Raw genomic sequence first — 55,702 nt, 5'->3', positions numbered from 1 at the left:
ACCGGACGCGGCAAGGGCGCGCTCGAGGATCATTTCGACATCTCCTACGAGCTCGAGGCGACGATGCGCGCGCGCGGCAAGTCGATGGTCGCGATCGAGGGCATCCGCCAGCGTCCGGGGTCGCCCGTCTATGTGCGCCAGCAGGAGCCGCTGGGGCTGGGCCATGCGGTCTGGTGCGCGCGCGACATCGTCGGCGACGAGCCGTTCGCGGTGCTGCTCCCCGACGAGTTGATGGTCGGCTCGCCCAACTTCATAGCGCGGATGGTCGAGGCGTATGCGACGGTCGGCGGCAACATCGTCGGCGCGCTGGAGGTGCCACCCGAAGAGACCGATAAATACGGCGTGATCTCGCCGGGCCGCACCGACGGACGCCTGACCGAGGTCACCGCGCTCGTCGAGAAACCCGCGCCCGGCACCTCGCCGTCGAACCTGATGATCCCGGGCCGCTACATCCTGCAGCCCGAGGTGATGGCCGTGCTCGACAACCCGGTGAAGGGCGCGGGCGGGGAGATCCAGCTGACCGACGCGATGGCGCAGCTGATCGGGCGGCAGCCGTTCCACGGCTACACCTTCGACGGGCAGCGCTACGACTGCGGCGACAAGGCGGGGTACATCCAGGCAAACCTGGCGCTGGCGCTGGCGCGCGAGGATATCGGCCCGTCGGTGCGCGCCTTCGCCCGCGAGCTGCTAGGCTAGCGGCGATCCGCAGGCCGGGCAGCCCGGGTCCTTCGGCAGCGCCAGCGTGCGAAAGCGGAGCGCGAGCAGGTCGACGAGCACCAGCTTGCCCGCCGGATCATCCCCGAACGGCGCGACCGCTCGGATCGCCTCCAGCGCCGCGAGGCTGCCGAGCACGCCCGCCGCCGGGCCGAGCACCCCGTCCTCCGCGCACGACCCGCCCGGCCGCGCGGGTGCCCCGCCCACGAAGCAGCGGTAGCACGGCCGGCCGGCCTCCCACCCTCGGTAGACCGCGAGCTGCCCCTCGAACTGCGCCACCGCCGCCGAGACCAGCGGTATCCGCATCGCCAGCGCGGCGTCCGCGACGGCCAGGCGCGTGCCGAAATCGTCCGACCCGTCGATCACCGCACCCACCCCAGCGAGCAGCGCGGCGGCGTTCCCCGCATCGATCCGCACCGCCCGGCATTCGACCCCGACATGCGGGTTGAGCCGCGCCACCGCCGCGCGCGCCGCCTCGACCTTGAGCGCGCCCGCATCGTTCGTCCCGTAGATCGTCTGACGGTGCAGGTTCGACGCGTCGACCCGGTCGTCGTCGATGAGGATCAATCGCCCGACCCCCGCGCCCGCAAGGTACTGGATCGCCGGCGACCCGATCCCGCCCGCGCCCACCACCGCGACCGTCGCCGCGCTCAGCCGGGCCTGCGCCCCGCCCCCGAACTCGCGCAGGACGATGTGGCGGGCGTAGCGGGCGAGCTCGTCGTCGGTGAAGCTCACCCCGTCCAACGATAGGTGACGACGTGCCGATACCAGCCGGATGGGATCGCCCGTCCCGCGGCGGCGCGGCGGGCGAGCGTGGAAACGTATCCGGCGGTGAACTGCTCGACGGTGGGGCAGCCGACCGCGCCCGGCACGACGCGCCGCACCGCGCCGGCCGCGTCGAAGAACACCGCGACGGGCGCGACGACGCGCGACTCGCCGGCGATCCGTGCGGCCGCGCAGCGTCCCGCCGCGACCTCGCGCCGCACATAACCCGAGGGGTCGGACGCCCCGCGCGGCAGCGCGACCGGCAGTTCGGGCAGGATGCTCCACTCGGGCGGCGGCGGCGGGGCGGGGGCCGGCGGGGCGACTGCCTGGAGCAGGAGTGCCGCCGCGATCACCGGCCGGTCGACCCGAAGCCGCGCGACCCCCGCGCCGTCTCGTCCAGCGCCGCGACCTCATCGACCGACGCGCGCGTCACCGCGGCGGGGACGAGCTGCGCGATCCGGTCGCCGCGCCGGACGGGGAACGGCTCCGTGCCCAGATTGGCCAGGATCACCTTCACCTCCCCCCGATAGTCGCTGTCGATCGTGCCCGGACTGTTGAGGCACGTGATCCCGTACTTGAGCGCCAGCCCCGAACGCGGCCGGACCTGTACCTCGTACCCATCCGGCACCGCGATGGCGAAACCCGTCGCGACCGCTGCGCGACCGCCGGGCTCGAGCAGCAGGTCCTCGGCCGCGACCACGTCCATGCCCGCGGCTCCGGCGGTGGCGTAGGCCGGGAGCGGCAGGCCCTGTCCGTGCGGCAGGCGGAGGAACGCGATCCGGATCACCACCCGCTTATAGCCGTTCGCCGCGATCGTTGCGACTCCGACCCGTTCAGGCGGTCAGCGCCGCCGCGATCCGGTCGGCGAGGCGCGCCGCGACGGCCTCCTTGGGGCTTCGCGGCCAGTCCTCGACGCCGTCGGCGGTGACGAGGTGGACCGCGTTCGCGTCGCCGCCCATCACATCGCCCGACACGTCGTTGGCGACGATCCAGTCCGCGCCCTTGCGTACGCGCTTGGCGACCGCATGCTCGACGACCCGCTCGGTCTCCGCCGCGAAGCCGATCAGGAGCATCGGCCGCAGGGCGGAGCGGGCGAGCGCGGCGAGGATGTCCGGATTTTCCACGAGCGACAGCGCCGGGGGCGCGTCGCCTTTCTTGGTCTTGTGCGCGGCCGCCTCGACGCGCCAGTCGGCTACCGCCGCGACCATCACCGCCACGTCGGCGGGGAGCGCGGCCTCGACCGCCGCCGCCATCTCGCGTGCGGTCTCGACATCGACGCGCTCGACCCCGGCGGGGGTGGGAAGCGCGACCGGCCCCGCCACCAACGTCACCCGCGCGCCCAGCGCCGCCAGCGCCCCAGCGACCGCGAAGCCCTGCCGCCCCGACGACCGGTTGGCGAGATAGCGGACGGGGTCGATCGGTTCGTGGGTGGGTCCGGCGGTGACGAGGGCGTGGCGGTCGGCGAGGGGGAGGTCCGGCCCCTCCACCTCCGTTCGCCCTGAGCTTGTCGAAGGGTCGTCTTGTTTTTCACCGGCGGAGGAGAAGGACGACCCTTCGACAAGCTCAGGGCGAACGGGAGTTGGGTGGGCCAAGTGGGCGCGAGCGACGGCAGCCGAAGCGGTCAGCATCGCCTCGATCGCGTCCAGGATCGCGGGCGGCTCGGGCAGGCGACCCGGCCCCCATTCCCCGCACGCCATCGCGCCTTCGTCGGGCTCCATCACGCGCACCCCGTCGGCGCGCAGCCGCGCGACGTTGCGCGCGGTGGCCGGATGCAGCCACATGCGCCAATTCATCGCCGGCGCGGCGAGCACGGGCTTGTCCGTCGCCAGCAGCACGGTCGTCGCCAGATCGCCCGCTTGACCCCCCGCCATGCGCGCGAGCAGGTCGGCGGTGGCGGGCGCGACCACCACCAGATCGGCCTCGCGGCTGAGCTGGATGTGCCCCATCTCGTGCTCGTCCTTCAGGTCCCATAGCGAGCTATAGACCCGGTCCTCGCTCAGCGCCGCTAGCGTCATGGGCGTGACGAAGTGCGACGCGCCCTCCGTCAGGACGCACCGCACCGCATGGCCACGCTTGCGGAGCAGCCGCACGAGCTCGCACGATTTGTACGCCGCGATGCCCCCGCCGACGATGAGGAGGATGCGCTTCACTGCACCAGCCGAGTGACGGTAATCCGCCTGCGCCGCCCGCTCGCCGCCGCACCGGACAGATCGCGCAGGCCGTCGGGCACGAACGCCAGCCCGACCAACAGCGGCCCCGCGACGAGCAGCCCCCAGTAGAAGGTATCCACCCGCCCCGCGACGCCGAGCAGCACCGCGTAGGCCGCGAAGGTGGCCAGCGCCCGCGCCGCCAGCGGCTCCGCCCACGCCGCCCAGCCGAACAGCGCGAGGCCGACCATCGGCGCGGCCAGCCACAGCGGCGGCAGGCTGAGCGCCGTCGACAGCGTCATCGTCCGCACGAAAAAGCCGAAGCCAAGCATCCCCGCCCAGCCCGCTGAGGCGGGGTCTAGCGGGCGCACCACCTGCGCCACAGCGTAGGCGTGCGCCGCCACGACCACCGCGAGCACCGCGGCCGCGAGCGCCCAGCCCGTCGCCTCGCGCCGTTCGCCCTCAGCCCAAGCCGCCGCCGCCATCACGCCGACATAAAGCGCCGCCGTCTCGCGCACCAGGGTGGCCGCCAGCCCGAACGCCACCGCCTCCACCCACCGGCCCGGGCGCCGCAGCGCCAGCGACAGCGCGATCAGCAGACCGGCCCAGACCTCGTGAAACCACATCAGCTCGGCCTGAACGAAGACGAGCATGCCGCCGCTCAGCAGCAGCAGCGCCACGACGCGCGGCGGCGCGCGCCCGAACGCGGGGACGAGCCGCATCCACCAGGCGATCGCCGTGCCCGCCGCGAGCGCGTATAGCAGCACCTTCGATCCCAGATCGGGTAGCCGTGCCTGTACCGCCGCTAACGTCGGCAGGCGAAAGGTCACGAACGGCCGGAGCGGATAGTCACCGGTCCGGAGCGCCTGCGCGGTGACGGCGTAGTAATCGCCGCCATGCCTGACCTGCTCGACGATCGTCTGATATAGCACGACGTCCGCCTGATCCTCCGCGCGGTTCGCCGAATCGCCGCTGACGGGCGGCGGGGAGGGAGAGCGGAGCGCGAGCAGGCAAGCGGCCAGCAGCAGCACGAGCAGCGCCAGCGTGGCTCGCGCCCGGCCCGGGGGAAGCGCGGCGAAACGGGTCGGCCGCGCCGTCCAGATCGGCATGCGCGTAGGCGTCATGCCGCCAGCAGCACGGTCGCCCCGACGCCCAGCGCGGCGGCGGCGACCGCGACGGCGGCGTAGCGCCAACCGATGCGCGCGCCGACGATCTCGACCTGCGCGAGCGGGAGCGGCGGAGGTGCGCCGCCGGGCGGAGGCAGGAAGCGCGTCTCGAACCGGCGAACGAGTTCGGGGAGCTTGGCGAGGGTGCGGAGGTCGGCGGTCAGACGGTTGGCGATCACCGCTTCGGGGCCGAGCTCGCCGCGGACCCAGTCCTCGATATAGGGCTGCGCCACTTCCCACATATTGATGTCGGGATCGAGCGAGGTCGCCACGCCCTCGACCACCACCATCGTCTTCTGGAGCAGCAACAGATGCGGCTGCGTCGCCATGTCGAAATCGCGGGTGATCGAGAACAGCGTGTCGAGCATCGCGCCCATCGACATATCCTTGACGGGCAGCCCGCGCATCGGCTCGCCGACCGCGCGCAGCGCGGTGGCGAACTCGGCGAGGTTGTGGTGCGGGGGGACGTAGCCCGCCTCGAAATGGATTTCCGCCACACGTCGGTAGTTGCCGGTAATCAGGCCGTAGAGGATCTCGGCGAGCCAGACGCGCGCGCGGCGGTCGATGCGGCCCATGATGCCGAAATCGATTGCTGCGATCCGGTCGCCCGGGATGGCGAACAGGTTGCCCTGATGCATGTCGGCGTGGAAATGCCCTTCCGCGATCGCCTGGCGCAGGAACGCGCGCACCAGCAGCCGCGCGAGCTTGGGCGGGTCGTACCCCGCCGCCAGCAATGCGAGTCGGTCCGACAGCTTGATCCCGTCGATCCATTCCAGCGTCAACACGCGCGTGGTCGAACGCGCCCAGTCGATCTTCGGGATCACAAAATCGGGCTCGGCGGTCATCTGCTCCGCCAGTTCGGAGGCCGACGCGGCCTCGCGGCGGAAGTTGAGTTCGCGCAGCGTCCAGCGCTTGAAGGTCGCGACCGTCAGGCGGGGGCGGAGCCGCGCGGCCTTGCCGCCCGCCGCCTCGACGCGGGCGGCCGCCCATTCATACGTCTCGATCGCTTCCTTGAAATCGTGCTCGACGCCGGGGCGGAGCACCTTGACCGCAACCTGCGCGCCCTCCGTCGTGACGGCGCGGTGGACCTGCGCGATCGACGCGGCGCCGATCGGCTCCTCCTCGACGCGCTGGAACAGATCGGAAAGCGGGCGGCGCAGGCTCGCCTCCATCACCTCGCGGATGACGGGAAACGAAACGGGTGGCAGTCGGTCCTGAAGACGGCGAAGGTCGTGCGCCGCTTCTTCGCCGACCAGGTCGGGGCGGGTGGCGAGCGTCTGGCCGAGCTTGATCGCGGCGGGCCCGATCATCTGGAACGCCTCGGCGTAGCGCGGCCGTTCGGGCAGCCGCGCGCCGATCCGGGCGACGCGGGCGAGGCGGCGGATGCCCGGCGGCGCGTTCGGCTCGCGCTCGATCCCGAGCAACGCGCCATGCCGCGCCAGGATGCGGCCCCAGCGTAGGAGCCGGAGCGAGTGGGTCACGGCGCTGGTCAAACGGTCAGATCCGCCACCCGCTATGGATCGCGACCAGGCCGCCCATGATCGGCTCGACCTTGGTGCGGACGAAGCTCGCTTCGGCGATCATCCGCTCGAAAGCCCGCATGTCCGGGAAGCGGCGGATCGACTCGATCAGATAGCGATAGCTGTCGGCGTCGTTGGCGAGAAGCTTGCCGAGCCGGGGTATGACCCGGTGCGAGTAGGCGTCGTACAGGTCTGAGAAGCCGGGCCATTCGACGGTCGAGAATTCGAGGCAGAAGAAACGGCCGCCACGCACAAGCACGCGGTGCGCCTCGCGGAGGGCGGCGGGGATGTCGGTCACGTTCCGGATACCGAGCGCGATCGTGTAGGCGTCGAACGAGCGGTCGGGGAAGTCTAGCGTCTCGGCGTTCGCCTCCGTCCAGGTCAGCCCCTCGATGCCGCGCTTGGCCGCGCGTTCGATCCCGACATCGAGCATCGCGGGATTGATGTCGGCCACCGTCACGTCCGCGCCCGACTTGGCCAGGCGGAACGCGACGTCGCCGGTGCCGCCGGCCATGTCGAGGATGCGGTCGGTCGCGCGCGGCTGCACCCGGCGCACGAGCCGATCCTTCCACAACCGGTGCATGCCGCCCGACATCGCGTCGTTCATCAGGTCGTAGCTGGAGGCGACGGAGGTGAATACGCCGCCGACCCGCGCCGTCTTCTCATCCGGCGTGACCTGTTCAAAGCCGAAGGAGACGGTGTCGCTCATGACGGTGCGCCCTAGCCGGGCCTTGTTGGCGGGGCAAACGGGACTTAGCTCGCGGGCGTGCCCGAACTACCCGAAGTCGAAACCACCGTGCGCGGGCTCGCGCCGGTTCTGGAGGGCAAGCGCGTCGCGCGCGTCGTGACCCGGCGCGCGGACCTGCGCTTCCCGTTTCCGGTCGATCTCGGCCAGCGGCTGGTCGGCGCGCGGGTGACCGAGCTCGGGCGACGCGCGAAATACGGGCTGATCGGGACCGACCGGGGCGACACGCTGATCTTCCATCTGGGCATGTCGGGGCGCTGGCGCGTCGATCCGGGCGAGCTGGGCGCGCACGACCATCTGGTGATCGAGACGGCGGGCGGGCGTACGCTCGCGCTCAACGATCCGCGTCGGTTCGGCTTCGTCCGTCTGCACCCGACCGCCGATCTGCACGACTATCCGCCCTTCACCGTGATGGGTCCCGAGCCGCTGGGGGACGGGCTGACGACCGGCCACCTGCTCCGGCGTTTCGAGGGCCGCGCCGCGCCGGTCAAGGCGCTGCTACTGGACCAGCGAATCGTGGCGGGCCTCGGCAACATCTATGTCTGCGAGGCCCTGCACATGGCGCGGATCGCGCCGAACCGTGCAGGCGGCCGGATCGCGCTGTTCCGGCTTGAGCGGCTGGTCGAGGCGATCCGCACCGTATTGCAGGCCGCGATCGCGGCGGGCGGTTCGTCGATCCGCGACTATGCGCGGCCGGACGGCGAGCTCGGCTATTTTTCGAAGCAGTGGCGGGTCTATGGCCGCGAAGGCGAGCCGTGCGGGTGCGGCGCGACCGTCAGGCGCCGCGCCGAGGGCGGACGATCGACCTTCTGGTGCCCGACCTGCCAGCGAGGTTGACCATTCCCACTCGGTTCGGTAGGTCGCGCGCACTTCGGGAGCCTGGTACATGCCGGCGTCTCCCGCTCACCTAATATCCACATCGAGGGTTCCAATGGCGAACACGCCGCAAGCCAAGAAGCGCATCCGCCGCAACGACCGCCGCGCCGAGATCAACGGCAACCGCGTCGGTCGCATCCGCACCTTCATCAAGAAGGTCGAATCGGCTCTGGCGTTGGGCGACAAGACCGCCGCCGCCGAGGCGCTCCACGCGGCGCAGCCCGAATTGCAGCGCGGCGTGTCCAAGGGTGTGCTGCACAAGAATACCGCGAGCCGGAAATTCGCGCGGCTGACCAAGCGAGTCGGCGCGCTCGCTTAAACATAGGTTTCGAGTGGTCGGGCAGGCCCGTCGGAGAACACTCCGGCGGGCTTTTTCGTGCGCCCGGAACAGCTCGGAAACGACGCGTGGAAATCGGCTGTTTCCCGCGATTCGGCGGCCGGCGAGTCATCAGCGTCTGACGCGTGGTGATTGAGAGCCTGTGCAAAATGCGCGCTATCACAGTGGTTTATAAGATTTCCGAACGCATTTCTGCGCCGAACTTTGAGTCAATGCGGTTTATTTCAGAATAACGACCGGACTGCGGGTTGATCGTTCGGCCCAGGGGCGCATAACCGGTTTCCAGCGACGGTGTTCACCGAGCGCGACTGACCAGCATTGGTTGATTTCACAGCCGGATCGAACCCGATCCGGTCGCGAGGAAGACTTTGCCAAATTGATTTGACGGTCGCTCGCGAACCACGCGGCGGGCCGCGAGGAGAGACGCGTGTATCATGGACTGACCAGGACGGCGGAAGGCGAACAGGCACGGGCCTGGACCCGCGTGCGCGCCAACCTGCGCGAATCCGCCGGGCAGCGCCTGTTCGAACAATGGCTCAAGCCGATGGAGTTGGTCGAAGGTGACGACTGCGACACGGTCCGCCTGGCGGTCCCGACCCCGTTCGCGGCCAACTGGGTCCGCAGTCACTATGCCGACAGGCTCCTGCTCGAATTCCGCTCGCAACTCCCCGCCGTCCGCGCCGTCGCCATCGAAACGCGCGCGCCGACCGTCGCGGTCGCGCTCCTGAACGCTCCCGAGCCGCTCCCCACCCCTGCAGCCCCGAATGCCCAAGTCGCAACACCTTCACCAACTTCCGCGTCCGTCGCGGCCGAGCGCCCGCCGCTCGATCCCCGCTTCACCTTCGACCGCTTCGTCGTGGATGCTTCGAACCGGGTAGCCTTTAACGCCGCGCAGGCGCTCGCCGAACCCGGTGCGCCGCGTTTCAGCCCCTTGTTCCTCCATAGCGGCACGGGACTGGGCAAGACCCATCTGATGCACGCCATCGGCGACGCCTATCTCCGGCATAGCCCTGGCGCAGTCGTGCTGTGCATGTCGGCCGAGCGGTTCATGTTCGACTTCGTGTCGGCGATGCGCGCGCGCGACACATACGCCTTCAAGATGCGGCTGCGCGGCGCGGACCTGCTGCTGATCGACGACCTCCAGTTCATTGCTGGCAAGGACGCGACGCAGGAGGAGTTCTTCCACACGGTCAATGAGGTGATGGCGGCTGGTAAGCGGCTCGTCATTTCCGCCGATCGGTGTCCGCAAGCGCTGGACGGCGTCGAGGCGCGGCTGATCAGCCGGATGGGCATGGGGCTGATCGCCGACATCAAGCCGCCCGAGCCCGCCCTGCGCCGCGCGGTGCTGGAGCGGCGCTTAAACGACTTACCGGGCGTGACGATGCCCGCGTCGGTGCTCGACTTGCTCGCCGACCGGATCGGGTCGAGCATCCGCGAGCTGGAGGGCGCGTTCAATCGCGTCGTCGCCTACGCGCAATTGACGGGCGAGCGGGTCGATGTCGATTTCGCCGTCGCGACGCTGGGCGACACGCTCCGGGGGGCGCCCAAGCGGGTGACGATCGACAAGATCCAGAAGTTGGTCTCACAGCACTTCGACCTGAAGGCGCTCGATCTCGTTTCCGCCAGGCGTGCGCGCGCAGTGGCGCGGCCGCGGCAGATCGCGATGTATCTGGCCAAGCGGCTCACCACGCGTTCGCTGCCCGAGATCGGGCGCAAGTTCGGCGGGCGTGATCATTCCACGGTGATCCATGCGGTCAAGCGCATCGAGTCGCTTCGTGACCAGGACCGCGAGGTCGACGGCGCGGTCCGCACCCTGCTCCGCCAGCTCGAAGGCTGACGTCGCATACCGCGCGCTAAGGGAGCAAGCCGACCGCCGCCTGCGCCGCCCGAAGTGTCGGAGCGGCTAACGCTCGTGCCCGCTCCGCACCCCGCGACAGCATCTGCGCGACCGCGCTCCGGTCTTCGAGCAACGCTTCCGTACGGTCGCGGATAGGCCCGAGACGCGCGATGGCGAGATCGGCGAGAGCGGGCTTGAATGCGCCGAAGCCATGCCCAGCGAAGGACGCTAACACCGCTTCGACGGACTTGCCTGCGAGCGCGGCGTAGATCGTCACCAGGTTGCGCGCCTCCGGCCGTCCTTCCAACGCCGCCGGATCGTCCGGGAGCGGATCGGGATCGGTGCGTGCTTTGCGGAACTTGGCCGCGATCGCGTCGTCGTGGTCGGACAGGTTTATCCGCGATTGATCGGACGGGTCGGACTTTGACATCTTGGCCTTGCCATCGCGCAGCGACATGATGCGCGGCGCGGCGAGGGAGACCAGCGGCTCGGGTAGGGTGAAGACGTCCATGCCGAAATCGGTATTGAACTTAGCCGCAACGTCGCGCGCGAGCTCAAGATGCTGCTTTTGGTCGTCCCCTACAGGCACATGCGTTCCCTGGTACAAAAGCACGTCGGCAGCCTGAAGCACGGGGTAGGTGAACAGCCCGACGGACGCGCCCTCGCGATTCTTGCCCGCCTTGTCCTTCCACTGCGTCATACGGTTGAGCCAGCCGATCCGCGCGGTGCCGCCCAGGATCCAGCCGAGCTCGCTGTGCGCGGGTACGCGCGATTGATTGAACAAGACGGAGCGATCCGGGTCGATGCCGGCCGCGAGCAGCGTGGCGGCCATCACGACCATATTGCCGGCCAGTTCGCGCGGGTCGATCGAGACGGTCAGCGCATGAAGGTCGGCCAGGAAGAACAGGCACTCGTCGTTTGGCCTCATGGCGTCCTGCATCGCCACCCACTGCCTGATCGCGCCCAGATAATTGCCGAGATGGAGATCGCCCGTGGGCTGGATGCCGGACACTACGCGCATGATAGTCCTTGGGTCAGCGGCGGCGGAGAAGACGGGTCACGTCGGACCCCCGGAACGCTCCGATCGCGAATGTGGCGGTGGCGTAGACGACCGTTCCGGTTGCGACCAGCACGAGCATCGCGCCCCAGCGCTCCCTGATGGAGCCGACGACATAGGGCCGGAACAGATCAAGCAGGAAGAACATCGCCGCGCCCATCACGAGTGCGGCGAGCAGCAGGCGCGGCGCGCGTCGACGGAGCTGCGCATCAGGTGTGAAATGCTCTCGTCGGCGCAATGCGCGGTAGAGCAGGGCGGCGTTGACACCGCTCCCGATGGCGGTGGCTAGCGGCGGACCCATGTGGCGCAGCGGCATGATGAACGCCACATTGAGGACGAGGTTGACCGCGATCGCGATCGTCGCGAACCGCACGGGCGCTCGCGTGTCGGAGCGCGCGTAGAAGCCTGGGGTCAGCACCTTGACCAGAATGTAGGCGGGAAGGCCGACGGAAAAGGCGGCGAGCGCCTGCGCGGTGGCGACGCCGTCGGCCGAAGTGAACTGGCCGTGCTGGAACAACGCCGCGACGATCGGGCCACCACAGACGATCAGCGCGACGGTTGCGGGAAGCGTCAGGAACAGCGCGAGTTCGAGCCCGCGATTCTGTGTGGCCATCGCCTCCGCCTGCTCGCCGCGGCCGAGCTGGCGCGAGATGGTCGGTAGCAGCACGGTGCCCAGGCCGATGCCGATCAAGCCGAGGGGCAGCTGATTCAGACGGTCGGCATAGTAGATATACGAGACCGATCCGGCGGGAAGCATCGTGGCGGCGAGCGCGGTCGAGATCACGAGGTTGAATTGCACCGCCCCGGCGCCGGCTGCAGCAGGCCAGATGAGCGACAGGAGGCGTTTCACGTCGGGGCCGAGGCGGGGGCGTTTGAGCTTAAGGCGGATGCCTGCTTGGCGACAGGCAAGGATAAGCCAGGCGAGCTGGAGAATGCCCGCTATCGTCACGCCGATAGCCTGATTACGTGCCGTCAGCATCGGATCGATGCTGTGGAATAGCAATAACGCGGCGATCAGCACCGTGTTGAGCAGGATCGGCGCGGCCGCGTTCACCCAGAATCGGTGGAGCGAGTTGAGGATGCCGCCTAGCAGCGAGACGAGTGAGATGAGCGCGAGATAGGGAAAGGTGATGCGCGCGAGGTGGACGGCCTGATCGAACTGGTAGGGGTTCGCGTCGTTGAACCCGCCTGACAACGCCCAGGTGACGGGCCAAGCGGCAATCTCGACGATGACGGTCAGGACGACGAGCACCGGCAACAGCACCGACAACGCATCCTCGGCGAAACGGACGCCGTCGGGCAGGCCGCGTCCCGCGGGATCGCCGACCTTGCGGTTGAACAGCGGAATGAACGCCGCCGAGAATGCCCCCTCCGCGAACAGGGCGCGAAATAGGTTGGGCAAGCGAAAGGCGACGAGGAATGCGTCGGAGGCGAAGCCTGCGCCTACGAAACGCGCGAATAACGCATCGCGGATCAGTCCGAGCACGCGGCTGGCCAGCGTGAGCCCGCCGACCGAGCCCAGCGCACGTGCGAGATTCATGGTTGACGAGCGGCCGGCGCAGCCGGGCGCGTCAGGCCTGACCCATCGGCGTGGCCATCGCGGCACCCTGCTGTTCGAGCTGCTGGAGGAAAAGTGCGCCGAAGTCGATCGGCTCGAGGAGCAGCGGCGGGAAGCCGCCGTCGCGGATCGTATCGGCTACGACGCGGCGCGCGAAGGGAAATAGCAGGCGCGGTGCTTCGCCGAGCAGGAAGGGCTGGATATGCTCGGCGGGAATGTTCCGGAGGCCGAACAACCCGGCATAGGACAGATCGACGATGAAGGCGGTCTGCCCGTCGGAATCGGCGCGCACCTCGATCTTGAGGACGACCTCATGCACCTCTTCGCCTACCTGATTGGCGGCAATGTTGAACTGGACGTCGATGCCGGGCGCGACCTGGTTCTGATAGATGGCCGGGGCGTTCGGATTCTCGAACGACAAATCCTTGACGTATTGCGAGATCATGCCGGCGGCGGGGGCGACGTCCTCTCCATTGCCGATCGGCTGCTCGCTCGAGACCGTGCCGTTTTCCTCAAGAGCCATGATCCGTCCTCGACTTGGGATGTGAGCAGCGAGCGGTCGTGGCGCACGCCTATTGCCAAGTCGGCGCGACTAGCAGCGGGTCCGGCGCGTTTCAACGGGCGCTGCTTTTATTCGGACGGCCTTGGGCCTATGTACGAGCGTGAGATCGGAGGCCTGGGTGTTATACGTCATTCTTCTCGCCATGGTCGCCGGGTTCCTGGCGCTGCGGCTCTATTCGGTACTGGGCAAGCGGACGGGCCACGAGCAGGCTCTGCCCAAGCCTGCCGAGGAGCGCGGAAACGTGGTTGCGTTGCCACGTGCGGTCGACGCGCCGTCCGAGCCGCGCGACGGCGGCCCGCGCCCGATCGAGACGGGGGCCGAGCACGGCTTGCGCCAGATCGTACAGGCCGAGCCGGGGTTCGATGTCGCGCGCTTCCTGGAGGGCGCGAAGGCGGCGTACCGGATGACCTTGGAGGCATTCTGGCGCGGTGACGAGGCGGAACTCCGCGAATTGGCGACGGATGGCGTCGCGAATGCCTTCATCGAGTCGATCGCGGCGCGGCGTGAGGCGGGTGAGCGATTGGACAATCGGCTCGTCACGATCGAGCGTGCGACGATCGCCGATGCGCGGATGACCGGGCGCGAGGCGCGGATCATCGTGCGTTTTGACGCCGACATCGCAGCGGTGACGCGCGATGCGGAGGACCGGGTGATCGCGGGATCGACCGACGACGCGGTCGAGACCCACGATGTCTGGACGTTCGCGCGGACGCTGGGCGCTCCCGATCCGAACTGGAAGCTCGCCGATACCGACGAAGCTTGAGAAACGGGACGTGGGCGCTGGCCGTCTCGGGGGCGTTTCGACGATTATCCTGTTTCTGGCGGCATGCGTCGGTGGAACCAAGCCGCCCGCACTCGTCGTCGCCAGACCCGTTATTGCTGATCCGATAGTCGAGAGCGGTCCGGTGCCGGTCGTGCGCGCGCCGGCTCCGGTCGTAGCTATCATCGGGGCAACGCCGTTGCCGGCGACACCTACGATCATGCCGCCGGGCGCAGCCACAGCCTTGGCAGCGGGCGTGCTGCCGGGGCCGCGCGTTGCCGAGTTGCCGATGACGGATGCGCAGGCGGAAGCGGGGCGAGCGGCATTTGCGCTGAGCTGTCCCGGGTTAATGCGCCGGACGGACGGATCGGGGCTGACACGTCGAGCCGACTGGAGCGCGGCCTGCGACGCCGTGAAGACGGTCGGGGCAAGTCAAGCGCGAATCTTTTTCGCCGAGCGGTTCGAGGCCGTGCAGGTGGGCGACGGCCGTGCATTCGCGACGGGGTATTACGAGCCGGAGATCGCCGGATCGCGCGAGCGGCGGGCGGGTTACGAGGTGCCGATCTATGCGCGACCCGACGATCTGGTCGATGTCGATCTCGGCCGGTTCTCCGATGAGTTGAAGAGGCGCAAGATCAGGGGACGGGTCGAGGGGTCGAACTTCGTGCCCTATCCCGAACGCGCGCGGATCGAGGAGGGCGCGCTGGAGGGCCGGGCGCGGGTGCTGGCTTGGGCGGCTGACCCGGTCGAGATCTTCTTTCTCCAAATCCAAGGTTCGGGGCGGCTCCGGTTGCCCGACGGGTCTGTGATGCGGATCGGCTACGAGACGCAGAATGGGCGGGCGTACACGGGCATCGGCAAGTTGATGCGTGATCGCGGACTACTCGGACCCGGGCAGGCGTCTATGCAGGGGATAGTCGGTTGGCTGCGTGCTAACCCCGCCGAAGGCCGGGCGCTCATGCGTGAAAACAAGAGTTTCGTGTTCTTCCGTGAGCTGACCACGGCCCCGCTGGGGGCGATGGGCTATCCGGTCGAGGGACGGGTGAGCGCGGCGACGGATCCCAATTTCACGCCGCTGGGTGCGCCCGTGTTCCTGTCGCTCGACCGGGCGGACGCGACCGGGCTGTGGGTTGCGCAGGATACGGGCGGGGCGATCAAGGGCGCGAACCGGTACGACACATTCTGGGGCGCGGGGCGGCTCGCCGAAGCGACGGCTGGGGGTATGTCGGCGCGGGGGACGGCGTTCCTGCTGCTACCCAAGGGAACGCTTGAAAGGCTAAACAGCGCGCGGCCGGGAGGCGGCGATGGCGGGGCGATCGCTACACCCTGACGAACTCGCGCTGTGGCGGCGGGTGATGGCGAGCGTGCGGCCGCTGCGGGCGGTTGCGCCGACAGCGATGCAGCCGGTGCCGCCGCCGGCTGCCCCGACACCCAGGATCGAGCCGGCACGGGTCCGCCCCGCGGCCCGCCCAGTCGTATTGCTTTCGTCCGCGAAGGTCGAACGTCCCGGCGTCACACTGGATGGCGGGTGGGATCGGCGATTATCCAAGGGAGCGGTCGCGCCCGACGACACCATCGACCTGCATGGGCATACGCTTGCGTCGGCGCATGCTTTGCTCGACGCGCGGCTTGATCAGGCGGTGACGCGGGGCGACCGGATCGTCCTGCTGGTCACGGGTAAGCCGCCGCGACCCGAGTCGGAGCGGCCGCATGCACGTGGGGCTATCCGGGCGGCGGTGGCGGACTGGTTGGCATCGTCGCGCCATGCCGGGCGAGTCGCCGCGGTCAGGGCCGCGCATCCGCGTCATGGAGGAGCGGGCGCGCTGTACATCATCCTCCGGCGAGCGCGCGGGTGATCACGTCCGCGTAGATGTCGGTGAGCACGTAGAGGTCGTCGACCGCGACCACCTCGTCGACCTGGTGCATGGTGGCATTAACCAGGCCGAACTCGACCACGGGGCAAAGCCGCGACAGGAAGCGCGCGTCCGACGTGCCGCCGGTGGTAGACGACTCGGGCGTGAGGCCGGTTCGTGCAGCGATGGCGTCGCTGACCAGCGTCGAGAGCGGGCCGGGCAGGGTCAGGAACGCCTCGCCCGAGACACGGCCGGTGACGATCGCGGTCGGCGCGTGGCGTTGAGCCACGTCACGAACCCGCTCGACCAGATCGTCGCCGCGCTGTTCGTCGTTGAAGCGGATGCTGAGCCGGGCTGAAGCGCGGGCGGGGATCACGTTGGTGGCCTCGTTGCCGACATGGAGGTCGGTGATCTCCAGGTTCGACGCCTGGAACCAAGCGTTGCCTTGGTCGAGGACGAGGCCGTTCAACTCGGCAAGCGCGGCGATCAGTGGCGCAATCGGGTTATCGGCGAGGTGCGGATAGCCGACGTGGCCTTGCCGGCCGGGAACGTCGATCCAGATATTGACCGAGCCGCGCCGGCCGATCTTGACCGTATCGCCCAACTGCCGAGCGGATGTGGGCTCGCCGACAAGGCACAGATCCGGGCGAAGGCCGCGCTGGGCCAAGCGGTCGATGATGGCGCGGGTGCCGTGGGTCGCCGGTCCTTCCTCATCGCCGGTCAGGAGCAGGCTGAGCGTGCCGGTCGTGGGCGCCCGAGCGGCCGCGGCGATGAACGCGGCGACCGCGCCCTTCATGTCCACTGCGCCGCGGCCGTGAAGCAGGCCGCCCCGGACCTCGCCGCTCCAGGGCCCATCGGTCCAGCCCGCGCCGGGTGGAACGACGTCGAGGTGACCTGCGAAGGCGAAGTGGGGGGCGCCGTCGCCGCGGGTGGCGATCAGGTTCTCGACTGGACCGTCCGGAGCTTCGCCTGTCACGAAGCGGTCGACTTGAAAGCCTTGGGCGACGAGCGCCGCTTCCGCGATGTCGAACACCGCGCCGCGCGCGGGCGTCACGCTTTCGGTGCGAAGCAGCGCCTGCGTCAGCGCGAGCGCGTCGATCACACGGCGGGCTGCTCGTATTGTTCGATCACCCACTCCTCCTCCTGCGCGCCGGCGATCCATTCTTGCATCAGCGGATGGTCGAACATCGCCTGCATGTATCCGGTGGCGAAGCGGGCGATCGGGAGCTGGTAGGTGACGACCCGAGTAACGACGGGCGCGAACATGATGTCGGCTGCGCCGAACTGGCCGAACAGGAAGTCGCCCGTGCCGCCGAAGCGCGCGCGGGCCTGCGCCCAGAGCTCCATGACCCGGCGCAGCTCCACCAGCACGTCGTCGTCGGGCCGGGTCGCCGGGAACTGCTGGCGGATGTTCATGGGGTGCTTGCGGCGGAGCGCGGTGAAGCTGGAATGCATTTCGGCGGCCATCGAACGCGCCATCGCGCGCGGCGCGTCGCCCTCGGGCCAGAAGCGGTCGCGGCCGACCTTGTCGCCGAGATACTCGATGATCGCCAGACTGTCCCACACGACCGCATCGCCGTCCCACAGGATCGGAACCTTGCCGGACGACGGGGCGAATTCGTCGCCCTCGCGGCGCTGATCCCATTCGGCGTCGTAGAGGGGCACGACCACCTCCTCGAAAGGCAGACCGCTATGCTTGGCGGCAAGCCAGCCGCGCAGCGACCAGGAGGAGTAGGCTTTGTTGCCGATGATGAGCTTCATCTTGCGACGAGTAGGCGACCACGCTGAACAGGGCAACGGTACGCGGATGTTGGCGAAGGTGTGGCGAGTCGTGTTGTCGAAAACAGCCTTGGTGGAGGATGGGCCGCTTCGAAAATGCACGATATCAGTGGGTTGGTTCGTTCTCGATCCAAGGAACCGCAGGCGCGACTCGGTGTGGAAGTTGTCAGGCGTAGACGAGCGACACGTTTTTTGAGCGCGCAGGTGCGTCAAACGACGCGGATCGCGCTCGGGGGATCATATCGGTTCACGGTGAGAAAGAGCGTTGAAGGAGGCTGGCACGATCGCCGCCTGTAGGACAGCAAGCGGTCCCGAACCGACAGGTCATGCGTTCGGCGCGGATGGGGGACCAGATGATGCGAGTGACCGAACTGCGGTTCGAGGACGAGGTGCTGGCGCGGCTGGAGCTGCCGGGCGGGGTGCTGACGGTGACGCGCGGGGTCGGATCGGGACTGGCGGCGGGCGCGGACGGCCGGATCTGGGCTGTCGGGGACCGCGGGCCGAACCTGAAGGTGAAGCTCGCGGTCGAGCGGTACGGCCTTGAGGAGCTGGCCAAGCACCGGACTCGGGACGGGGCCAAGGTGATGCCGTGCTTGGGAGTAGGGCCGGCGCTGTCCGAGCTGCGCGTCGACGACGACCGGGTCGAGATCGTGCGGTCGGTGCCGCTGCGCGACCGGGACGGCCAAGCCGTATCGGGGCTGCCGGTGCCGGGCGGGCCGAACAACCGGAGCGAGCCCGCGATCGGACTGGACGGCCGGGTGATCGCGCCCGATCCGTCGGGGGTCGACAGCGAGGGTGTCGCGCCCTTGCGCGACGGCGGCTTCTGGGTGGGCGACGAGTACGGGCCGTCGCTGCTGCGCGTCGGGGCGGACGGCGCGGTCGCGGTGCGGTGGGTGCCGGCGGGTTGCGAGGAGCTGTTCGCGGGTGCCCGCTATCCGGTAGTCGGGGCGCTGCCGGCGATCGCGGCGCGGCGGCGGCTCAATCGCGGGTTCGAGGCGATCGCGCTGTCGCCGGACGAGCGGTGGCTGCATCTCGCCTTTCAGAGCCCGCTGTCGCATCCGGACGACGACGCGCATGAGCGGGCGCGGCATGTGCGGCTGTGGCGGCTGGACGCCGCGACGGGCGCGGTCGCGGCGGAGTGGTTGTATCCGCTCGACGCGCCGAAGACCTTTCGGCGCGATGCCGATGCAGGCGAGGTCGAGCGGTCGGACGTGAAGGTGAGCGAGATCGTCGCGGTCGGGGCGGACCGGTTGCTGGTGCTGGAGCGCGTATCGCTGACCACCAAGCTGTATCTGGTCGATCTTGAGACCGACCTGGTACTCGACTCGTCGTATCTGGACGAAGCGGTGCGGCCGACGGTCGAGGAGTTGAGCGCCGACGGGGCGGCAGGCCTGCCGATCCTGTCGAAGCGGCTGGTGCTGAGCAGCGACGATCTACCCGAGTTGGGCGCGGATCTGGAAGGGGTGGCGGTGCTGTCTCCGCGCTCGCTGTTGTTGGTCAACGACAATGATTTCGGGATCGAGGGCGTGGCGACGCGTTTTTGGCGGGTGGACCTGCCGTTCGATCTGGGCTGACTTCGCGCCGCTTGCCATGCGCGGCGCGGCATGGTCCGATGCGCGGGATCGGGGAGAGCGGCGCATGCATATGGATCGACGGGGTGTGCTGGGCGGAGCGGCGGTGGGTGCGGCGCTGCTCGCGCCGGGCGCGGGACTGGCGCAGGGTGGCGACATGACGCGCCTGAAGGCGGCGATCGGGCGCGGGCACGACGCGTCCGTCCAGCGCTTACGCGACTGGATCGCGCTGCCGTCGATCGCGGCGGAGGACCGCGACATGGAGCGGGGCTGCGCACGGATGATCGAGCTGGCGCGCGACGCCGGGTTCGGCCAGGCCGCGCGGGTGCCGACGGCGGGCGCGCCGGGCGTGTTCGGGATCATGGACAACGGCGCGAAGCGGACGCTCGGCCTGTATTTCATGTACGACGTAAAACAGTTCGACGCGGCCGAATGGTCCTCGCCGCCGCTGGAGGGGCGGATCGTCGACCGGCCGGGGTTGGGTCGGGTGATGATGGGGCGCGGCGCGACCAACCAGAAGGGGCCGCAGAGCGCGATGCTGGCAGCGCTGCACGCGTTTCGCGCGGCGGGGATCAAGCCGCCGGTCAATCTGGTTCTGATCGCCGAGGGCGAGGAGGAGATCGGGTCGCCGCACTTCACTGAAGTGGTGCGCCGGCCGGACGTGCTCGCGGCGTTGAAGCGCTGTTCGGGCGTGATCATCCCGGCGAGCTGGCAGGACCGGACGGACGGCGCGGTATCGGTCAATCTGGGTGCCAAGGGGATGATCGAGCTGGAGCTGATCGCGTCCGGAGAAGCGTGGGGACGCGGGCCCGCCAAGGACATCCATTCGAGCTATAAGGCGGTGGTCGACAGCCCGGCCTGCCGGTTGGTCCAGGCGCTCGGGACGCTGGTGTCGGCGGACGGCAACACGCCGGCGATCGACGGCTGGTTCGAGCGGGTGCGCCCGCTGACCGCGCGGGAAAAGGCGCTGATCGCCGAGTCGGCGCGGACGCGGTCCTCGGCGAACGAGCTGACGCAGTTGGGCGTTAAACGCTGGATCGGCGACGAAAGCTGGACCGCGACGCTGGAACGGCTGGCGGCGATGCCGACGATCAACATCGAGGGGCTGGTGTCCGGCTATACGGGGCCGGGCGGCAAGACGGTGCTGCCGGGACGGGCGGTCGCCAAGATCGATTGCCGGTTGGTGCCCTACCAGACGAGCGCGGACTCGATCGCCAAGCTCAAGGCGCATCTGGCCAAGCGCGGGTTCGGCGACGTCGCGGTGAAGATGTCGGGCGGGTACGACCCGACCGAGACGGCGGAGGATAGCGGGCTGATCAAGGCGGAGCTGGCGACCTATGCTCGCGCCGGCGTGAAGACGAGCGTCTATCCGCGATTGGCGGGAAGCTGGCCGGGGTACGTCTTTACCTCCGCGCCGGTGTCGCTGCCGGCGGGGCAGTTCGGGCTGGGGCATGGCGGCGGGGCGCATGCGCCCGACGAATATCTGCTGATCGAGAGCACGAACCCGAAGGTCAGGGGGTATGACGGCGCGACCGAGGGGTTTGCCGATTTCCTGTATCAGATGGCGCTGGTGTGAGGTCGCGCTATCAGCCCATCTTTTCGTCACCCTAGCCTTGAGCCGGGGTCCCGCTTCCTGAGCGCGACAGAACGGTAGCGGGACCCCGGGTCGAGCCCGGGGTGACGAACGGGAGAGGGCTTAGAGGACCGCGCCCCATACCGCCGCGCGGAGTTCGGAGATGCCGAGGCCGCCTTCGCTGGAGGTGGCGATGATTTCGGGGTGGGCCGCGGGGTGCTTGCGCGCTTCGTCGGCGGTGGCGCGGGTGACGGCGGCGAGGTCGGTCGCCTTGATCTTGTCGGCCTTGGTCAGGACGAGGTGGTAGGAGACGGCGGCGCGGTCGAGCATTTCGAAGATCTCGCGGTCGACATCCTTCACGCCGTGGCGCGAGTCGACGAGCACCAGCGCGCGTTTGAGGACAGCGCGGCCGCGCAGGAAGTCGTTGACGAGGAAACGCCATTGCCGGACCACCGCAGGGGGTGCCTTGGCGAAGCCGTAGCCGGGCATGTCGACGAGGCGGAAGCGCAGCGGTTCGCCCACATCGAAGAAATTCAGCTCCTGCGTGCGACCGGGCGTGTTGGAGGTGCGCGCCAAGCCGTTCCGGTTGGTAAGCGCATTCAGGAGCGACGATTTGCCGACGTTCGAGCGGCCGGCGAAGGCGACCTCGGGGACGAGCGGGTCGGGCAGGTGCTCGAGCGAGGGAGCGGAGCGCAGGAAAGCGATCGGCCCGGCGAAGATCTTGCGCGCGAGTTCGGTCAGGTCCTCGGACGGCCGATCGGGTGCGTCGTCGGTCACTTTGCGGCTGCGACCTTGAGGTCGGGATGACGAGCGTAGAGCACGCGCTGCTGCAGGATGGCCAGGAAGTTCGAGGTGATCCAATAAACCTGCAGGCCGACCGCGAAAGGCGCCATGACGAACATCAGCACCCACGGCATGATGGCGAAGACCTGCTTCTGCGTCTCGTCGGTCGGTTGCGGATTAAGCTTGAACTGCAGGTACATCGACACGCCGAGCAGGATTGGGATCACGCCGATGCCGATGAAGGCGGGAGGCGTAAAGGGGAGCAGGCCGAAAAGATTGACGGGGGTGAGCGGGTCGGGCGCGGACAGGTCCTTGATCCAGGCGACGAAGGGCTGATGACGCATTTCGATCGTCAGCAGGAGCACCTTGTAGAGCGCGTAGAAGATCGGGATTTGGAGGAGCGTGGGCAGGCAGCCGGCGAGCGGATTGACCTTTTCGGTCTTGTAGAGGCCCATCACCTCCTGCTGCATCTTGACCTTGTCGTCCTTGTAGCGTTCCTGAAGCGCCTTCATCTTGGGCTGAAGGACGCGCATTTTCGCCATGCTCGCGAACTGGCGCTGGGCGATCGGGAACAGCAGCAGGCGGAAGGTGGCGGTGAGCGCGATGATCGCCACGCCGAAATTGCCGACCATGCGGAACAGCCAGTCGAGGTAGTAGAAGATCGGTTTTTCGATGATCCGAAAATAGCCCCAATCGATGGCGCGATCGAGCTTGGTCACTCCTTGGAGATCTGTGTAGCGATCGAGTAGCGCGACCTCCTTCGCGCCGGCGTAGAAGCGGCTGGTCTGGGTCAGCGCCTGGCCGGGCGCGAGCGCGCGCGGGGCGGCGGTGTAGTCGGCCTGGAAGCTTTTGTTCGGACCGGCGCGGAACTGGCCGTCGAAGCCGCGCGCCTGGTCGGGGATGACGGCGGTGAGCCAATAGAGGTCGGAGAAACCGAGCCAGCCGCCGGTCGTGGTGAAGCGCTGTGCGCCATCCTCGGCCAGATCGTCGTAATCGGTGTCGTAGTCGGCGCGGTCGTTATGCGCCGACATGGGGCCGACATGGATCGTCCAGGTGTCGGCGTTCTTCGACGGCGCGGTGCGATTGACGAGGCCGTAGCTGGCGACGCCGACCGGGCGGGGGCCGGCGTTCAGCACCGTCTGCTGGACGCCGAACATGTAGCCGTCGTCGACCGACAGGCGGAGGCGATAGCGCTGGCCGTTACCGCCGACCGCGTCGAGCGTGACCGGGCTGCCGGGACGGAGCACGGGCGAGGACGCCCGCCATACCGCATCGGCGGTGGGAGGAACGAGACCCTCGCCGCGCCAGCCGAAGCCCGCAAAATACGCATCGCGTGCCCCGGCGGGGGATAGGAGGCGGATCGGCGCGGAGTTGCGCGCGATCGTCTCGTTATAGGCGACGAGCGTCAGGTCGTCGATGCGCGCGCCGCGCAGGTTGATCGAGCCGCGCAAGGTCGGCGTCTCGATGCGTACACGGGGGCTCTCGGCCAGGACGAGCGCGCGGTCACGGAGCGCGGCGGGGCTGTCGGCGGTCGGATCGGCCTGCGGCTGGGGCAGGGGTTGCGACTTGCCGGCGACGACCTTGCTGACGGGCGGGTTGGCGGCGGGGAAGAAGCGCGACTGGATCAGGGGCCAGCCGAACAGGATCAGCGCCGCGATGACCGCGAACAGGACGAAATTGCGACGGTCTTCGGTCAAGTCGGCAGCCTTATGGTACGGGATCCGGGCCCCAGCCGCCCCATGGACGGCAACGCGCGATCCGCTTGGCCGCGAGCCAGCCCCCCTTGGCCGCGCCATAGCGGGCAAGCGCCCCGATTGCATAGGCCGAACAGGACGGATCGAACCGGCAGGTGGGCGGCAGGATGGCGGACGGACCGACCTGCCAGGCGCGGACGAACAGGATCAGGAGGCGGGTCACGTCGTGCCGAGGGTCACCGGGCGACCTTGCCCAGCGCCTTGCCAAGTTCCGCGCGAAGCTTGGCGTAGTCGCGCTCGATCCCACCCTGGCGGCCGATCAGCACGTGGTCCGCGCCGGGAACGCCGCCGGTCGGCAGCAGATCGCGGGCGAGCGCGCGCAGGCGGCGCTTCATGCGGTTGCGAACGACCGCGCCGCCGATTTTCTTGGTGACGGTGTAGCCGATGCGGATGCCGGGATCGCCGTCCGCCCGGTCGCGCACCAGCAGGACGAAGCCCGGCATCGGTGCGCGACGAGCGTTGTTCGCCGCTAGAAAATCACGGCGTTTCGTAAGCGTCGTTACGCGCTGAGCTTCTTGCGGCCGCGGTTGCGGCGGGCGCGGATCACCGAGCGACCGCCCACCGTCGCCATGCGCGCGCGGAAGCCGTGCCGGCGGGCGCGCACCAGGTTGCTCGGCTGAAAGGTCCGCTTCATCGTTCATTCCTTGGGCGTCGTATGTCGGGGGTGGGCTGACCCGAAGGGCAACCGCGTCGGCGGGCGCATAGGGGAGCGGCCCGGCCCAGTCAACGCGCGGTCCCGTCCAGGCGGGCGCGGCGACGCTTGTCGCTGGGACGGCGCATGGCGCGGTCGAGAAACGCGGCGAGCCGGGGCCAGCGGCGCCGCCTGCGGGTGTAGCTGCGCCTGGCGCGGGCCGAATTACGCAGGATGAGGATGAGGCCGCCCGCGACGAAGAAGATGCCGCCGGGGCCGGGCACGGGCGTCACCAGCGGCGACAGCAGCAGCAGCACCACACCGAGCAGGCACAAGGCGAAGCGGGAAGCGCGATGCGAACCGGTCATCGTGAAGAAAATAGAGCCGGTGTGTTACTCGCGCAAGTCAGCTTCGGTCGGTTTCCTCCCGCTGGTTTGTCGTTATGGTCGGCCGTAAGGGGGAAGAGCATGGCGGTGTCCGTGTCGACGGTTGCGTATCTGGGGCTGGAGGCGCGCCCGGTCGAGGTGCAGGTGCAGCTGATCCCCGGCCTGCCTGCGTTCAATGTGGTCGGGCTGGGCGACAAGGCGGTGGGCGAGAGCCGCGAGCGCGTGCGCGGCGCCATCGCCGCGATGGGACTGGCGCTGCCGCCCAAGCGGATCGCGGTCAATTTGTCGCCCGCCGACCTGCCCAAGGAGGGGTCGCATTTCGACCTGCCGATCGCGCTCGCGCTGCTCGGCGCGATGGGCGTGGTCGATGTCGAGACGCTGGCGGAGTATTTCGTCGTGGGCGAGCTGGGGCTCGACGCCCGGATCGCGCCGTCGCCGGGCGTGTTGCTGGCGGCGATGCATGCGGGCGCGGAAGGGCGCGGGCTGGTGTGCCCGGCCGCGCAAGGATCGGAGGCCGCTTGGGCGGGATCGGCCGAGGTGGTCGCCGCGCCCGACCTGCTGGCGCTGATCAATCACTTCAAGGGGCACGGCCTGCTCGCGCGGCCCGAGCCCGGCGAGGTCGAGGAGCCCGGACGCGGGCCGGACCTGCGTCAGGTGCGCGGACAGGAAACTGCCAAGCGCGCGCTGGAGATCGCGGCGGCCGGAGCGCACAACCTGCTGATGGTCGGGCCGCCGGGGGCGGGCAAATCGTTGATGGCGTCGTGCCTGCCAGGCATTTTGCCGCCGCTCGATCCGGCCGAGGCGCTGGAGGTGTCGATGGTGCAATCGGTGGCGGGGACGCTGACCGGCGGGCGGCTGACGCGGACGCGGCCGTTCCGCAGCCCCCACCATTCGGCGTCGATGGCGGCGCTGACCGGGGGCGGGCTTAGGGTCAAGCCGGGCGAAGTCAGCCTGGCGCATCTGGGCGTGCTGTTCCTGGACGAGCTGCCCGAGTTCGCGCGCGGGTCGCTCGACTCGCTGCGCCAGCCGCTCGAGTCCGGGACGGTGAGCGTCGCCAGGGCGAACGCGCATGTGACATTTCCGGCTCGCGTGCAGTTGGTGGCCGCCATGAACCCGTGCCGGTGCGGGCATCTGGGCGACGCCAGCCTGGCGTGCGCGCGCGCTCCGCGGTGCGCGGCGGATTATCAGGCCAAGGTGTCGGGGCCGCTGCTCGACCGCATCGACCTTCATGTCGAGGTGCGCGCGGTATCGGCCGCCGATCTGGTGCTGCCGCCACCCGCCGAAGGGTCGGCGGAGGTCGCGGCGCGGGTTGCGGCGGCGCGCGCGGTGCAGGGCGAGCGATACAGGGACGACCCGGCGCGCACCAACGCGGAGGCCGACGGTCCGGTGCTGGAGGCGGTTGCGACGCCCGACGAGGCGGGGAGGCGGCTGCTCGCGCAGGCCGCCGAAGCCATGCGGCTGTCGGCGCGGGGCTATACGCGCGTGCTGCGCGTCGCGCGGACGATCGCCGATCTGGCGGGATCGGACGGGGTCGGGCGCATCCACGTCGCGGAGGCGCTGAGCTACCGGAGGCAGCCGCCGAGGAACTGATTGAGCTCGAAAAGACAGCGGTGATCGATAGTGAGAAGGTAGGCGGCGAGGTGGCAGCGAAGTACGACAGCATTGGAATCAACTACGCAGAGCTTCGTAAGCCCGATCCGCGCATCATGAGCCTGATTGGGGACGCGCTCGGTAATGCGGAGACGATCCTTAACGTCGGTGCCGGGACCGGTTCCTACGAGCCGACCGATTGTCGGCTCACTGCGGTCGAGCCTTCGTCGGAGATGATCAGGCAGCGAAGTCCGGGATCAGCCGAAGTGGTGCAGGCGACCGCTGACGATCTGCCGTTCGGCGATGATAGTTTTGATGCGTCGATGGCGATCCTCACCGTCCATCACTGGCCCGACAAGCAGGCGGGTTTGCGCGAGATGCGTCGCGTGACGCGCGGCCCTATCGTCCTCCTGACGTTCGATCCCTCACATAGGCCTTGGCTGACCGACTATCTCCCCGAACTCGCAGCATTGGACGAAAGGCAAATGCCTAAGCTGTCCGACTATGAACGATGGCTCGACAGGGTGCGGATCACACCTGTCCCGGTGCCGCACGATTGCAGCGACGGCTTCCTTTACGCTTACTGGAGACGCCCTGCGACCTATCTGGACGCGCGAGTCCGGTCTGGCAGCTCATCCTTCTGGGCGATCGGCAAGGCCGAGCTAGGACTGGAGAAGCTGAGGCAGAATATCGAATCCGGTGAATGGGATCGACGCTATGCCGAGCTGCTTACGCTCGACGCGTACGACGCGGGTTATCGTCTCGTGGTGGCGGACTGAGTCGCGGGCGACCGGCTTCGCTTTTGGCGGTAAGGACTGGACGGGAGGGCGCGGCCTGTGGCACCGCCATCGCTGCCGACCGCTGCGGGCGTGGTGGAATTGGTAGACGCGCCGGACTCAAAATCCGGTTCCGCAAGGAGTGTGGGTTCGATTCCCACCGCCCGCACCACCGAGCAGCTTCCGGCGGGTCAGGCCACGCTGCCCGAGCCGCCGGTGACGGCCAGCACCTCGCCGTTCATGTAGCTGCCCTCCTGCGAAGCGAGCAGGACGTAGGCGGGCGCGATCTCGACCGGCTGGCCGGGGCGGCCATACGCGCTTCCCGACCCGAAAGTGTCGACCTTCTCCGGCGGCTGGCCGCCGCTCGACTGGAGCGCGGTCCAGAACGGGCCGGGTGCCACGACATTGGCGCGGATGCCCAGCTTGAGCGTCTGCTGCGCCAGCGCCTTGGTGTAGGCGACCATCCCCGCCTTGGTGGTGGCGTAGTGGATCAGGCTCGCGGACGGATCATAGGCCTGAACGGACGAGGTGGTGATGATCGACGAGCCGGGGGGCATGAGCGGAAGCGCGGCCTGGGTGGTCCAGAACAGCGCATACAGATTGACCTTCATCGTTTCATCGAACTCGGCGCTGGTGACGTTGGCCAGCGCGTCGCGCGACTGCTGGTGGCCGGCGTTGATCACGAGCACGTCGAGCCCGCCCAACGCTTCGGCCGCGAGGCGGGGCAGGTCGCGCGCGAACGCCTCGACCGACACGTCGCCGGGCAGCGCGGCCGCGACCCGCCCCTCCGCCCCGATAAGCGCGATCACCTCGCTGGCGTCCGCTTCTTCGGCGGGCAGATAGCCGATCGCCACATCCGCGCCCTCGCGCGCGAAGGCGATCGCGGCGGCGCGCCCGATGCCGCTGTCGCCGCCCGTGACGAGCGCGCGGCGACCCGCGAGCTTGCCCGAGCCGCGGTAGCTCTCCTCGCCGTGATCGGGCCGGGGGCTCATATCGCGCGCCAGGCCCGGCACCGGCTGGGGCTGCTCGCCGAAGGGCGGTTTCGGATATTGTCCGCGCGGGTCCTGCATGGTGAGACGATCGGCCATGGTCCTATCCTCCGCTCCGCGCGCGTCGCGCGTTCGATCAGACGGTCCAACCACCCGGTGCGGCCGGCGTTCCGCTTGGCGGGTCCGGCCGGGGCGCTATGGTGCGCGACATCGACGATAACGATCGGAGAACGGCGTGCGAGGCGATGCGAGTTGATTGACGCGGCGCGGCGGCCAGGCCGGCTGCGCTCGATCGTGGGCGGGTCGGCGGGGAACCTTGTCGAGTGGTACGATTGGTACGTCTATTCGGCGTTCGCGCTGTATTTCGCGCCGGTGATCTTTCCGAAAGCGAGCGCGACCGCGCAGCTGTTGAATGCGGCGGCGATCTTCGCGGTCGGGTTCCTGATGCGGCCGATCGGAGCCTGGGTGATGGGGGTCTATTCGGACCGGCACGGGCGCAAGGCGGGGCTGACTTTGTCGGTGACTTTGATGTGTTTTGGTAGCCTGCTGATCGCGGTCACGCCGACCTACGCCACGGCGGGGGCGGTCGCGCCGGCGATACTGGTGTTCGCGCGGATGCTCCAGGGATTGAGCGTCGGCGGCGAATACGGCGCTAGCGCGACGTACCTGTCGGAGATGGCCGGGCGGGAACGGCGCGGATATTATGCGAGCTTCCAGTATGTGACGCTGATCGGCGGGCAGCTGACCGCGCTGGGCGTGCTGTTGCTGCTGCAGGCGATATTGGACGAGGCGGCGCTGGAGGCGTGGGGCTGGCGGGTGCCGTTCGCGATCGGCGGGCTGCTGGCGGTGGCGGTGTTCCGCATCCGGCGCGGGCTGTTGGAGACCGAGTCGTTCCGGGCCGTTAAGAATAGGGCCGTGAAGGGCGAGCGGCGGTCGAGCGGGGCAGCGTTGTTCCGCGAGCATCCGCGCGAGGCCTGGACGGTGATGGCGCTGACGGCCGGGGGTACGCTCGCCTTCTATGCGTACACGACGTACATGCAGAAGTTCCTGGTGGGCACGACCGGGTTCGACCGACCGACCGCGACGGTGGTGATGACGGCGGCGCTACTGTTGTACGCGGCGGTGCAGCCGGTCGCGGGAGCGTTGTCGGACCGGGTGGGCAGGAAGCCGTTGCTGGTCGGGTTCGGGGTGCTGGGGGTGATCGGCACCGCGCCGTTGTTCCTTGCGCTGGAGCGGGTGACGAGCCCGGTGCTGGCGTTCGTGCTGATCGCGGCGGCTTTGGTAGCGCTCAGCGGATATACGGCGATCAGCGGGGTGCTGAAGGCGGAGATGTTTCCGGCGCATATCCGGACGCTGGGCGTGGCGCTGCCTTATGCGATCGCCAACACGATCTTTGGCGGGACGGCGGAGTATCTGGCGCTGTGGTTGAAGGATCAGGGCGTCGAGCGCTGGTTCTACGGGTACGTCACCGTGATGATCGCGGTGTCGCTGGTGGCCTATCTGCGGATGCCGGACACGCGCACGCACAGCCGGATCGTCGAGGACTGAGCTTGCGCTACTGTTGTGGCGATAGTTCTTCGTCGGCCAAGCGACCGTCCTTATCCGCATCGCGGCGGTCGAAGCGGGCCAGGGCGCGGTCGCGGTAGTCGGCTTTCGTGATCGCGGCGACCGGGCGCGAGCCGGTGTCCTCGGCCCCGCGACGCTCGCCGCGCCCCTGACGGCTGGCGAGTTCGGTCGCGGACGCGGTGCCGTCGCGGTCGTCATCGATCCGGGCGAAGCGGCCGTCGGCCTCCTCACCCAGCTCGGCGCGGGTCACGATGCCGTCATCGTTAGCATCGGCGCGCAGGAAACCGCGGGTGCGGCGCGGCTCGCGGGTGGAGGTCTCCGCCATGTCGGTCGCGGCCGCCTGTTCGTTGGTGGCGGGTGTGCCTCCGCAGGCAGTCAGGCCCGCGCCGAGTAATGCGGCGACCAAAATCTTCTTCATCTCGACTCTCCCCCGTTTCGGCGCGTTCATCCGAAGATGGCGACGCTCTGCATTTGTTCGGCGACCGGCGTCCCGTCGGCCGACCATATCCCCATATCCTGGCTCGAGGAACCCGCCCGCGCATACGCGGTCCGCGCGCGGAGCAGCCACCAGCCGTCCTCCGTCACAGGCACGGGGCCGAGCAGGTTGAGGAGCCAGGTGAGCGAGCTGAGCGGCATGAACGCGGGCGCGAGCCGCATCGCGGCCGGGGGCAGGCAATCGCCGATCAGTGCGAGCTCGACCTCCGGGTCGAGCCCGGCGCGGTCCTTGACGCGCACCCAGCGGAGCCATTCGGCGGGGTCGCCGCCAGGCTCGCGGCGGTCCACGAACTCGAAATTGCGGATGAAGTCGGGCCCTCGGTCGGTGCCGCTGAAGACACGGTCGGCGGGTTTGGGGCGCGCGAAGTCGGGAGCCTGGCCGACGACGTGATCGATCTTCGAAGCCTGGTCGCGCATGAAGACGAAGACGGCGCGCAGGCCGAGCCCGGCCTCGCTCTCGACATCGGCGTGGATGAAGGCGGCATTGCGGCCACGGCGAAGGCGGGTGGCGCGGATCAGCACGTTGCCCGCGAGCGGACCGATGAAGGACACCTGCGCCGAGCGGAGCGGGGGCAGGTCGACGTCCGACGCCTTTGCGGCGTGGAGCGCAAGCGCGGTGGAGAGGCCGCCGTATGCCGTGCGGCCTTGTAGCCAATTGTCCGGGATAGTGCCGCGCCAGCCGCCCTCGATCGGTTCGAGCGCCTGCAGGATCGCGGGTAAGGTGGTCATGCCGCCGCACCCAGTAGACGGTCGCGGAGCTCGCGCTTCAGGACCTTGCCGATCGCGCTGCGGGGTAGCTCGTCGGTTTGGTGGAGCGCGGACAGGCGTTGGGTCTTGCCGACCTCGCCGTTGAACCAGGCGAGCATGGCTTCTGCGTCCCCCGTCGCGCCGTCGCGGGCGACGTAGAAGCCGACAGGCGTCTCGCCCCAGGCGTCGGACGGCACGCCTATCACGGTCGCGTCGGCGACGGCGGGGTGGCGGAGCAGGACCGCTTCGAGGTCCGATGGATAGATGTTGTAACCGCCCGAGATGATCAGGTCCTTCTTGCGGTCCATGAGGATCAGGAACCCGTCCTCGTCGAAGCGGCCGACATCGCCGTGGCGGATGAAGCGGGTGCCCTTCGCGTCGCGCCACTCGGCGTCGCGGGTGGCGGTCTCGCGGCCGTGATAGCCGGTCATCATGGTAGGGGAGCGACCGACGACTTCGCCCGTCCCGCCGGGCGCGACCTCCCGTCCGTCATCGTCGATCAGGCGGACCTCGTGCCCGGGCATCGGCGGGCCGACGGTGTGGAGCTTGTCGGGATAGGCGGTGCAGTTGAGCGCGCAGCTCGCCCCGCCCTCGGTCATGCCATAATATTCGACGAGGAGCCCGGGCCAGCGGGCGACGATGTCGGCCTTGAGCGCCGGCGAGAAGGGTGCGCTGGTGCAGGTCTTGAAGCGGAAGGACGACAGGTCGAACCGGTCGAAGTCGGGGACCGCCATAATGCGCTGATACTGGACGGGGACGAGCATCGTGTGGGTGGCGCGATGCCGCTCGGCCAGTTCGAGATACCGGCGGGCGTCGAACTTGCCCATCACGACCGCGGTGCCGCCCCAGCCGAGCGTGGGCAGGAAGCTGACGAGCGTGGTGTTCGAGTAGAGCGGGGTGGCGATCATCGTCACCGCGTCGCCGAAGCCCGCCGCCGTGTTGCGCGAGATGTGCGCCCAGCGCATCGCGTGGCTCTGGACGATGCCCTTGGGGGTGCCGGTCGTGCCCGACGAGTAGATGATGTTGAAGCCGTCCTCCGGGCGGATCACGACGGGGGCGGCGCGGGTGTGGGCGGGCGGGAGCCATGCTTCGAGGTCGCCGAGCATGACGGGCCTGGCGGCGAGGTCGCGACCGGCGAGCGCGGCGGCGGCGGGTCCGTCGAGGAAGGCGAGGGTCGCACCGCTGTCGCGGATCATCGCGGCGATCTGGTCGGGGGTGGCGGATGGCGCGATCGGGGCCGCGAGGCAGCCGGCCCGGACCGCGCCGAAATAGGCGACGACCTGCTCGACCGAAGGATGGGCGACGATCGCGACCGCGGTCCCCTGGGCTACGCCGCCCTGCTGAAGCCCGGCGGCGAAGCGGTCGGTCAGGTGGTCGAGCGTGGCGTAATCGACTTCGCGGTGGTCGTCGGCGACGGCGGTCTTGGCCCCACGCTCGGCCGCGTGGAGGCGGAGAAGGTCGGGGAGTGTGGCGAAGTCGGAGGCGAGCAGGTCGGCGGCGGTCATGGGCCGCGATGCTAGGCGAGCCGGAAGCGGGATGCCATACGCGATCTTCGAACGGGAGAAGCGGACATGAACATGGACGGGGCGGTCGCGGTCGTGACGGGCGGGGGTACGGGCATCGGGGCGAGCGTCGTGCGGCGGCTGGCGGGCCGGGGCGTGCGGTGTGTCGTCAACTATGCGTCCAGCCGGGACGAGGCGGAGGCGTTGGCGGGCGAGGTGGGCGGGATCGCGGTCCGGGCGGACGTGGCCGACGACGCCGAGTGCCGGGCGTTGGCCGAGGCAGCGGTCGGCAAGTGGGGCAGGATCGACCTGTTGGTCAACAATGCGGGGCGGACCAAGTTCGCCAACCATGAGGATCTGGACGCGCTCCAGGCCGAGGACTTCGTGGATCTGTACCGGTTGAACACGGTGGCGGCGTTCCAGATGATCCGGGCTTGCGCGGCATCGATGCGCGAGGGCGGGATCGGGTCGGTGGTCAACGTCGCGTCGGTCGCGGGGGTGTACGGAATGGGGTCGTCGGTCGCCTACGCCGCGAGCAAGGGGGCGATGATCACCATGACGCTGAGCCTGGCGCGGGTGCTGGCCCCGGCGATCCGGGTGAACGCGGTCGCGCCGGGATATGTGGGTACGGGCTGGTTCGAGAAGCGGTTGGGGACGGAGGGGTTCGGGAAGCTCAACGAGCGGATCGCGGGCGGGGTGCCGATGGGGTTCGCGACGGGCCCGGACGACATCGCCGGGCCGATCGTCAATTTGCTCGACCCTGCGAGCCGGGTGATCACGGGCGAGGTAATCACGCTCGACGCCGGGTCGCACCTGGATGTGGGGCTGAGCCGGCGGCCCGGGCGCGAGCACTAGCGCGCGGGAGCCGCGCCCTGGCCGAACAGCACCTTCTTCTGTTCGTCGGTCATGCCCGGCGGGGCGTCGTTGACCTGCTTGCCCTTGGCATAGGCGGCGATCGTGGCGGGACGGGCGCGAATGGCGTCGTGCCAGCGGCGGACATTCGGGAAGTCGGCGAGGTCGACGTGATGCCATTCATGCGCGACCGCCCAGGGGTAGCAGGCCATGTCGGCGATCGAATACTCGCCGGCGATGAAATCGCGGCCTTCGAGCCGGCGGTCGAGGACGCCGTATAAGCGATTGGTTTCGCTCTGGTAGCGGGTGATCGCATACGGAACCTGTTCGGGCGCGTAGCGAGTGAAATGGTGGTTCTGGCCCAGCATCGGGCCGAAGCCCGCCATCTGCCACATCAGCCACTCAATGACCTGCAGCCGGTCGCGTGATGAGGCGGGAACGAAGCGATTGGTCTTCTGCGCGAGATAGAGGAGGATCGCGCCGGATTCGAAAACCGAGATCGGCTCGCCGCCGTCCGAGGGTGCGTGGTCGACGATCGCGGGCATGCGGTTGTTGGGGGCGATGGCCAGGAAATCGGGCTTGAACTGGTCGCCCTGGCCGATGTTGACGGGATGGACGCGGTAGTCGAGCCCCGCCTCTTCCAGGAAGAGCGTGATCTTGTGGCCGTTGGGCGTGGGCCAATAATGCAGGTCGATCATGGGGCTTCTCCCGCCGGTTCTTGACCCGGCCGCAGGTGGGGAAGGCGGACCGCGATCACCAGCTTGGCGGCGGCGGCCTGCGCGAAACGCGCAGCTAGCCTCCGCGAAACGCTTAGTTTGCCTCCGCGAAACGCGGATGGCGCTTCGTGCGACGATGCGGCAGAACGGTCGCGACTCGGTGGAGAGAAGCGCGATGACGATCCAGCAGATGCAGCCCGGTTTCACTTTCGCGCCACCTCCAGGCGGGCTTGATAGTTTGCTGAAGGGATTATCGACTACACTTGGCAATCCCGACCTAGGCGCGCTCGCACGGGAGATCGCGACCGTGGCGGTCGATGATCCGGCCAGGGCGGCGGCGCTGTTGATCGCCATCGAGGGAAGGCTGACGCCGGTTCAGGCCGGCGAGCTCCGCTTCGCGTCCGCGACGGCGTTGGAAGACGCGGCGGTCGGCGACACCTCCGATCGCGGTGCGCCGCTGCGGTTCGCCCAGCTTGGCGACGTTGGACCCCGCATTCCGCGCGAATACACGCTTGAGGGCGTCGTCGGCACGATCGGCCGCGGCGTCGCCGACCGCGCGATCGCCGCTACCGCCGCCGCGCGCGAGGCGATGCTCGACGTGACGGTCGGTGCGCCGATACGCGCGACCGAAGCGGTGTTCAACCGGACGGGCCATACCGAAGCGGCTACCCTGCTCCGTGAGTTCCGCACCGGCACTGGGCCGCAGCGGCGGGAGTTCGGTCCGAACGACGCCTTTACTCGCGGCTTTGCTGTGTCGAAGACAACGCGAGAGCATGTGACCATCGCCCTCGCCGACTGGAAAGGTCGCGAGGGCGGCTTGCAGGCGCGGGGCGGCATCTATACAGATTATAAAGGCACATTTATCCCACTCGAGCCGGGAAATACGGACGCCGGAGTTCCTGTGGAGCTGATCGGAACGCCCGAGGCTCACGTGATCGGCTCTTTCACTCTATATGGTAAGCTAGTCGGAGAAGGCGTCGTTGAATGGCGAGCTACGAATACGATGAGCCTACGATCTTTCTTCGCAGGTAACTGGACCGATCGGATCGGTTTCAATATGGTCGACAATAATCAGAGGCCCGGAGCTTATGGCGATACAAAGCAGGCGGTGACATGGCGGACCGATTTAAACGGCAATATTGCTCGATAAAATGCCGACTTACCTTCTCGGGCTCGCGGCGGTGGTCGCTTTGAGCGGGTGCACGGTGAAGCGTTCTGATCTATTCGGTCATTATGAGGTCGTGGGTGAAGATCAGGGAGCCACATTGGATATCGAAGCACCTAATCGATATCGATTTTGTTATGTCGGAAAATGTTCGGATGGCACTTTCAAGTTTGGGAGGGAGTTGAGCGAAGGAGTTGGGCGCATAACCTTCGACGGTGCTGAACTGGAAAATTACATAATCTCCTTTCACCAGAGGCAGTATGGACCCAGCAAGGTATATGAGCAGAGAGGGCGATGGCAGAGCATAGACCTGACATACGAGCTCAATCTGCCCGGGCCGCTCATTTCCGTGGATGCAGGAAGCGAGACCGCCTTTATGAAACGATGATCTAGTAGCTGTGAGTGGCGTCGGCGATCATTCGTGAAGTAAGAGCCTTTGCGCTTGGTGCGGTTTGATGGCATGGCGGCGGGCATACCCGATCTTCCAATTTAAGGAACCGATCCGATGGCCGCTGCCCCCCAGACCATGACCGACCCGCAGGACGCGTTCCGCCAAGAAGTGCGCGCGTGGCTTGCCGAGAACTTCCCGCTTGCGCTCGCGCACAAGGACAATGCCATGTCCGCGATCGACGGGCCCGGCGATCAGACCGACGAACAGGCGGCGTGGCAAAAGGCGATGGGCGCGAAGGGGTGGGGCGTCCCGACCTGGCCCAAGGCGTATGGCGGTGGCGGGCTGGAGCGTCCCGAGGCACGCGTGCTGCAGGAGGAGATGAACCGGATCGGCGCGTGGAACCCGATCGGCGGCATGGGCGTGATGATGTTCGGGCCGACGTTGCTGGAATACGGGTCGGAAGAGCAGAAGCAGGAGCATATTCCGGGCATTGCCACCGGCACGGTGCGGTGGTGCCAGGGTTATTCGGAGCCGGGCGCGGGGTCGGACCTCGCGGCGCTGCAGATGTCGGCGGAGGATAAGGGCGACCATTACCTCGTCAACGGCCAGAAGACGTGGACGAGCGGCGGTCAGTGGGCGCACAAATGCTTTGCGCTGGTCCGCACCGACCGGAGCCACAAGCATGCGGGCATAAGCTTCCTGCTGATCGACATGGATGCTGCGGGCGTCGAGGTGAAGCCGATCCGGCTAATCTCGGGCGCGTCGCCGTTCTGCGAGACGTTCTTTACCGACGTGAAGGTGCCCAAGGGCAATCTGGTCGGCCAGGAGGGTCAGGGCTGGGCGATCGGCACCCGGCTGCTCCAGCATGAGCGGTCCAGCCTGTCGGGCGGGGGCTCCACGGGCCGCATGATGGCGGGCGACGCGATCAGCGCGATCGCCAAGCGGTACCGGGGCGTGGATGATCGAGGACGGCTGAGCGACGGCGACCTGCGGATGCGGCTGGTGCGGCACGAGATGGACGCGCGCGCCTTCGCGCTGACGCTCCGGCGCGCGGCGTTGGAGGCCAAGTCGAACTCGGGGCCGAGCGCGGCGACGTCGATCATGAAGAATGTCGGCGCGCGCGTGACGCAGGACCGCGCGGAACTGGGCGTCGAGATCATGGGGATGCAGGGGCTGGGCTGGGAGGGCGAAGGCTTTTCCGAGGCCGAGTTGACGCAGACGCGGACCTGGTTGTGGGGCAAGGCGGTGTCGATCTATGGCGGGTCGAGCGAAATCCAGAATAACGTGATCGCCAAGCGGATACTCGGGATGACCGAGGCGGCGTGAGGTCAAAACCCTCTCCCGCTTTTGTGGAAGAGGGAAAGACGCGCATAGCGCGGCGAGGGTGAGGGACGGGCCTGTCCGGGCAAGGTCCGGCCCTCACCCTGGCGCTTACGCGCCTGTCCCTCTCCCGCGAAAGCGGGAGAGGGTTCGATAATCAGGAGAGGGCGATATCATGGCCGTGCTGAACGACGAACAGGTGATGCTGCGCGACATGGCGCGCGAGTGGGCGGACAATGAGCAGCCCGTGACCGCGTTCCGTAAGCTGCGCGCCGCCGCGCCGACCGAGGGGTACGACCGCGAGGCGTGGGGGACGATCGGCCAGATGGGCTGGGCGGGGATCGTCGTGCCCGAGGAGCATGGCGGGTCGGCGTTCGGATATCTGTCGCTCGGGCTGGTGGTCGAACAGCTGGGGCGCAATCTGGTCGCGACGCCGCTGGCGAGCGTCGGGCCGGCGGCCACCGCGATCGCGGTGGGGTCCGACGAGAACGCCAAGGCCGAGTGGCTGCCGCGCATCGCGGGCGGCGAGGTCGTGGCGACGCTGGCGGTGGACGAGGGCCCGCATCATAGCTTGGAGAATCTGCGCACCCGTGCCGAGGGCGGTCGGCTGACGGGCGTGAAGGCGTTCGTCGCGGAAGGGGACTCGGCCGCGCTGTTCGTGGTCGCGGCCGCGGACGGGCTGTATCTGGTGGCTGGCGACGAGGGCGTGACGCGCTCGCCGCGCGCGATGGCCGATCACCGCAGCCATGCGGAAGTGCGGTTCGAGAGTGCGCCCGCCATGCGGCTGGGCGGGCCCGAGCTGACCGCGGCGGTCGTCGACCGGGCGACCGCGGTAATCTGCGCGGAGATGCTGGGCATGGCCGAGCAGGCGTTCGGCGTGACCAACGACTATCTCAAGACGCGCGTGCAGTTCGGGCAGAAGCTGTCGACGTTCCAGGCGCTCCAGCACCGGATGGCCAAGCAGCTGACCGAGCTGGAGCTGATGCGGTCGACCGTGGAGGCGGCGCTGGAGGCGATCGATGCGGGACGGTCCGACCTCGACCAGGCGGTCAGCCTGGCCAAGGCGGGCGCGGGCGAGACGCTGAAGCTCGTCAGCCGCGAGATGGTGCAGCTGCATGGCGGCGTCGGTATGACCGACGAGTATGATGCGGGATTCTATCTCAAACGCTCGGCGGTGCTGGAGGCGATGTGGGGCAACGCGGCCCACCACCGCGAGCGGTTTGCGCGGTTGAACGGGTACTGATCGCCCGCGAAAGCACATGGCCGTTTACTTGCGATAGAAATTATGGTCCGGTTTTCTATGCTGGATTAGAAGACGTAGCAGATATGTCACAGGGTCGCACATATCCTCGTTCATTCGAGCGAAACCACGCTTGACGCGGCGTCCTTCGGCGGGGCAATTCGAACCTAGGGTACGGGACGCCGAGACGTCCGCCATTTAGGAGAGATTGATGCTCAAGCCGCAGTTCCTGGCCGCGTCCGCGCTGTCGGCGATGGTCCTGGCGTTCGCCGCCCCCGCGGCCGCGCAGACGAACGCGCCGGTGGGCGCGCCGCAGGACCGGCCGGGCGACGCCATGTCGTCGCCCGCGCCCGGCCAGACGACCGCGGCCGGACAGGAACAGACGACCGGTTCCCCGTCGGGCGCGCTCGACGGGGAACCGGCGGGGGGCGACGAGGTCGCGACCGGCGGCGATATCGTCGTCACCGCGCAAGGGCGCGCGCAGGCGCTGGCCGACGTCCCCGTCGCGATCTCGGCGGTCAGCTCGGAAAGCCTGGCGCTGTCGGGCGCGAACGACATCCGCCAGCTCAACCAGCTCGCGCCGTCGCTCCTCGTTTCGTCGACGGGCTCGGAGGCGAACGGCTCCCCCCGCATCCGCGGCATCGGCACGGTGGGGGACAACCCCGGTCTGGAAAGCTCGGTCGTGGTGTTCATCGACGGCGTCTACCGCTCGCGCTCGGGCATCGGCCTGAACGAACTTGGCGAGATCGAGCGGATCGAGGTATTGCGCGGTCCGCAGGGCACGCTCGGCGGGCGCAACTCGTCGGCGGGCCTGATCTCCATCGTCTCCAAGCGGCCCGAGTTCGAGTTCGGCGGCACCGCGGAGGCGACCTACGGTAATTACGACTTCCTGCGTTTCGCAGGTGGGATCACGGGGCCGCTGACCGAAACGATCGCAGCGCGGGTCGACGGCGTCTATGTTGAGCGCGACGGTTTCTACCGCGATCCCGCGAACGACACGCGGGTCAACGACCGCGATCGGTATTTCGTGCGCGGGCAGCTGCTGTTCCAGCCCAACTCCGACATCAGCGTCCGCCTGATCGGCGATTACAGCAAGCGCAAGGAAGCGTGCTGCGCGGCGACCTATGTCGGGCCGACGGTCAGTCCGTTGATCGGGAACCTCAACAACCCCGCACCGCGTGGACCGAACGGCGTCGGGCTCGTCAACGCCGCCGACAACAACAACATCACCGCGGTCCTACGCGATCTGGGCCAGGATGTGGGCGCGTTCAATCAGGGCTATAGCCGCCGTTTGTCGCTGACCCCGGGCCGCCGGTTCGCGGGAGAAACGCAGGATTACGGCTTTTCCGGCCAGATCGACTGGGATTTCGGTGGGGTCAACCTGACGTCCATCACCGCCTATCGCGATTACTATAACGAGCAGGGAGGCGACGCCGACTCCAGCACGGTGGACATCCTGTATACGGCCAACGACGGCAACAGCCGCCGCGCGTTCCGGACCTTCACGCAGGAAGTCCGGCTCCAGGGCACGCTGTTCGACGAGAAGCTCGACTGGCTGGTCGGCGGTTTCTACGCCAACGAGAAGTTCGACGGGCGGTCGAACCTGCGGTTCGGCAGCCAGTATGGACGATTCGCGACTTGCCGAATCATCTCGGGCGGGGCCTTGGCGGGGCTCTACTCGCCGGGGAGCCCCGGTTGCGTGGTGCCGGGCGTCGGCCCCGCGACGCTGCGCGGCGCGGCCGGCCCGATCTCGGGCAACGACGTCGCCAACGGCTTCGCGCTGCTCGACACGCTGAACGATCGGGGGTCGACCCGCGAGGATTATCGTCAGCGCGCGCGCAGCTTCGCGGCGTTCACGCACAACATCATCCATGTGACCGACACGGTCGACCTGACGCTGGGCCTGCGCTACACCGACGAGCGCAAGCGCTTCTCGGCGTCGTTCGGCAACGACAACACCGTGTGCACCGGCCTGCAGAACACGCTCACCGACGACCTGACCAGCGTGAACCCGACCGCGCGCGCGCTGGCGGCCGGTTTGATCGGGTTGGGTTGCCAGGGCAACTCGACCGCCGAGCTGAACGGCGTGTCGATCCGCGACAAGCGCAGCGAGGACGAGTTCACCGGCACCGCCATCCTGTCCTGGAAGCCGATCGACGACCTGCTCCTCTACGGCAGCTATTCGCGCGGGTACAAAGCGGGCGGCTTCAACTTCGATCGCTCGGCTCTCAAGGCGCCGTTGCAGCCCAATGCTTCGGGACAGCCGACGACCACCTTCGCGGCGCTGGGCGGCGCGCAGGCGCTCGTCGGCAACCTTCAGTTCGAGCCGGAGACGGTCAACGCCTACGAAATCGGCGCGAAGTACGGGACCGGCCCGTTCACGCTGACGGTGGCGGGATTTCGGCAGGAGTTTGAAAGCTTCCAGCTCAACACCTTCGACGGCACCGTGTTCATCGTCCAGAACGTCAACGGCTGCACGTCGAGCCTGGGCGGCGGCGACCGGGATCAAAGCAAATTCGCGGCCGCGTCGAACTTCAGCGCGGCGGCGACGACGACGGGCGCCTGCGCGTCGGACGATGTGAGCTACGGCGTCGTGTCGCAGGGCGTCGAGATCGAGGCGCAGCTGGTGCCGGCGCGCGACATCCGCGTCGGGCTGGGCGTGACCTATGCCGACACCAAGTTCCGCAACAACCTGGTCGGCAACAACGCGGGCGGGCCGTTGAACCAGGCGTTGCGCAAGCTGCCGGGCGACAATCTGTCCAACGCGCCCGAGGTGGTCGCCACGGGATCGTTCGCCTGGACGCCGCCGATCGGCGGGTCGGGGCTGTCGGGCCTGTTCTATGTCGATACCCGCCTGTCGAGCGACTACAACACCGGGTCCGACCTGTTCCCGCAAAAGGAGCAGGACAGCTTCGCGCTGGTAAATGCGCGCGTCGGCGTACGTGGACCGGACGAGGCCTGGTCGCTCGAGTTCTGGGGCCAGAACATCCTGAACAAGCAGTATGCGCAGGTTGCGTTCAACTCGCCCTTCCAGGAAGGCGGGGTCAGCGCCGCGTTCCAGGATCCGCAATATCCCGGTGGACGCCAGATCTTCTCGCAGTATCTGGCGGAACCGCGCACCTATGGCATCACGCTCCGGGGCAAGTTCTGATCGCGCCCCCGGCGCATACCGTCGGTTGATGGGCCGCCGTCCGGATCACCCCGGACGGCGGCCTTTTCGTTGAGGCGAAAGCGAGGATCCCGATATGGCCAGCCATCCCACCGCAGCTCCGGAGGCAGGCGCCGAGATGGCGGACGCGCGGGCGATGCGCAGGCGCGGGCTGACGCTCGGGCTGCTGACGCTGACCTATTTCTTCAGCTACATGGACCGGCAGATCCTCGCCATCCTGCTGGAGCTGATCAAGGCGGACCTGAAGCTGTCCGACACGCAGCTGGGGCTGCTGTCCGGCCTGGCCTTCGCCGTCTTCTACGCGACGCTCGGCGTGCCCGTCGCCAGGCTCGCCGACCGCGCCAATCGCCGCAACATCATCGCGGTCGCGCTCACGCTATGGAGCGCGATGACGGCGCTGTGCGGCCTGGCCCAGAACTTCGCGCAGCTGCTGGTCGCGCGCATCGGCGTGGGCGTGGGAGAGGCGGGATCGAGCCCGCCCAGTCACTCGATCATCGCCGACCTGTACCCGCCGGACAAGCGCGCGGGGGCCATGGCGATCTATTCGACCGGCGTGGTGCTGGGCGGCGGGTTCGGCACGATGATCGGCGGCTATGTCGCGAGCCTGTACGGCTGGCGGTGGGCGATGGTCGTGGTGGGGGTGCCCGGCGTCATTCTGGCGCTGTTCGTACGCTGGCTGGTGGTGGAACCAAGGCGCGGCATGTCCGATCCGGCGCGCGAGCCCGATACGAGCGCCATGCCCTCGGTCGGCAGCGCGTTCACCGCCATGTGGCGCAACGGGCCGGCGTTCCATCTCGTCATGGCGGTCACGCTCACCTCGCTGATCGGCTACGCGCTGACGGGCTGGGGGCCGAGCTACCTCCAACGTTCGTTGGGTTATACGGTACGCGAGGTGGCGCTCGTCTTCGCTCCGCTCGCCGCGGTGGCGGGGACGGTCGGCGGCCTGGCCGGCGGCGCGATCGCCAATCGCGCCGCCGCCAGCCGGGGGCTTCACGCGCAGAGCTGGATGGTGGCGCTCCTGAAGCTCGCGGCGTTGCCGTTCATGCTCGGCTTCTACCTGACGGACGACCGCACGCTTGCCTTGATATTCTACGCGCTCAACTATCTGCTGGCGTCCAGCTATCTGGGGCCCACCTTCGCGCTGATCCAGGGGCTCGCGCCGCTCAGGATGCGTGCGATGTGGGCGGCGGTCACGCTTCTGGTCATCAACCTGATCGGTCTTGGACTGGGCCCGACGATGATCGGGCTGCTCAGCGATCTATTGAAGCCGGCGACGGGCGCGGAGTCGTTGCGCTGGGCGCTGGTATGCGTGGGCGCGCTGACGCCGTGGCCGATTTGGCATTATTGGCGGGCTGGGGTGCTACTGCGGCAGCGGGAGACGGCTGGCGAAGTCCGTTCATCAATCTAAGCGAATCGCGGATGGCGCGACGACCCTGCCCGTGCAATTTGGTCATGCAGAGTCGCAGGAGACGGTGTCATGACCATCGGTAACGCGGTAGCCACTACGGTCGGTAATCGGGAAGTACGACGCTCCGCCGGTCCGGGCGCGGGACGCACATCGGCCGTCTCGCTCGATCGGCATCTCGCGGCCGCAAGTCCATTGGCGCGCTTCGGATCGTCCCCCGGATCGAGCTATGTCGTGAAGGCCGGGGATACGCTCGACAGGATCGCGCGCGCGCACGGCACGACGTGGCAGACGCTCGCGCGGATCAATGGCATCGCCGATCCGGACCGGATCTTTCCCGGTCAGGCGGTTATGCTGCCCACGGGCGCGTCGACGAGCCACACCGTGCGGCGGGGCGATACGCTCGGCGCGATCGCGGCGGCCAACGGCACCACGGTCGGCGCGCTCGCTCGCATCAACGGGTTGACGAACCCCGACCGAATATTCTCGGGCCAGACGATACGGATCGGGGGTGCGCCGTCCTCGGCCGGCACGTCCGCGCCCGCCGCTGGAGCAGAGCGGGTCGCGGCCCCCCGGACCGGCGCGCCCGCCGCGTCGGCGACGGATCACCGGCTGGGCGGATTGTCCGAGGTCTACGAGAGCGGCAACCGGGGATCGGGCACCGTGTCGCCGGGCACCAACGATCCCGGCGGCGTGTCCTACGGCGTATATCAGCTGTCGACCAAAGCGGGCACGATGCAGTCGTTCATGCGGAACGAGGGCGCGCGGTGGGCCGGCGAGCTCGCGGGCGCTCCGGGATCGCGAACGTTCAGCGACGGGTGGCGGGCGATCGCGGCCCGCGAGCCCGAGGCATTCCGCGCGGCGCAGCATTCCTTTATCCAGCGGACGCATTACGAGCCGGCGTTGGCGGCGGTGGCTGGGCGGACCGGGCTCGACCTGAACGGCCGCCATAGTGCGGTGCGCGATGCGGCCTAGTCGGCGTCGGTGCAGCACGCCGGGGCCGCGACGATCCTCAACCGCGCGGTCGCCGCAACCGATGCTCAGGTCGCGCGTACCGACGCGGGGTATGACCGCGCGTTGATCAACAACATTTACGCGACGCGGACCGCGTACGTCTTGGACGTCGCGGCTAATCCCAGACTGTCCGCGGGCGAACGCGCGCAGCTGATCGGCGTCACGCGCAATCGCTACCCGGCCGAGTTGCGTGATGCGGTTCGGATGCTGGACACGGCTCCCGCTTCGGTGGCGGGACCCCCGCCCGCCGCTGCATCGACCCCGACGGGAACGATCAATGGCAACGTCGCGGCGCGCGAAAACGGCGTGTCGGTCAAAAACGCGCGTGTCCAGATGGACCGGCTCGATGCGAGCATGGGGCCGGTTATCTCGGCGGTGGCGCAGACGGCGCGCGAGCTCGGTCTCCCGCGCCCGGTCATCACTTCGGCCAACGACAGTCGTCACAAGAACGGATCGCTGCATTACGACAACCGCGCGCTCGATTTTCGCGGCAACAACATATCGATCGCCGACGGGCAACGGCTGGAGGCGGCGGTCAAGGCGATCCTAGGCCCTGGCTATGACGTGGACTTCGAGACCTTCGCCAATGCGAGCAACAATCACCTGCATGTCGAATATGATCCGAACTGAGGCCGATTCGCCTGCGCGCCGGGTGGCGGGCCGGATAGGGTGGGCGTGATGATCGGAGTACGAGCTGGCTACGCCATGGTGGCATTACTCGCCGCCGCCTGCGATCCCGCCGCCGTGCCTGCCCGGCAGGACCGGGCCACAGCGCCGCGAGTGGTCGCGCCCAAGCGGGATGCGTCGACGTCTCCCGCCGCGTCCGCCCGGATCGATCCGCCGGTCGGTACCGCGCGGTCGCAGATCGTCGACCGGGCGGACATACAGGTGAGCGGCGAGCCGGCTTGCGCCTTCACGATCCGGTATAGGGGCGCCGTCGACCAGCCCGTGACCTGGAACAAGGAGCCGTGCGCCGCCATCACGGCTAGGTTCATACCGCTGGCCACACTTCGCGAGTTGGGCAAGGGTGAGCGCCTGTCGCCCGAAGCGCTCGCCGATCTGGAGCGGACGCCGGGAAAGTCGGTGTTCTATATCGAAAGCACGTTCACCGCGTCGATCTATCCGCTAAACAGCGCCGGGCGCGTGTACGAAGTCCCCGTGGCGGACTGACCCAGCGGCCGGTCTAGCCGTCCTGGATGGCCTGATCGTCGAACAGCCCGAACAGCAGGGTCGATGCGTACATTCGGATCGCGCGGTCGCGGGGCATGGTGCCGGCCCATTTGCGCATGTCGAAGGCGGCGTTCTGGAGCGCCATGAGCGCTTGCGCCGCGATCAGCGCGTCGACGGGGCGGATCGACCCCTCCGCCATGCCGTCCATGATCGTGCCCGCATAGCGCCTGGCGATGCGGTTGGAGCGGTCGACCATCGCCGAGCGCACCTGCGGCGGCAGGCCCGACAGCGCGGTGGTGCGGAGCAGGGGACCTTGCTTGGAGAACTGGACATCGAGCAAGGTGGCGATCGCGCTCGACAAGCGGCGCCACTCGCTGCCGCCGCCATGTTCGGCAAGCGCCTGGGCCGCGCCGATCGTGTCGAAGCTGCGCTTGTAGCAGGCGGTCACCAGATCGTCCTTGGCGTCGAGATGGTGGTAGAAGCTGCCCTTGGTGACATTCAGCTCCGACGCGATGCGCTGCACCGACGCGCCGCGATAGCCGAGTTCGTTGATGAGGCGTGTCGCGGCGAGCAGGAACGCCTCGCGGCCGGGCACGGGATCGTCATGCGGCAGATCCAGGATCGCCGGCGCCCAACGCTCGCCGGGGGCGGCGAGGCCGTGGCGGAATACGTCCATCAACCGCGCCTCGGCGCGGTCGAACTGGTCGGGCTCGTAGCGGTTCAGCCAGGCGGGCACCCAGAACACGTTTTCGAGCAGGACGTGCGCGCGCGCGCCGTTCAGGTCGGTGGCGGCGCGGCCGGGGGCCTCGCCCCATAAGCCGCGCGTGCGGCGGAACACGCGCTGCCAGCCGGCCATGAGCCGACCGCGCACCGGATCCTCCGTCGCGCGCAAGTCGGACAGGACGGCGAACGCGGTCTCCTGCCCTAGCTGGATGCGGCGGAGCCGGTCCATGTTGAGGCGGAGGAAGCGGGCGACGCGGGCCGGCGGATCGGGCTCGCGCGCCGCCTCGTCCAGCATCGCGGCGAGCGTGTCGAGCGTGTGCTCGAAGGCGGCGGCGGCCAGATCCTCCTTGCGGCGGAAATAGTAGGTCACGCTGGTGGTGTTGAGGCCGACGCGGCGCGCGACGTCGGCGAAGGTCATCCCCCGCGCGCTCTGTTCGTTGATCGCCTGTGCCGCGGCCGCGAGGATGGCGTCGCGTTTCGCGCGGAAACGCTTGGTGCCGGCCTCTTCCGCAGCGGCGCCTGTGTCCGGGGCCTGCATGGACGTGATCCTATCACGACCGTTTCGAAGAACCAGTCCCCTTGGAACGACGAAGCAAGGGTGCGATCCACACTTTACCGAATAGGCGGTACGGCCTAGATATTGTGCCGACATATCAGAGGAGCGCGACCATGGACTTCACGCTGAGCGAGCGGGAAACCTATTTCCGGAACCGGGTGCGCGACTTCATCGCGCAGCATATCGCGCCGCGCGATCACGAATATCACGAGCAGGCGAACGCCGGCGAGCGGTGGAAGGTTCTGCCCGTGATCGAGGAGGTCAAGGCGATCGCCAAGGCGCAAGGGTTGTGGAACTTCTTCATGCCCCCGCATTCCGGCCAGACGCATGTCGACGACACGTTCGAGTTCGAGGGCACGCAGCTCACCAACGCCGAATACGCGCTGTGCGCCGAGGAGATGGGGAAGATCGGCTGGGCGTCCGAATGCTTCAACTGCTCCGCGCCCGACACGGGCAACATGGAGGTATTCCACCGCTACGGTACGCTGGAGCAGAAGGAGCGGTGGCTGCGCCCACTGATGCACGGCGAAATCCGCTCGGCGTTCCTGATGACCGAGCCCGCCGTGGCGTCGTCGGACGCCACCAACATCGAGACGCGGATCGAGCGGGACGGCGATCATTACGTCATCAACGGGCGCAAATGGTGGTCGTCGGGGGTGGGCGATCCGCGCTGCGCGATCGCGATCGTCATGGGCAAGACCAATCCGGAGGCGTCGCGGCACTCGCAGCAGAGCCAGATCCTGGTGCCGCTAGACACGCCGGGCGTCCGCATAGAGCGAATGCTGTCGGTCTACGGCTACGACCACGCGCCCCATGGGCACGGCGAGGTCGTGCTGGAGAATGTGCGGGTGCCCGCCGAGAACATCCTGTTGGGCGAGGGGCGCGGGTTCGAGATCGCGCAAGGCAGGCTCGGGCCGGGGCGCATCCATCATTGCATGCGGACGATCGGGACCGCCGAGACCGCGATCGAGGCGATGGCCAAGCGGCTGCTGAGCCGTGTCGCGTTCGGCAAGACGATCTCCAGCCAGTCGGTGTGGGAGGAGCGGATCGCGCGCGCGAGGATCGACATCGAGATGACGCGGCTGTTGTGCCTGAAGGCGGCGGACATGATGGACCGCGCGGGCAACAAATCGGCGCAGCTGGAGATCGCGATGATCAAGGTGCAGGCGCCGACGATGGCGCTCAAGATCCTGGACGACGCGGTGCAGGCGCATGGCGGCGGCGGGGTATCGGGCGATTTCGACCTGGCGGGGCAGTGGGCGTCGCTCCGCACGTTGCGCTTCGCGGACGGACCGGACGAGGTCCATAACCGGGCGATCGCGCGCAACGAGTTCGGGAAGTACGCCGATTACCGCGCGACGCCGCCCGAGCGGCCGGTATCGGCACCGGTGCGGAGCGATCAGGTGCAGACGGGGGGAGGGCAGGAGCTGTCGAGCGGCGATATGGCGGTCGCGCGCTGAGCGGTTCACACTCCGTCATCCCCGCGCAAGCGGGGACCCAGCACCGGCCGCGCGCTTAAAGGCGACGGATCGTGATCGGGTCGATGGTGGGAGTTGAGTCCCCGCTTGCGCGGGGATGACGGGTTGGGAGTGAATAGTTGAAAGCCGCCGTCCTCTTCGAAGCGAAGACGCCTCTCTCCATCGAGGATGTGACCGTCTCGCTCCCCGCGGCGCGCGAGGTGCTGATCCGTACGCATGCGGTGGGCATATGCCGGTCGGACCTCCATTTCATCGACGGGGCGTTTCCGCATCCGGTACCGACGGTGCCGGGGCACGAGGCGGCGGGGGTGGTCGAGGCGGTCGGTTCCGACGTCGCACACCTGAAGCCGGGCGATCACGTCATCACCTTTTTCACGGCCTTTTGCGGGACGTGCGAATTCTGCATTTCCGGACGGCCGTCGCTGTGCCTCGACCCGTCGACCAGACGGCCGCAGACCGCGCCGCCGCGCCTCGCGCTTGGCGACGGTACGCCGCTCGCACCGTTCCTGAACCTGTCGGCCTATGCCGAGATGATGCTGGTGCATGAGAACGCCTGTGTCGCGATCTCGAAGGAGATGCCGTTGGTGCAGGCGGCCTTGATCGGCTGCGCGGTGATCACGGGAGCGGGGGCGATCTTCAACGACTCCAAGCTCAAGCCCGGCGAAACGGTCGCGGTGATCGGCGCGGGCGGGATCGGGCTGGCGGCGGTCAATTCCGCCAAGATCGCGGGAGCGGGCCGGATCATCGTGATCGATCCTGTCGCCGACAAGCGCGCGCTGGCGGAGAAGCTCGGCGCTACCGACACGCTCGACGCGGGCGATCCGGACGTGGGAAAGAAGGTGCTTGCGATGACGGGCGGCGGCGTGAATTACGCGATCGAGGCGGTCGGGCGGCCGGAGACGGCGGAGCTGGCGTGGGCGGTGCTGAGGCGGGGCGGGACCGCGACGATCCTGGGCATGATCGCGCCGGGCAAGTCGGTGACGATCCCCGGGCCGAGCTTCCTGTCGGGCAAGAGGATGCAAGGATCGCTGCTGGGATCGACGCAGTTCCCGGTCGACATGCCGCGCCTGGTCGCGATGTATCTCGACGGGCGGCTCGATCTCGACGCGATGGTGGCGGAACGGATTACGTTGCCCGAGATCAACGACGCGATGGCGAAGCTCAGGACCGGCGATACGACGCGCAGCGTGGTGGTGTTCGCATGAGCGACGCGGGCGCGAGCATGGTCGGCACCATCGCGGTCGAGGACAGGGATCGGCTCGATCTCGACCGGTTGTCCGCGTGGATGGGCGAGCATGTGGACGGGTACGGCGGGCCGCTTTCCTACGCCAAGTTCGCGGGCGGGCAGTCGAACCCCACCTACCGGCTGGACACGCCGGGCCGCGCATACGTGCTGCGCCGCAAGCCGTTCGGCCCGATCCTGCCGTCCGCGCATGCGGTCGACCGCGAATACCGGGTGATCGCGGGGCTGCATCCGACGGGTTTCCCGGTGCCGCGCCCGTACGGGCTGTGCGAGGATGCGGGCGTGCTCGGATCGGCCTTCTACGTCATGGAGATGGTGGAGGGGCGAACGATCTGGGACGGATCGATGCCGGGTGCGACCGCGACCGAGCGGACGGCGCATTATCACGAGATCGTCGACACGCTCGCCCGGCTTCACAACACCGACCATGTCGCGGCGGGCCTGGGCGAGTACGGCAAGCCCGGCAATTATTTCGAGCGCCAGGTCGCACGTTGGACCAAGCAGTACCGCGCGGCCGAGACCGGGCGGATGGAGCCGGTCGAACGGCTGATCGAATGGCTGCCGCGCACGGTGCCCGAACAGACGCGCACCAGCGTCGTGCACGGCGATTACCGCATCGACAACATGATCTTCGCAGGTAGCGAACCGCGGGTCGTCGCGGTGCTCGATTGGGAGCTGTCGACGCTGGGCGATCCGCTCGCCGATTTCTCGTATTTCCTGATGAGCTGGGTGACGCAGCCCGAGGGTCGGTCGGGCGTGATGGGCCTGACCGGGCCGGAGACGGGCATCCCGACGATCGAGGAGGTGACCGCGCGCTACTGCGCCGCGACCGGGCGGGACGGCGTGCCCGATCTGAACTGGTACTTCGCTTATAATCTGTTCCGGCTGACGGGCATCGTCCAGGGTATCAAGAAGCGCATGGAGATCGGCACCGCGTCGAGCGCGCAGGCCGAACGGTCGGTCGCGCGCCTCGACGCGCTGGCGGAGGCGGCATGGGGCTTCGCGGTCAAGGCGGGGGCATGAACGGATGAGCCAGTTCGACCTGACTGGGAAGGTCGCGATCGTCACCGGATCCTCGCGCGGGATCGGGCGCGCTTCGGCGTTCGAGCTGGCGGAGCACGGCGCGAAGGTTGTTATTTCCAGCCGCAAGCAGGATCCTTGCGACGAGGTCGCGGCGGAGCTCAACGGGAAATACGGCGAGGGGACGGCGATCGCGGTCGCGGCCAGCATCTCCGAGAGGGCGGCGCTCCAGCGTCTGGTCGACGAGACGCGCGCGCAACTCGGGCAGGTCGACGTGCTCGTCTGCAATGCCGCGTCGAACCCGTATTACGGACCGCTTGCGGAGATCACCGACGAGCAGTTCCGCAAGGTGCTCGACAACAACATCCTGTCGAATCACTGGCTGATCCAGATGGTCGCGCCCGAAATGCTGGAGCGCGGGGAGGGGTCGATCGTGATCGTGTCCTCGATCGGTGGCCTGCGCGGGTCGCCCGTCATCGGAGCGTATAACGTGTCCAAGGCGGCGGACTTCCAGCTCGCGCGCAACTACGCGGTGGAATACGGGCCGCGCGGGGTGCGGGTGAACTGCATCGCGCCGGGGCTGGTGCGCACCGATTTCGCGCGGGCGCTGTGGGAAGATCCGGAACGCATCCGCGCCGCCAACGAGCAGGTGCCGCTCAGGCGCATCGGCGAGCCGCACGAGATAGCGGGGGCGGTGGTGTTCCTGGCGTCGAGCGCGTCGAGCTTCATGACGGGACAGGCGATCGTAGTGGATGGGGGCGTGACGATATGAGGTTCGTCGGCAAATCGATCATCGTCACCGGAGCCGGATCGGGCATCGGCCGCGCCGCGGCGACGCTGTTCGCGGCGGAAGGCGGGTCGGTGGTGGTCGCCGACAAGACCGAGGGCGCGGACGAGACGGCGCGGCTGATCGTAGAGGCGGGCGGGGTCGCAAAGGCGATCCGCATCGATGCAGGGCTGGAGGAGGACGTCGCGCGCGCGGTCGAGATCGCGGTCGGAGAGTTCGGTGGTCTGGACGTGATGTTCGCCAATGCCGGCATCTCGGGCGGGATGGCGAACATTTTCGACACGGACGTGGCGCTCATCGCGGAAGTGTTGCGCGTCAATCTGATCGGGCCGTTCCTGGCGATCAAGCATGCCGGGCCGCGCATCGCGGAGCGGGGCAGCGGCGCGATCGTGCTGACCGCGTCGGTCGCGGGCATCCGGTCGGGGGCGGGGTCGCCCGCCTATTCCGCGTCCAAGGCGGGCGTGATCAACCTGGCGCAGGTGTCGGCGCAGCAATTCGCGGGTTCGAACGTCCGTGTGAATGCAATCTGCCCCGGGCTGACCGAGACGGGGATGACCAAGCCGACGTTCGACTATGCGCGCGAGGCGGGGAAGAGCGACCGGATCGGGCGGCTGAATCCGCTGCGACGGGGAGCGCAGCCCGAGGAGCTGGCGCGGGTGGCGCTGTTCCTGGCCTCGGACGATGCGAGCTACGTCAACGGGCAGGCGATCGCGGTCGATGGCGGGCTGTCGTCGAGCCATCCAGTGACGAAGCAGGAATACGGCCGCACCGCGGTGTAGGATCATCAGGTGGCCGCGCGGGCGACCGCTGCAATCCGCCAAGGTCGCCGGCGCGCGCCGGAGCTATGGTTACCCGATCGTAACGCCCACCACCCGCCAGCCGCCATCCTCGCGATCGAGCGTGACCGTTTCCAAAGCCTCGGCCTTGTTGGCGAAGCGGGTACGAAACTTCACGACTTCATAGCCGGAAGGCGGCGCGGGAAGATTTTCCTGACTGACGAATGCCCGCGAGATGACGGCACCCAGCGGCGCGCGCACCTTCTCTGATACGGTCGCCCAGACCTGGGCGGTGTTCAGCTTGCGGAACGAAGTACCGGTCGCCCGGTAGCTTCCTTCCCAGCGTCCCTGATCGACCAAGGCCAGCCATCGACGGGCCGAGTCCACCACTTCGGCGTCGGAAGCCGGGCGCGAAGCGGTCGATATTGGTGACGGGGGATCGACGAATAAAGGCGAGCCGAAGAAAGCCAAGAGGCCGAGAGCGAGCGTCATGAGAAAGACTCCGATCATGATCCAGGGAGGGCGGTGCGCCCGTCCCACGCCGATGATCGGCGCCGGTCCCCCGTCCACCCGAGGACCATCCGGGTCTGCCCCGATTTGCGTGTCCCCACATAAATCGTGGGTCGGCGAACCCGACCCGTCGCCTTCCGCCGCAAGCAACAGACGCGCGGCCTCCCGGCTGCTCGACACCGCGAGCTTCCGACGCGCGTCCCGAAGCCGTTCGTTGATCGTGTGGACCGAGAGCCCGAGACTGCGGGCCGTGGATTTCGCATCGTGACCGCGGACGATCAAGCGAAGGGTCTGCTTCTCCTTTTCGGTCAGCGCCCGAAGACCTTCTTTCGCCCGCGGGTCCATATCCGTCGGGATCTAGGTCAGGCACGAAGTCGCATCCACCCCGAAAAATTCGTCTCGTGTAGGTCGAGCGAGGATCGGCGTGCTGTCGATTAGCGGACGATCGCCGCTATCCGAGCTACTCGCGTAGGCGGATCAGGCCTTCCTGGGCGACGCTCGCGACCAGTCGGCCGTCCTGTGCGAAGATGCGGCCGCGGTTGAAGCCGCGGGCGTGGCCGGCCCAGGGGCTGTCGGTCGTATAAAGCAGCCACTCGTCGGCGCGGAACGGTTCGTGGAGCCAGAGCGCGTGGTCGAGGCTGGCGGTCTGCAAGTTGTGGGTCATCCAGTTGACGCCGTGGGGCAGCGTGCAGGTGCCGAGCAGCGCCATGTCGGAGGCGTAGGTCACGATTGCGCGGTGCATCGCGGGGTCGTCGCCGATCGACGCGGCCAGGCGGAACCAGCTCGCCTGGGCGGGGTCGCGCTTTTCGGGGTGCATCCAGCTGCGGGCGTGAACGGGCCTGATCTCGATGGGGCGGGGGCGGAGCAGGTGCTTGCGCCATTTCTCGGGCACGTCGGCCTGCATCTCGAGGCGCAGGTCGCGTTCGGAGCGTAGCTCGTCCGGACCGGGCACGTCGGGTGCCGCGTCCTGATGATGTAGCCCGCCCTCCGGCACCTGGAGCGAGGCGGTGAGGCTGAGGATGGGCTGGCCGCCTTGCGTCGCGACGACGCGGCGGGTGGCGAAACTGCGGCCCTCGAAATCGCGCACCACCCGGTAGATGATCGGATGATCCTCGTCGCCCGGGCGCATGAAATAGGCGTGGAGCGAGTGGGCGGTCTTGGGTTCGTCGGTCGAGCGCTCGGCGGCTTGGAGCGCTTGCGCGATCACTTGGCCGCCGAAGACGCGGCCTACGCCGCCGGGTTGGCGAGGGCCGCGATAGAGGTCGGTGTCGAGCTGTTCGATGTCGAGGAGCGCGACGAGCGCGGCGACGAGCTGATCGGGCGGGGTGTCGGCGGGGGTGTTCAGGTCCATGTATTTCCTATTCACCCTCTCCCGCTTTCGCGGGAGAGGGAAAGACGCGCGCAGCGTGGCGAGGGTGAGGGTCGGACCTCTCCGGGACAGGCCCGGCCCTCACCCTGGCGCTAACGCGCCTGTCCCTCTCCCGCGAAAGCGGGAGAGGGTTGGCTCAGTACCCTGCCAGCCTCGCCAATCTGTCAGCGTGGTAGTTCGCGTCGCCGAACATCTCCGCCAGCACGCGGGCGCGTTTCATGAAGAAGCCGATGTCGTACTCGTCGGTCATGCCGATGCCGCCATGCATCTGGATGCCTTCCTGGACCGAGAGCGTCGTCGCCGCGCCGCTCACGGCTTTAGCGACGGAAACGGCTTCGTCGGCGCGCTCGTCGCCTGCATCGAGGAGCTGCTGCGCCTTGAGTACGGCGGCGCGGGCGACCTCCATCTCGGAATAGAGATGCGCGGCGCGGTGTTGGAGCGCTTGGTAGCTGCCGATCACGGTGCCAAACTGGCGGCGCTGCTTAATGTAGCCCATCGTCATGTCCATCGCGCCACCGCCGACGCCCATCAACTCGGCCGACGCGCCGGTGCGGCCGGCGCGGAGCAGGCGGTTCAGCGGGTCGCGACCGGTGTCGACCTCGCCGATCACCGCGTCGGCCGTGACCTCGACGCCCGCGAACTCCAGGCGCGCGGCGATCGAGGAGTCGGCCAGGCGCTCCGGGCCAGCGGTCAGGCCGGCGGCGTCGCGCTCGACCGCGAATAGCGTGACGCCGTCCTTGTCGGTATCGGACCCGGCAGTGCGCGCGGCGACGATGAGAAGATCGGCGACATGGCCGTGGGTGACGAACCGCTTGGCCCCGGTCAGGCGGAAGCCGTTGCCCGAGCGTTCCGCCTTGAGCCCGACCGCGTCACCGAACTTGGCGCGCTCGTCGATCGCCAGCGCGGCGACGGTCTCGCCCGCGACGATGCCGGGAAACCAGCGTTCGGCCTGGGCGGTGCCCTTGAGCGCGGCGACCGCGGCGACTGCGGTGGCGAGGAACGGGGAGGGGGACAGGTTGCGGCCGATCTCCTCGAGCACGACGCCCGCCTCGACATGGCCTAGACCGAGGCCGCCGTGATCCTCGCCGATCAGGATGCCGGTGAAGCCCATTTCGGCGAACCGCTTCCACAGATCGCGGGAGAAGCCGGTGGGGTCGTCGGCGTCGCGTAAGCCGCGCAGGTGCGAGACGGGAGCGGCGTCGGCTACGAAATCGCGCGCGGCGTCGCGGAGCATGGTCTGTTCGTCATTGAGGAAGAGGGGCATTCTTTACTCCTAATCCCTCTCCCGCTTTCGCGGGAGAGGGTGGCCGAGCGTAGCGAGGTCGGGTGAGGGCACTTCCGGGCACGGTCCGGCCCTCACCCTGGCGCTTACGCGCCTGTCCCTCTCCCGCGAAGGCGGGAGAGGGTTGGGGTTAGGCGGAAGGCAGTTCCAGGATGCGCTTGGCGACGATGTTGAGCTGGACCTCGCTGGTGCCGCCCTCGATCGAGTTGGCCTTGGTGCGGAGCCACGCGCGGGCGGAGGCACCGCCGTTCGTGCGGTCGCTCTCCCATTCGAGCGCGTCGGAGCCGCCGGCCGTCATGATCAGCTCGTTGCGGTGCTTGTTCAGCTCGGTGCCGACATACTTCATCATCGACGGCTGGGCGGGGTGCGCCGTCCCGTGCTTGAGCTCGTCGATGAAGCGTTCGGACATTGCGCGGAAGGCTTGGGTGCGGACCTCGAAATGCGCGATCTGCGCGCGGAGCAGCGGATCGGCGAGGCGGCCGTCGGCGTCGAGGCCGATCGTCGCGATCGCACCCGCGACGAGCGGGCTCTCGCCCTGGCCGCCCAGGCCCATGCCCGAGATCATCTCGCGCTCGTGGCCGAGCAGATATTTGGCGACGTCCCAGCCCTTGTTCTCGTCATGGATGCGGTTGCGCTTGGGTACGCGGACGCCGTCCATGAACGTCTCGCAGAAAGGCGAGTAGCCGGAAATGAGCAGGATCGGCTTGGTCGAGACGCCGGGGCTGGCCATGTCGAACAGCACGAAGCTGATCCCGCCCTGTTTCGATTCCTTGCTGGTGCGGACGAGACAGAAAATCCAGTCGGCCTTGTCGGCGTAACTGGTCCAGACCTTCTGACCGTTGACGATGTAATCGTCGCCGTCGCTCTCTGCCGAGGCGGCGAGGCCGGCGAGGTCGGAGCCGGCGTTGGGTTCGGAATAACCCTGGCACCAGCGGATCTCGCCGCGCGCGATCTTGGGGAGGTGGTCGAGTTTCTGCTCCTCGGTGCCGTATTTCAGGAGCGCGGGCCCGAGCATCGAAATGCCGAAGCTGTTCAGGGGATTGCGGGCGCGGAGGCGGGCCAGCTCCTCGCGCAGCACCTTGGTCTCGGCGGCGCTCAGGCCCCCGCCGCCATATTCGGTCGGCCAGTCGGGGACGGTCCAGCCGCGTGCGCCCATGCGATCGAGCCAATCCTTCTGCGCGGGGCTGGAAGGCTGGAAGTTGCGTCCGCCCCAGCACACGTCGCTGTCGGAGCGGAGCGGCTCGCGCATCTCGGGCGGGCAGTTCTCCTCCAGCCAGGCGCGGGTTTCGGTGCGGAATTGGTCGAGGTCGGTCATGGCTTGAGCTCCGTGACTAGGTCGTGCGCCGCCTTCGCGACGGCGATGGCGGTGTGGTCGTGGTGGAAGTCGGCGATAACCTGCGCGCCGATTGGGAGGCCGTTCGCGTCGCGGCCGATCGGCACCGAGCAGGCGGGCAGGCCGGGGAAAGAAGCAAGTCCG

Annotated in this window: 53 protein-coding genes, 1 tRNA gene and 1 pseudogene (1 of these 55 cut by a window edge); 27 read left to right on the top strand and 28 right to left on the bottom strand. The window is 68.4% G+C overall.

Annotation, left to right across the window (positions count from 1 at the left end):
• Positions 1-696, top strand: partial view of a UTP--glucose-1-phosphate uridylyltransferase GalU gene (gene galU, locus ACFE7F_RS03590; protein WP_375402470.1) — the 3' portion only. The gene continues 174 nt to the left of window position 1, outside the view; 696 of the gene's 870 nt are visible here — the last part of the coding sequence; the start codon falls outside the window, past its left edge; the stop codon is at positions 694-696.
• Here galU and ACFE7F_RS03585 read toward each other — a convergent pair.
• From ACFE7F_RS03585 to ACFE7F_RS03555, 7 genes are read right to left on the bottom strand one after another with little or no spacing between them, the layout of a single operon-like run.
• A complete protein-coding gene (locus ACFE7F_RS03585) occupies positions 688-1,449 on the bottom strand; it encodes a ThiF family adenylyltransferase (protein ID WP_375402469.1) in 762 nt (253 codons plus the stop codon). The genes galU and ACFE7F_RS03585 overlap by 9 nt on opposite strands.
• Positions 1,446-1,832, bottom strand: a complete 387-nt coding sequence (locus ACFE7F_RS03580) for a hypothetical protein (protein WP_375402468.1) — start codon at positions 1,830-1,832, stop codon at positions 1,446-1,448. Before ACFE7F_RS03580 ends, ACFE7F_RS03585 begins: the two co-directional genes overlap by 4 nt.
• On the bottom strand, positions 1,829-2,266 hold the full coding sequence (gene dut / locus ACFE7F_RS03575; RefSeq protein WP_375402467.1) for a dUTP diphosphatase: 438 nt from the start codon (positions 2,264-2,266) through the stop codon (positions 1,829-1,831). The genes ACFE7F_RS03580 and dut overlap by 4 nt, the downstream gene beginning before the upstream one ends.
• A gap of 46 nt (positions 2,267-2,312) precedes the next feature.
• Entirely contained in the window at positions 2,313-3,629 is a 1,317-nt protein-coding gene (locus ACFE7F_RS03570; protein ID WP_375402466.1) for a bifunctional phosphopantothenoylcysteine decarboxylase/phosphopantothenate synthase, read from the bottom strand.
• A complete protein-coding gene (locus ACFE7F_RS03565; RefSeq protein WP_375402465.1) occupies positions 3,626-4,750 on the bottom strand; it encodes a hypothetical protein in 1,125 nt (374 codons plus the stop codon). The genes ACFE7F_RS03570 and ACFE7F_RS03565 overlap by 4 nt, the downstream gene beginning before the upstream one ends.
• On the bottom strand, positions 4,747-6,285 hold the full coding sequence (gene ubiB / locus ACFE7F_RS03560) for a 2-polyprenylphenol 6-hydroxylase (protein WP_375402464.1): 1,539 nt from the start codon (positions 6,283-6,285) through the stop codon (positions 4,747-4,749). The genes ACFE7F_RS03565 and ubiB overlap by 4 nt, the downstream gene beginning before the upstream one ends.
• A gap of 4 nt (positions 6,286-6,289) precedes the next feature.
• Complete coding sequence (locus tag ACFE7F_RS03555) at positions 6,290-7,021, bottom strand: class I SAM-dependent methyltransferase (protein ID WP_375402463.1); 732 nt, start codon at positions 7,019-7,021, stop codon at positions 6,290-6,292.
• 57 nt (positions 7,022-7,078) lie between these two features.
• Here ACFE7F_RS03555 and mutM point away from each other — a divergent pair, with 57 nt between their 5' ends.
• The 3 genes from mutM (at position 7,079) to dnaA (ending at position 10,107) form a co-directional block, all read left to right on the top strand.
• Complete coding sequence (gene mutM, locus ACFE7F_RS03550) at positions 7,079-7,894, top strand: bifunctional DNA-formamidopyrimidine glycosylase/DNA-(apurinic or apyrimidinic site) lyase (RefSeq protein WP_375402462.1); 816 nt, start codon at positions 7,079-7,081, stop codon at positions 7,892-7,894.
• Between the two features lie 94 nt (positions 7,895-7,988).
• Positions 7,989-8,252: a 30S ribosomal protein S20 gene (gene rpsT, locus ACFE7F_RS03545; protein ID WP_375402461.1), complete on the top strand. Its 264-nt coding sequence runs from the start codon at positions 7,989-7,991 to the stop codon at positions 8,250-8,252.
• A 502-nt stretch (positions 8,253-8,754) separates the two neighbouring features.
• The gene (gene dnaA / locus ACFE7F_RS03540) at positions 8,755-10,107 is read left to right on the top strand and encodes a chromosomal replication initiator protein DnaA (protein ID WP_375402499.1); all 1,353 of its coding nucleotides are present in this window, start codon (positions 8,755-8,757) and stop codon (positions 10,105-10,107) included.
• A gap of 16 nt (positions 10,108-10,123) precedes the next feature.
• On the opposite strand, the gene trpS is transcribed toward dnaA, so the two are convergent.
• From trpS to secB, 3 genes are read right to left on the bottom strand one after another with little or no spacing between them, the layout of a single operon-like run.
• Positions 10,124-11,128, bottom strand: a complete 1,005-nt coding sequence (trpS, locus tag ACFE7F_RS03535; RefSeq protein ID WP_375402460.1) for a tryptophan--tRNA ligase — start codon at positions 11,126-11,128, stop codon at positions 10,124-10,126.
• 13 nt (positions 11,129-11,141) lie between these two features.
• Positions 11,142-12,704: a murein biosynthesis integral membrane protein MurJ gene (gene murJ / locus ACFE7F_RS03530; RefSeq protein ID WP_375402459.1), complete on the bottom strand. Its 1,563-nt coding sequence runs from the start codon at positions 12,702-12,704 to the stop codon at positions 11,142-11,144.
• A 31-nt stretch (positions 12,705-12,735) separates the two neighbouring features.
• Positions 12,736-13,245 (bottom strand): protein-export chaperone SecB, encoded by a 510-nt coding sequence (gene secB / locus ACFE7F_RS03525; RefSeq protein WP_375402458.1) that lies wholly within the window; start codon positions 13,243-13,245, stop codon positions 12,736-12,738.
• 181 nt (positions 13,246-13,426) lie between these two features.
• On the opposite strand from secB, the gene ACFE7F_RS03520 reads away from it, so the two are divergent.
• The 3 genes from ACFE7F_RS03520 (at position 13,427) to ACFE7F_RS03510 (ending at position 15,900) form a co-directional block, all read left to right on the top strand.
• Positions 13,427-14,047 carry a Tim44/TimA family putative adaptor protein gene (locus ACFE7F_RS03520; protein WP_375402498.1) on the top strand — a complete coding sequence of 207 codons (621 nt, stop codon included), beginning with the start codon at positions 13,427-13,429 and terminating at the stop codon, positions 14,045-14,047.
• A gap of 217 nt (positions 14,048-14,264) precedes the next feature.
• Positions 14,265-15,374, top strand: coding sequence for a murein transglycosylase A (locus ACFE7F_RS03515; protein WP_375402497.1), 1,110 nt, complete (start codon positions 14,265-14,267; stop codon positions 15,372-15,374).
• The gene (locus tag ACFE7F_RS03510; protein WP_375402457.1) at positions 15,349-15,900 is read left to right on the top strand and encodes a Smr/MutS family protein; all 552 of its coding nucleotides are present in this window, start codon (positions 15,349-15,351) and stop codon (positions 15,898-15,900) included. The genes ACFE7F_RS03515 and ACFE7F_RS03510 overlap by 26 nt, the downstream gene beginning before the upstream one ends.
• On the opposite strand, the gene dapE is transcribed toward ACFE7F_RS03510, so the two are convergent.
• Both dapE and ACFE7F_RS03500 read right to left on the bottom strand, forming a co-directional pair.
• Entirely contained in the window at positions 15,875-16,999 is a 1,125-nt protein-coding gene (gene dapE, locus ACFE7F_RS03505) for a succinyl-diaminopimelate desuccinylase (RefSeq protein ID WP_375402456.1), read from the bottom strand. The two genes, ACFE7F_RS03510 and dapE, sit on opposite strands and share 26 nt — an antisense overlap.
• Positions 16,996-17,658, bottom strand: a complete 663-nt coding sequence (locus ACFE7F_RS03500) for a glutathione S-transferase family protein (protein ID WP_375402455.1) — start codon at positions 17,656-17,658, stop codon at positions 16,996-16,998. The genes dapE and ACFE7F_RS03500 overlap by 4 nt, the downstream gene beginning before the upstream one ends.
• Before the next feature lie 374 nt (positions 17,659-18,032).
• On the opposite strand from ACFE7F_RS03500, the gene ACFE7F_RS03495 reads away from it, so the two are divergent.
• Together ACFE7F_RS03495 and ACFE7F_RS03490 are read left to right on the top strand one after the other, a co-directional pair.
• A complete protein-coding gene (locus tag ACFE7F_RS03495; RefSeq protein ID WP_375402454.1) occupies positions 18,033-19,250 on the top strand; it encodes an esterase-like activity of phytase family protein in 1,218 nt (405 codons plus the stop codon).
• Positions 19,251-19,314: 64 nt separating this feature from the next.
• Positions 19,315-20,823 carry a M20/M25/M40 family metallo-hydrolase gene (locus ACFE7F_RS03490; protein WP_375402453.1) on the top strand — a complete coding sequence of 503 codons (1,509 nt, stop codon included), beginning with the start codon at positions 19,315-19,317 and terminating at the stop codon, positions 20,821-20,823.
• A 120-nt stretch (positions 20,824-20,943) separates the two neighbouring features.
• On the opposite strand, the gene yihA is transcribed toward ACFE7F_RS03490, so the two are convergent.
• From yihA to ACFE7F_RS03460, 6 genes and pseudogenes are all read right to left on the bottom strand, one after another.
• A complete protein-coding gene (gene yihA, locus ACFE7F_RS03485) occupies positions 20,944-21,597 on the bottom strand; it encodes a ribosome biogenesis GTP-binding protein YihA/YsxC (protein WP_375402452.1) in 654 nt (217 codons plus the stop codon).
• Entirely contained in the window at positions 21,594-23,300 is a 1,707-nt protein-coding gene (gene yidC / locus ACFE7F_RS03480; protein ID WP_375402451.1) for a membrane protein insertase YidC, read from the bottom strand. The genes yihA and yidC overlap by 4 nt, the downstream gene beginning before the upstream one ends.
• 10 nt (positions 23,301-23,310) lie before the next feature.
• A complete protein-coding gene (yidD, locus tag ACFE7F_RS03475) occupies positions 23,311-23,520 on the bottom strand; it encodes a membrane protein insertion efficiency factor YidD (protein ID WP_375402450.1) in 210 nt (69 codons plus the stop codon).
• Positions 23,521-23,533: 13 nt separating this feature from the next.
• Positions 23,534-23,845 (bottom strand): annotated as a pseudogene (rnpA, locus tag ACFE7F_RS03470) (ribonuclease P protein component); the annotation flags it as partial.
• Positions 23,846-23,856: 11 nt separating this feature from the next.
• Complete coding sequence (gene rpmH, locus ACFE7F_RS03465; RefSeq protein ID WP_174292372.1) at positions 23,857-23,991, bottom strand: 50S ribosomal protein L34; 135 nt, start codon at positions 23,989-23,991, stop codon at positions 23,857-23,859.
• Positions 23,992-24,080: 89 nt separating this feature from the next.
• The gene (locus tag ACFE7F_RS03460) at positions 24,081-24,356 is read right to left on the bottom strand and encodes a hypothetical protein (protein WP_375402449.1); all 276 of its coding nucleotides are present in this window, start codon (positions 24,354-24,356) and stop codon (positions 24,081-24,083) included.
• 99 nt (positions 24,357-24,455) lie between these two features.
• Here ACFE7F_RS03460 and ACFE7F_RS03455 point away from each other — a divergent pair, with 99 nt between their 5' ends.
• The 3 genes from ACFE7F_RS03455 (at position 24,456) to ACFE7F_RS03445 (ending at position 26,912) form a co-directional block, all read left to right on the top strand.
• On the top strand, positions 24,456-25,964 hold the full coding sequence (locus ACFE7F_RS03455) for a YifB family Mg chelatase-like AAA ATPase (RefSeq protein ID WP_375402448.1): 1,509 nt from the start codon (positions 24,456-24,458) through the stop codon (positions 25,962-25,964).
• Positions 25,965-26,014: 50 nt separating this feature from the next.
• The gene (locus ACFE7F_RS03450) at positions 26,015-26,743 is read left to right on the top strand and encodes a class I SAM-dependent methyltransferase (RefSeq protein WP_375402447.1); all 729 of its coding nucleotides are present in this window, start codon (positions 26,015-26,017) and stop codon (positions 26,741-26,743) included.
• A gap of 84 nt (positions 26,744-26,827) precedes the next feature.
• Positions 26,828-26,912, top strand: a tRNA-Leu gene (locus ACFE7F_RS03445).
• A gap of 19 nt (positions 26,913-26,931) precedes the next feature.
• Here ACFE7F_RS03445 and ACFE7F_RS03440 read toward each other — a convergent pair.
• Positions 26,932-27,828 carry an SDR family oxidoreductase gene (locus ACFE7F_RS03440; RefSeq protein ID WP_375402446.1) on the bottom strand — a complete coding sequence of 299 codons (897 nt, stop codon included), beginning with the start codon at positions 27,826-27,828 and terminating at the stop codon, positions 26,932-26,934.
• 153 nt (positions 27,829-27,981) lie between these two features.
• Between ACFE7F_RS03440 and ACFE7F_RS03435 the strand changes: the two genes are divergently transcribed.
• Positions 27,982-29,277: an MFS transporter gene (locus ACFE7F_RS03435; protein WP_375402445.1), complete on the top strand. Its 1,296-nt coding sequence runs from the start codon at positions 27,982-27,984 to the stop codon at positions 29,275-29,277.
• A gap of 7 nt (positions 29,278-29,284) precedes the next feature.
• Here ACFE7F_RS03435 and ACFE7F_RS03430 read toward each other — a convergent pair whose 3' ends face one another.
• The 3 genes from ACFE7F_RS03430 to ACFE7F_RS03420 are packed head-to-tail and all read right to left on the bottom strand — an operon-like array spanning position 29,285 to position 32,042.
• Entirely contained in the window at positions 29,285-29,713 is a 429-nt protein-coding gene (locus ACFE7F_RS03430) for a hypothetical protein (protein ID WP_375402444.1), read from the bottom strand.
• Positions 29,714-29,739: 26 nt separating this feature from the next.
• A complete protein-coding gene (locus ACFE7F_RS03425; RefSeq protein WP_375402443.1) occupies positions 29,740-30,519 on the bottom strand; it encodes a thioesterase family protein in 780 nt (259 codons plus the stop codon).
• Positions 30,516-32,042: a class I adenylate-forming enzyme family protein gene (locus ACFE7F_RS03420; protein WP_375402442.1), complete on the bottom strand. Its 1,527-nt coding sequence runs from the start codon at positions 32,040-32,042 to the stop codon at positions 30,516-30,518. The genes ACFE7F_RS03425 and ACFE7F_RS03420 overlap by 4 nt, the downstream gene beginning before the upstream one ends.
• A gap of 66 nt (positions 32,043-32,108) precedes the next feature.
• Between ACFE7F_RS03420 and ACFE7F_RS03415 the strand changes: the two genes are divergently transcribed.
• A complete protein-coding gene (locus ACFE7F_RS03415; RefSeq protein WP_375402441.1) occupies positions 32,109-32,894 on the top strand; it encodes an SDR family NAD(P)-dependent oxidoreductase in 786 nt (261 codons plus the stop codon).
• Here the strand turns inward: ACFE7F_RS03415 and ACFE7F_RS03410 are convergent.
• Complete coding sequence (locus ACFE7F_RS03410; protein ID WP_375402440.1) at positions 32,891-33,589, bottom strand: glutathione S-transferase N-terminal domain-containing protein; 699 nt, start codon at positions 33,587-33,589, stop codon at positions 32,891-32,893. The genes ACFE7F_RS03415 and ACFE7F_RS03410 overlap by 4 nt on opposite strands.
• Positions 33,590-33,950: 361 nt before the next feature.
• Between ACFE7F_RS03410 and ACFE7F_RS03405 the strand changes: the two genes are divergently transcribed.
• From ACFE7F_RS03405 to ACFE7F_RS03370, 8 genes are all read left to right on the top strand, one after another.
• Positions 33,951-34,757: a hypothetical protein gene (locus ACFE7F_RS03405; RefSeq protein ID WP_375402439.1), complete on the top strand. Its 807-nt coding sequence runs from the start codon at positions 33,951-33,953 to the stop codon at positions 34,755-34,757.
• Positions 34,758-35,277: 520 nt separating this feature from the next.
• Positions 35,278-36,489 carry an acyl-CoA dehydrogenase family protein gene (locus ACFE7F_RS03400; RefSeq protein ID WP_375402438.1) on the top strand — a complete coding sequence of 404 codons (1,212 nt, stop codon included), beginning with the start codon at positions 35,278-35,280 and terminating at the stop codon, positions 36,487-36,489.
• Positions 36,490-36,658: 169 nt separating this feature from the next.
• Complete coding sequence (locus ACFE7F_RS03395) at positions 36,659-37,726, top strand: acyl-CoA dehydrogenase family protein (RefSeq protein ID WP_375402437.1); 1,068 nt, start codon at positions 36,659-36,661, stop codon at positions 37,724-37,726.
• A 208-nt stretch (positions 37,727-37,934) separates the two neighbouring features.
• Positions 37,935-40,874 (top strand): TonB-dependent receptor, encoded by a 2,940-nt coding sequence (locus ACFE7F_RS03390; RefSeq protein ID WP_375402436.1) that lies wholly within the window; start codon positions 37,935-37,937, stop codon positions 40,872-40,874.
• 94 nt (positions 40,875-40,968) lie between these two features.
• Complete coding sequence (locus ACFE7F_RS03385; protein WP_375402435.1) at positions 40,969-42,300, top strand: spinster family MFS transporter; 1,332 nt, start codon at positions 40,969-40,971, stop codon at positions 42,298-42,300.
• Positions 42,301-42,369: 69 nt separating this feature from the next.
• Complete coding sequence (locus ACFE7F_RS03380; protein ID WP_375402434.1) at positions 42,370-43,272, top strand: LysM peptidoglycan-binding domain-containing protein; 903 nt, start codon at positions 42,370-42,372, stop codon at positions 43,270-43,272.
• Positions 43,273-43,281: 9 nt separating this feature from the next.
• Positions 43,282-43,941, top strand: coding sequence for a hypothetical protein (locus ACFE7F_RS03375; protein WP_375402433.1), 660 nt, complete (start codon positions 43,282-43,284; stop codon positions 43,939-43,941).
• 48 nt (positions 43,942-43,989) lie between these two features.
• Positions 43,990-44,481: a hypothetical protein gene (locus ACFE7F_RS03370; RefSeq protein ID WP_375402432.1), complete on the top strand. Its 492-nt coding sequence runs from the start codon at positions 43,990-43,992 to the stop codon at positions 44,479-44,481.
• Between the two features lie 13 nt (positions 44,482-44,494).
• Here ACFE7F_RS03370 and ACFE7F_RS03365 read toward each other — a convergent pair whose 3' ends face one another.
• Positions 44,495-45,742 carry a TetR/AcrR family transcriptional regulator gene (locus ACFE7F_RS03365; RefSeq protein WP_375402431.1) on the bottom strand — a complete coding sequence of 416 codons (1,248 nt, stop codon included), beginning with the start codon at positions 45,740-45,742 and terminating at the stop codon, positions 44,495-44,497.
• A gap of 131 nt (positions 45,743-45,873) precedes the next feature.
• Between ACFE7F_RS03365 and ACFE7F_RS03360 the strand changes: the two genes are divergently transcribed.
• The 5 genes from ACFE7F_RS03360 (at position 45,874) to ACFE7F_RS03340 (ending at position 51,067) form a co-directional block, all read left to right on the top strand.
• Positions 45,874-47,220, top strand: a complete 1,347-nt coding sequence (locus ACFE7F_RS03360; RefSeq protein WP_375402430.1) for an acyl-CoA dehydrogenase family protein — start codon at positions 45,874-45,876, stop codon at positions 47,218-47,220.
• 137 nt (positions 47,221-47,357) lie between these two features.
• Positions 47,358-48,443, top strand: a complete 1,086-nt coding sequence (locus tag ACFE7F_RS03355; protein WP_375402429.1) for a Zn-dependent alcohol dehydrogenase — start codon at positions 47,358-47,360, stop codon at positions 48,441-48,443.
• Complete coding sequence (locus ACFE7F_RS03350) at positions 48,440-49,504, top strand: phosphotransferase family protein (protein ID WP_375402428.1); 1,065 nt, start codon at positions 48,440-48,442, stop codon at positions 49,502-49,504. Before ACFE7F_RS03355 ends, ACFE7F_RS03350 begins: the two co-directional genes overlap by 4 nt.
• Positions 49,505-49,508: 4 nt before the next feature.
• Positions 49,509-50,273: an SDR family NAD(P)-dependent oxidoreductase gene (locus tag ACFE7F_RS03345; RefSeq protein ID WP_375402427.1), complete on the top strand. Its 765-nt coding sequence runs from the start codon at positions 49,509-49,511 to the stop codon at positions 50,271-50,273.
• Positions 50,270-51,067, top strand: a complete 798-nt coding sequence (locus tag ACFE7F_RS03340; protein WP_375402426.1) for an SDR family NAD(P)-dependent oxidoreductase — start codon at positions 50,270-50,272, stop codon at positions 51,065-51,067. The genes ACFE7F_RS03345 and ACFE7F_RS03340 overlap by 4 nt, the downstream gene beginning before the upstream one ends.
• 69 nt (positions 51,068-51,136) lie before the next feature.
• Here the strand turns inward: ACFE7F_RS03340 and ACFE7F_RS03335 are convergent, their stop codons facing one another.
• The 4 genes from ACFE7F_RS03335 to ACFE7F_RS03320 all read right to left on the bottom strand — a co-directional run bounded on the left by ACFE7F_RS03335 (position 51,137) and on the right by ACFE7F_RS03320 (position 55,540).
• Complete coding sequence (locus tag ACFE7F_RS03335) at positions 51,137-51,919, bottom strand: DUF4019 domain-containing protein (RefSeq protein WP_375402425.1); 783 nt, start codon at positions 51,917-51,919, stop codon at positions 51,137-51,139.
• 115 nt (positions 51,920-52,034) lie between these two features.
• Positions 52,035-52,925, bottom strand: coding sequence for an acyl-CoA thioesterase (locus ACFE7F_RS03330; RefSeq protein WP_375402424.1), 891 nt, complete (start codon positions 52,923-52,925; stop codon positions 52,035-52,037).
• Positions 52,926-53,079: 154 nt separating this feature from the next.
• Positions 53,080-54,207 (bottom strand): acyl-CoA dehydrogenase family protein, encoded by a 1,128-nt coding sequence (locus ACFE7F_RS03325; protein WP_375402423.1) that lies wholly within the window; start codon positions 54,205-54,207, stop codon positions 53,080-53,082.
• A 148-nt stretch (positions 54,208-54,355) separates the two neighbouring features.
• Positions 54,356-55,540 carry an acyl-CoA dehydrogenase family protein gene (locus ACFE7F_RS03320; protein WP_375402422.1) on the bottom strand — a complete coding sequence of 395 codons (1,185 nt, stop codon included), beginning with the start codon at positions 55,538-55,540 and terminating at the stop codon, positions 54,356-54,358.
• Between the last annotated feature and the right edge of the window lie 162 nt (positions 55,541-55,702).

Source organism: uncultured Sphingomonas sp. (assembly GCF_964235535.1).
Taxonomy (GTDB): domain Bacteria; phylum Pseudomonadota; class Alphaproteobacteria; order Sphingomonadales; family Sphingomonadaceae; genus Sphingomonas.
The sequence above is the reverse complement of the archived record's forward strand: the minus strand, read 5'-3'. Positions and strand labels throughout refer to the sequence as shown.

Bases quoted from the DNA above. Each gene is read 5' to 3' on its own strand.
- ACFE7F_RS03495 (WP_375402454.1), top strand. From the start codon at position 18,033: ATGCGAGTGACCGAACTGCGGTTCGAGGACGAGGTGCTGGCGCGGCTG.
- rpmH (WP_174292372.1), bottom strand. From the start codon at position 23,991: ATGAAGCGGACCTTTCAGCCGAGCAACCTGGTGCGCGCCCGCCGGCAC.
- secB (WP_375402458.1), bottom strand. From the start codon at position 13,245: ATGGCTCTTGAGGAAAACGGCACGGTCTCGAGCGAGCAGCCGATCGGC.
- ACFE7F_RS03490 (WP_375402453.1), top strand. From the start codon at position 19,315: ATGCATATGGATCGACGGGGTGTGCTGGGCGGAGCGGCGGTGGGTGCG.
- ACFE7F_RS03400 (WP_375402438.1), top strand. From the start codon at position 35,278: ATGGCCGCTGCCCCCCAGACCATGACCGACCCGCAGGACGCGTTCCGC.
- rpsT (WP_375402461.1), top strand. From the start codon at position 7,989: ATGGCGAACACGCCGCAAGCCAAGAAGCGCATCCGCCGCAACGACCGC.
- ACFE7F_RS03515 (WP_375402497.1), top strand. From the start codon at position 14,265: ATGCCGCCGGGCGCAGCCACAGCCTTGGCAGCGGGCGTGCTGCCGGGG.
- ACFE7F_RS03370 (WP_375402432.1), top strand. From the start codon at position 43,990: ATGATCGGAGTACGAGCTGGCTACGCCATGGTGGCATTACTCGCCGCC.
- ACFE7F_RS03420 (WP_375402442.1), bottom strand. From the start codon at position 32,042: ATGACCGCCGCCGACCTGCTCGCCTCCGACTTCGCCACACTCCCCGAC.
- ACFE7F_RS03335 (WP_375402425.1), bottom strand. From the start codon at position 51,919: ATGGACCCGCGGGCGAAAGAAGGTCTTCGGGCGCTGACCGAAAAGGAG.
- ACFE7F_RS03385 (WP_375402435.1), top strand. From the start codon at position 40,969: ATGGCCAGCCATCCCACCGCAGCTCCGGAGGCAGGCGCCGAGATGGCG.
- ACFE7F_RS03395 (WP_375402437.1), top strand. From the start codon at position 36,659: ATGGCCGTGCTGAACGACGAACAGGTGATGCTGCGCGACATGGCGCGC.
- ACFE7F_RS03360 (WP_375402430.1), top strand. From the start codon at position 45,874: ATGGACTTCACGCTGAGCGAGCGGGAAACCTATTTCCGGAACCGGGTG.
- ACFE7F_RS03500 (WP_375402455.1), bottom strand. From the start codon at position 17,658: ATGAAGCTCATCATCGGCAACAAAGCCTACTCCTCCTGGTCGCTGCGC.
- ACFE7F_RS03345 (WP_375402427.1), top strand. From the start codon at position 49,509: ATGAGCCAGTTCGACCTGACTGGGAAGGTCGCGATCGTCACCGGATCC.
- ACFE7F_RS03415 (WP_375402441.1), top strand. From the start codon at position 32,109: ATGAACATGGACGGGGCGGTCGCGGTCGTGACGGGCGGGGGTACGGGC.
- ACFE7F_RS03510 (WP_375402457.1), top strand. From the start codon at position 15,349: ATGGCGGGGCGATCGCTACACCCTGACGAACTCGCGCTGTGGCGGCGG.
- ACFE7F_RS03350 (WP_375402428.1), top strand. From the start codon at position 48,440: ATGAGCGACGCGGGCGCGAGCATGGTCGGCACCATCGCGGTCGAGGAC.
- ACFE7F_RS03320 (WP_375402422.1), bottom strand. From the start codon at position 55,540: ATGACCGACCTCGACCAATTCCGCACCGAAACCCGCGCCTGGCTGGAG.
- ACFE7F_RS03520 (WP_375402498.1), top strand. From the start codon at position 13,427: ATGGTCGCCGGGTTCCTGGCGCTGCGGCTCTATTCGGTACTGGGCAAG.
- ACFE7F_RS03380 (WP_375402434.1), top strand. From the start codon at position 42,370: ATGACCATCGGTAACGCGGTAGCCACTACGGTCGGTAATCGGGAAGTA.
- trpS (WP_375402460.1), bottom strand. From the start codon at position 11,128: ATGCGCGTAGTGTCCGGCATCCAGCCCACGGGCGATCTCCATCTCGGC.
- ACFE7F_RS03340 (WP_375402426.1), top strand. From the start codon at position 50,270: ATGAGGTTCGTCGGCAAATCGATCATCGTCACCGGAGCCGGATCGGGC.
- ACFE7F_RS03325 (WP_375402423.1), bottom strand. From the start codon at position 54,207: ATGCCCCTCTTCCTCAATGACGAACAGACCATGCTCCGCGACGCCGCG.
- ACFE7F_RS03425 (WP_375402443.1), bottom strand. From the start codon at position 30,519: ATGACCACCTTACCCGCGATCCTGCAGGCGCTCGAACCGATCGAGGGC.
- ACFE7F_RS03410 (WP_375402440.1), bottom strand. From the start codon at position 33,589: ATGATCGACCTGCATTATTGGCCCACGCCCAACGGCCACAAGATCACG.
- ACFE7F_RS03365 (WP_375402431.1), bottom strand. From the start codon at position 45,742: ATGCAGGCCCCGGACACAGGCGCCGCTGCGGAAGAGGCCGGCACCAAG.
- ACFE7F_RS03430 (WP_375402444.1), bottom strand. From the start codon at position 29,713: ATGAAGAAGATTTTGGTCGCCGCATTACTCGGCGCGGGCCTGACTGCC.
- ACFE7F_RS03330 (WP_375402424.1), bottom strand. From the start codon at position 52,925: ATGGACCTGAACACCCCCGCCGACACCCCGCCCGATCAGCTCGTCGCC.
- ACFE7F_RS03460 (WP_375402449.1), bottom strand. From the start codon at position 24,356: ATGACCGGTTCGCATCGCGCTTCCCGCTTCGCCTTGTGCCTGCTCGGT.
- ACFE7F_RS03565 (WP_375402465.1), bottom strand. From the start codon at position 4,750: ATGACGCCTACGCGCATGCCGATCTGGACGGCGCGGCCGACCCGTTTC.
- ACFE7F_RS03555 (WP_375402463.1), bottom strand. From the start codon at position 7,021: ATGAGCGACACCGTCTCCTTCGGCTTTGAACAGGTCACGCCGGATGAG.
- ACFE7F_RS03390 (WP_375402436.1), top strand. From the start codon at position 37,935: ATGCTCAAGCCGCAGTTCCTGGCCGCGTCCGCGCTGTCGGCGATGGTC.
- ACFE7F_RS03455 (WP_375402448.1), top strand. From the start codon at position 24,456: ATGGCGGTGTCCGTGTCGACGGTTGCGTATCTGGGGCTGGAGGCGCGC.
- ACFE7F_RS03440 (WP_375402446.1), bottom strand. From the start codon at position 27,828: ATGGCCGATCGTCTCACCATGCAGGACCCGCGCGGACAATATCCGAAA.
- murJ (WP_375402459.1), bottom strand. From the start codon at position 12,704: ATGAATCTCGCACGTGCGCTGGGCTCGGTCGGCGGGCTCACGCTGGCC.